Source organism: Plebeiibacterium sediminum, from assembly GCF_026013605.1.
In the GTDB taxonomy this organism is placed as follows: domain Bacteria; phylum Bacteroidota; class Bacteroidia; order Bacteroidales; family Marinilabiliaceae; genus Saccharicrinis; species Saccharicrinis sediminus.
Window position 1 is genome coordinate 1 of sequence record NZ_JAPDPJ010000030.1, and the last position, 57,671, is coordinate 57,671.

The following is a 57,671-nucleotide window of genomic DNA, read 5'->3' on the forward strand; positions in this document are numbered from 1 at the left end:
AGCCTATTCATTTTTTCCAAAGAAACCTGCTATTAAAGTTGAGCAAATTAAGTCTGATCAATTAGCCTTATTTTAGAATCGAACTGAGGTTATAACTCACCTGTGCTGGCTTTCTTAAAATAGGAGAGTAGTGAATCCACAGATACATTTTATGAATTGTATTGTTTTTTACTTTTATAAAAGTAGATATAAATTCAATGATCGGTTTCATATCTGTATTCCCCTTTAAAGTGATGTAGCCATTAGCTATAGCCGATTGTAAGTAGCTAATAAAGACTTTTGGAGTATGCCTCCACTCAAGATATATTTCCTGTATTTGACCAGATAACAGAGCCCGGGTTAAACATGGTATCGGCTGATGGTTTTATTGTTAATTTGCTTATTTGTTGAAATGTTATTTCAAGCTGTAAATTTCTTTGTTCCTTTCTGCTTTTTCCTTTTTCCGTTATCGTTAGTACTAAAGTATATTGAAAAGTGCGTTGAAAAAATAACAGTAATTTTACTGTTACTTTTTGCTGTTGTAATATGTTGATATATAGATGTATGTGGTTTTTAGTGTTTGAATTTGTAATTCGATTTACCCCCCATAAAGCTCCAGAATTCCATTTTTAGCCAAAAATGATGGTTTTGGATTCCACTTTTTGGCAAAAACGACTGTTTTGGATTCCGATTTTGGCCATTTTTACACTTTTTGGGTGCTTTTCTTCGCACCTTGTTCGCAATTCTTCGCACCGTCTTCGCAAAACCTATGCACTTTGTATGCACCGTCTTCGCATTCTGTATGCATTTGCTACGGACTTTGTATGGAACGCGTTCGCAGATCTCCACAGGCGCTACACAGGTTCTATGCAAGTTCTTCGCCCTAAGAGTGCGAAGAACTTGCATAGAACCTGCATTAAAAAGGTGAAGAATTGCGAACTTGTATCGAAGGTGTATCATAGCAGGGTAACAGCAGGTGAGTATTTAAAGCGCTGAAAATATTTAATGGGCAAAAAGATCTGCTTCTCGGTCTATCAGCCATTTTTCTTTTTTGAGTCCATTGCATTTAGGAAAATGCCTGTTTCTGTAACCGTTGTAAGAGTAATGTTCGTAACTACACTCAGGATTATCGCATTTGTCCTGATGATAACCAAGCACAGCAGTTTTGCAATTGGCCAGATTTGTAAACACCTTTTTCTTATGAGCATTTAAATACCCGGCCTCAATTACCACTTGTTTATGTTGCCTAATGATATCTCCAATTTCATATTTGGGTCTGTAGTTACTCATTTTTGCAACCGATCAAGCGGAGAAACAAGCGGATTAGATTTTAAGATAGGCAAGTTGTATAGGGACGCATTATGTTATTGTAGCTTTGGGGTGCTGTTTTTGGCGTTGCTTTTGCCTGGGTACAGCTTTTAAAACTTTGGAGTAAATATGTTGAAGTGAGGTACGACCAAAACTATTTATGAGAAAGGATTAAAGGCTATGGATGCCCCAGGTTACCTGGGGTGAGGGGTTTAAGGCATTTTTAGTTGTGAGGTACGAACAGTGGAATGACTTAAATACCGAATGTGTGTATGGCGCTGATTACAAATCAAGCGCCAGCAATAGTTGTTAATTGAGCGCCAATAGGGCAAAAGGTATGACGAAAACAGCACCAGAAGGGTAGGGAAGTGGCAAACATGGATTAAATAGATTTTTGGATGAGGAATTGTGTGTGGGTATAAACAGCTATTGCCATTGACCAAGCGTGCTGTAAATATTCGATGGTAAGTGCTGTTATCTAAAAGGAGGTTTTTGAGTGTAATGTAGTGAAGTGAAAATACCGGGATGTGTGAAGGATTGATTACAAATCAAGCGACAAACAAGATGAGTTGTTTGCCACTTTTGATGTGTTTGGAGTGATTGGTCAAAGCTAGTAAAATCAAATAGTTAAAGTTTGTATTATTATTTACTTTTTCATATATTTTAAATAACAAATAATTCTTTAAAAATGATTTAAAAAAGTAACTAAAAACATTAACCGCCCTTTTTATGATTGATAAATTATTTAGAAGTATTCCAAATTATATAATTGTATTAATTAGTTTTTTTATATTAATAATTTCACTAGCAGTAGGAATTATACTTGCTTCAAGTCACCAGAATCAGATTTTTAATTCACAAAAGAAGTATGCCAGATATATCAATATTGCAGGAAAGCAACGTATGCTTTCTCAACGTATTGCATTAATAGTTTTAAAACAGAAAGATCAGACACATCCAAATTATTTAGAAGTAAAGGAGCTCGTTGATGAATTTCAGGAGAATCATAAGTTTTTAACGACCGGTTTGATGAATGATACATTAAGTATGTTTTATTTTACTCAACCCACAATTTTGGATAGTCGAGTTAATCTTTTTATAAAAGATATACGAAATTATCTCAATACGAAAAACAAGGAATTATATGGTAAAAGAATAATTCAAGAGTCTAATGACATCTTACCATATTTACATACAGCCACAGGACTATTTCAATATTCTTCAGAGGATATTATCTATAGTATAAATGAAGAAAATAAAAGTTTGGTTATTAAATTATTCTTATTGCTATTTGCAATGTTTCTTATTGTCATAATTCCAGCCTCATTTAGAATAAGGAAAAATGATCGTGCACTTATTGAAAAAACAAAAATTTTAGAAAGAACTTTAGAGAAACTTGAAGAAAATGAGAGTCTATTAAGATTGGCTTTAGAAAAGAATGGTTTGGCATATTGGATTATTGATCAGGAAAATGATACAAAATACTTTTCGTCAGTCGGATATGAAATTCTCGGTTTAGATAAAAACAAAGAAATTACATCAGATATATGGAATAGCATAATACATCCAGATGATAAAGAAAAAATTATTCGGGATTTAAGCAGTCTGATATCAATGGAAAATGAACAATATGAGCATGCCCATCGAATTCGGAATAGAGAAGGTCAGTACATCTGGATTAAAGTTTATGCAGCTGCCGAAGTAAAAGATCAAAAAGTATCCAAAATTATTGGTATTTTTTCAGATATTAATGAGGAAATTAAATTAAAAGAACAGCTTATAGAAGCGAAGGAAAGTGCCATATTAGCAAATAGGTCAAAATCAGAATTTCTATCTAATATGAGTCATGAAATTCGTACGCCAATGAATAGTATTTTTGGTTATTTGAGTATACTATCAAGACAGATCGATGATGAGGTCCAAAGAAAATACCTTAATTATATAAATACAAATAGTAAGCTTTTATTATCATTAATTGATGATATTCTGGATCTCGCAAAAATTGAAGCCGGGAAGTTAGAATTTGACTTTGGATATGTTGCTATACGCAATCTTATTCATGAAATGAAAACAATATTTAACTATAAACTTCGAGATAAAAATCTCGGTTTTAAAATAAAGGTAGATGATAATGTTCCTCTTTATGTTGTAACCGATGAATTAAGATTACAGCAAGCAATAACAAATTTGTTAGGTAATGCTATTAAGTTTACAGAAGAAGGAGGGGTAGAGCTAAAAGTTAGTGCAGAATTAATTACAGGTTCTACTTATTATTTAAAAATAATAGTTGCAGACACAGGTATTGGTATTGCATCAGAAAATCAGAAAGAAATATTTAATTCTTTTCATCAGGTTGATGGTCAGGATATTCGTAAATATGGAGGTACGGGGCTGGGATTGACAATAACAAAAAATCTCATATTACAAATGGGAGGAGACATTACTGTTCAAAGTCAACCCGGAAAAGGTTCTGATTTTATAATAGAATTCAAAAATATAACATGTAGTAATAATTCAATTGTAAAGTCTGATGAAGATAATAGACTTCAAGAAAATATTGAATTTAAAAATTCTACTATTTTAGTGGTTGATGATATTCCAGATAATAGAGAGTTGATTAAGGATTTACTTGAAGAAAGGCAACTTCAGATATTTTCATGCTCAAATGGATTTGATGCTCTTAGGTTATTAAAAGAAAAAGAAATAGATTTAGTTATTACCGATATACAAATGCCAGATATGAGTGGACTTGAATTGGTAGATAAAATATATAGGTTAACAGATAGAAAAATTCCGGTATTTGCTTATACGGCATCAGCAACAAAAAATAGATTTAATAAGGATCAACTTTCAATTTTTTCAGCTTTTATTACAAAACCAATCAGGGAGGAAGTGTTGATTAATGAATTAATTAAATATTTACCTCATCAGGCTTTAAATAATAATGATAAGAATAAAGAAATTGTTGCAAATAATGTTTTTTTTGAAAAAAATATGAGTGTTGAAAAACGAAATAAGTTAAGAGCGGAACTAAAAACAATGTTACAAAAGCATAAAAAACTTAAGGAAAGGCAGGCAATGGAGGATGTGAAATCATTTGCTGTTGATAATATAGATATTGGTAAAACTTTTAAAATAGATCATTTTATATTATATGGTAATGGATTATTGAAAGCATGCGAAATATTTGATATTGAGTATATCATAAATAGCTTATCAGAGTTTCATGAATTATTAAATATAATAAACGATGAATTAAGAAAAAACTAGATAAGTAAATTAATATGTTTATCTAGTTGTTATAATTCTTTTTATTAGAATTCTGGGTTAATATTTTATATTTTTCAAAGAAACTTACAAAATTAAGAATGAACCATAAACTATTTTTGTAACTTAATTTGGGTTGGAGTATACTAATTTTTCTGATGTTTAAAAGTATACGTGAGTCTTGTTATCAAGTCAATATATCTAAATCTTATTAGATTTATTTTCTAAATTATTAATAATTACAGGAAATTTATCTAAGAGTTTAAGAATATTACTGATATTATATTGATTTCCTGCATCAATTAATTCATTGCCATAATCCTCCATAAAACCTACTTTGTAATCTAATGATAGATCAACTATTAATTTACCAAATTCTATTACTTTATTCATTGGCTTAAGAGTTTGTAGTTCATCCCATAATTGAAAAGGCTCTCCTTTTAGTTTGAAAATGAATTCTGATAAATTTTCTATTTTATTGCTATCACTTCCTATTTGATCTTTATTAGTATTTTCAATAGATTGATTAATAATTGTATAAGGAAGATTATTCATTAAAATAGTATATAATTGGCTAACTTCTATTGGTTTTAATAATATACCTGAAAATTCACTTTCTATCATTTTATCTATTTGATCTTTCATGGCAGAAGCAGAATAGGCTATAACAGGTATGTTTTTTAATTTTGTGTTAGAGTGTAATTTTAAAAGTAAATCAAAACCGCTCATATCTGGCATTTTGATATCTGTAATTATTAAAGAAGGATGTATTTTTTGAGCTATACTGTAACCTTCAATACCATTTTCAGCTTCATATACTTTTAAATTAGAATTCAAAAGTGCATCCGCGATAATATTGCGGTTTTGTTTCATATCATCAATTACAAGTATGGTATTTTCATCAAAATTTATGTTGTGTGTATCTAATTGATTCTTCTTTTCAAAGCTTGTCATTTCTTCTATAAATGGCTTTTCAGGAAATACTAATTTAAATGTACTACCTTTTCCTACTTTTGAGTTAACAGTAATATTTCCTCCCATTAAATCGACTAAGTTTTTTGTAATTGATAGACCAAGGCCTGTTCCTTTAGTTTTTTTAGAGTTTTTTGCTTGTTGTTGATGAAAGGGTTCAAATATTTTATGAATTGAATCTTCCGGAATACCTATACCTGTATCTGTTATTTCAATGATGAGGTCGCAATAGTTAAAAGAATTTTCTGACAAAATAATAGATTCTGGATTTTGTGTATATACAGACAATTTTATATATCCATGGTTAGTAAATTTAACCGCATTACCCATTAGATTTATGATAATCTGTTTGAGTTTTAATTCATCGATAAATATACCATCAGGTAAGTTTGGTGATATGTTCATAACGAGCTCAATATTTTCATTGGCACATTTTAATCTAAAAATATTTTCAATTTCATTTATTACAATATTTAAACCAACAAATTCGTAATTAAGCTCAATTCTTCCTGCCTCAATTTTTGATAAATCGAGAATATCATTAATTAGAGAAAGAAGACTTTTTGCGCTGGTTCTGATCGATTTTAAATAGTCTTGCTGTACTTCCTCTTTAACCATTGATTCTAATAATTCTGAATAGCCCAGTAGAGCATTCATTGGAGTCCGAATTTCATGACTCATATTTGCCAAAAATTCACTTTTTGCTTTTGTTGCAGCTTCAGCTATATTTTTAGCTTCAGCCAATTCATTAGTTCTGATTTGAATCATATTTTCAAGATGTGAGCGATGGTTGTTCAGCTCCTCTTCTTGGAGTTTTCTTTGGGTAATATCCCTTCCACTCATGTAAATAGTTCCGTCAGGAAGAACAATAGCATTCATTTCAGAAGGGAATGATGTGCCATCTTTTCTCTCTATTATAAGTTCTTTTGATATAGATCCTCCATTTTTGAGTGTTCGGAAAAAATCATCATAAACATTCTTATGTTCTTTCGAAAATAGATCATAAAAATGCATGTTTGCAAATTCTTTTTTTGTAAACCCAATTTCAATACAGCATTTATTATTTACATATATAAAATTTTCATTTATATCTACTATAATAATAGTATCGGCAGAGTGTTCTGTAATAGTTCGAAATTTAGCTTCACTTTCTTTTAATCTAAATACTGCTAAATGGTGCTCTTTTTCAAGTTTTTTACTCTTTATAGCTCCTTTTATGGCTGGACCTAAGCGTTTAATATACTCTTTCAGAACATAGTCGTCTGCTCCTGATTTCATACATAACACCGCAGTGTCTTCATTAACAGAGCCAGTTAGTATAATAAAAGGAATAAATGCAGATAAATGTCGTGTTATTCGAAGAGCACTCAGTCCGTCAAAATTTGGCATATTATAATCTGAAACAATGATGTCCGGTTTATCTTTAGTCAAGGCTACGCGTAATTCATTCTCAGTATCAATAAGCGAAATTTCTGTGTTGGATAGTGTTTTTTCAATTTCTCTTTTTGCTAACTCTGCATCAATACAATTGTCCTCAATAATTAATACTTTGGTTATTGGTTTCATTTAAGAGTTGTATTAGAATATGATTTTGGTTTTTCATTTATTGCAAGCCAGTATATACCAATTTGACTTAATTTGTCTACAAATTCATTGAAGTTAATTGGTTTTACAACATAGCTGTTTACTCCTAATTTATATGCACGATCAATATCTGGATCTTCTTTTGATGAAGTTACAACAACAACAGGTATTTTTTGTAAAATTTGATCTGATTTTATTGCTTCAAGTATTTCAAGCCCACTTACTTTTGGTAGTTTGAGATCTAGTAAAATAACTTTGGGAGGGTCAAAAAGTATTTTATCATCAGTATTTTTACTATTAAATAAATACTCCATTGCATCCTCGCCATCGTATATTACATTAATATTATTTAGAAGATTATTTTTTTTTAGTGATCTCACAATTAGTTCGGCATCATTTGGATTATCTTCTATTATTAGTATTTCACATTCTTTGTATTTCATAGTATTGTTTAATTAGTATATTGATTTAGTATAGGTAATTTAAAATAAAACGTTGCTCCTTTTGATAATTCAGATTCAGCCCAAATAGTTCCATTGTGTCGTTTAATGATTCGTTGAACTAGAGCTAATCCTACTCCAGTTCCTTCAAAATCTGTGGATTTGTGTAGGCGCTGAAATACACCAAATAATTTATCTTTATATTTCATATTAAAACCAACACCATTGTCTTTTATAAAATATGTAATGGAATTAGCCTGTATAGTTGAAGAAATTTGAATATTTATACATTCTTGTTTTGATGAATATTTTATAGCATTTGAAAGTAGGTTATTCCATACTAATAGAATCATATGTGGATCTGCTGATATTGAAGGAATATTTTCAATTGTAATATCAGTTTTATCAAGTAATTCAGGTGGACAAATTTCCTTAAAACTTAACAAAGCCAAATTTTTCATATTAATAGTAGAATATTGCATGTCATGTCTTCCCAATCTGGAAAAAGAAAGTAAATCATCAATTAATTTACCCATGTTAGTTGCACTTTCATCAATTACATTACATATTCTTTTTGCTTCATCATCTAATAACTCTGAGTAATCTTCAATAAGAATTTTTGTAAAACCAGTAATAGCTCTTAAAGGGGCTCGTAAATCATGACTAACAGAGTAACTAAAAGCTTCTAACTCTTTGTTGGAATTTTCAAGTGCAATTTGTCTTTCTTTAAGTTGATAATTCAGATTGATTATGGCATTTTCAGTTTCCTTTCGTTTTGTTATATCTCGAACAATACTCCACATTCCAATCGGATTCATATCGGAATCTTTTTCTAATCTGATTCTCTCCGAAACAGCAATAAATGTCCCGTTTTTATGTAGAAACTCTTTATCTAAAGCGTCAGAATACCCATTCACAAAAACTTCATTATTGATAATATCTTTTTTGGGAGATATCCATTTAGGTGGGGTTAGATCCCATATTGTTAATTGTGTAATTTCATCAAAACTGTATCCTAACATATTTCTAAATTCAGGATTACATTCAATTATAGCCCCTTTGAGGTCAGTACGTACAATACCATCCTTTACTGTTTCATAGAGTCCCCTGTATTTTTCTTCTGAATGGTATAATTCCAGAGTACGTTGTTTTACCAGGTTTTCAAGATTCTTCTTGTGATTTTCAATTTCTTTTTCAATTTCTTTCTTTTTAGTTATATCTCTCAAAATAACATGGTTTGCAACAACTTCACCAATCTTAAAAACAGATTGATGTATTTCTACATCTCTTATGTTTCCCTTTTTATCAATAATAAGATCTTCAAATACAGGTTGTTTTGATGATCTTTTAGTTGATGTAAACCTTTCACTATTAAAGTTTTTAGCTTGAAATAATTCTTTAGGATTCATACCAACCAATAAATTTTCATCATTAACTTTCATAAGATGAAGCATTGCCTCATTAACTAACAAAATCTTATCATTTTGATTAATAAATATGGCATCAGGCGAATACATAAATAGATTTCTATATTTCTCTTCATTTTCTTTTAAAGCTATTTCTGCCTGTTTTTTATCAGTTATATCTTGCATTGAACCTGAAATTTTAACAACCTTTCCATTTTTTACTTCAGGAATACCTATCGTATGCACCCATTTTTGCGAACCTCTATGAGTTGTCAATTTTAATTCAAGATCGTAGGGTTGAAAATTATTTATGGCATTAGCAATTGCATTATTGATTAAATTATAATATTCTCCTTTATAGTAGCTTAATCCTATCTTTTTATTTATATTGTCATTAATATCAAATTCATGAATTTTAGCAACAGCTTCAGTCCAGGTTCCTTCTCCTGTTTCAATATCAAACTCCCATCCGCCAACTTTAGCTAGTTTGCCGGTTTCTTTTAAAAGTATTTCATTCTTTTTTAATAATTCTTTTGCTTGGTTTCTGGATAATGCTACTCCTAAATTAGATGCTATTTCTTCATAAATTGATATAGATTCTTGTGCAAAAATATTTTCACGATGATCATTTAATTGTATTAAACCAATAATTTCATTTGATACCTTTATAGGAATAATAGCTAGTGATCTATATCCTGCATTATAACACCTACTGTTTTTAAGTAAAAGGTTTGTTTTGTCTTTTATGTTGTTAAATAACAATGAAATATCATTTGACAAAAAACAACCACTTTCAGTATAGTTTAATTGCAAAATGCTATCTTTTTTTTCTATTATATTTTGACATATACATTTAAAGTCTTTGGATTTGTCACTATCCACATTACAAAAATGCTTTTTGTTATTTATAAAGTCATCATTATATCCAATTGAGCCGTAAAAAGGATAATAGCTACCTTTTTTTATTCTTATACCAACAGCTTCAATGTCTTTAAATTCATGAATTACTTTAACAATAGAATTAACCATTAGTTTAGTATCATTAGTACTATTAAGTGTGTCTAATATATTTTTAGTAAGTTTTTGATTTGTTTCAATTATTTTTTGTTCTGTAATATCTTGAACTGTACCAAATATTGTAATAGGGTCAGATTCATTCCTAATTATATGACCTTGAACTCTAACATATATAATATTCCCGTCTTTTTTAATTAAACGATATTCATTAGGCGTTAAAATATCTGTATCTAATTGGACGCAACTATTTATCCAGTTATTGATTTTATCTTCATCATCAGGGTGGTGAATGTTTTTATTTACATTTTCATAATTAATTTTGGTACTATTGTCATATCCTAGCAATTCAAACAGAGCTTTTGACCATGTAATTTCACCTGTTTCAACAATAAGTGTAAAATCACCCATTTTAGCTATACGTTGGGCATTAATCAGGCGATCCATATTTTCTGAAGCTTTTAGTGTAGCTTGTTTTATATTTGTGATGTCAATAGATAGTATCAATACACCTTCAGATATTGGTTCAATAGTAAGTTCAAACCAGCCAACTGAATTGTCTGGATAAGTAAACTCGTTTTCATAAAAATGAGAATTTCTATTTTCCATACAATCTTTTATAAGCTGGTAAGCCTTTGTATTTTCAATACCAGGCCACATATTCTGGTAATTCTGACCAATTAATTCATTATTAGGTCTTCTATTATGAAGTTCTGCTGTGTGATTTAAATAGGTGTAGTTCCATTTATAATCAATTATTTGGCAGCCTTCTTGCATGTTGTCCAGTGTATTTAAAAAACGCTGTTCAGCTTTCTTCTTATCGGTAATATCCATTATCATTGCATACAATAAATCAATTTGATTATTAGTATCTCTAAGACAGGAAACCGCAATGTCAACCCAAATTATTTCACCTTTTCTATTAAAATATCTTTTATGAATTCTATAATTATCAATTTTATTACATAGTAACTGATTAATCATGTCTATTTCAATGTCTAAATCTTCAGAATATGTAAATTCTGCAAAATTCATTTTTAGAAGTTTACTTTGAGAGTACCCAATGATTTTAGTAAATTCTTTATTTACATTTATAATATTACCATTAGGATCAGTAATTGCAATCCCTATATTTGAATGTTCAAAAATCTTTTTAAAGGTTATTGCGTTGTGACCAACAATCTCTTCTGATTTTTTAAAAGTATTAAAAGAAGAAGTGGTACCCTTGAATTCTTTATTTAGTGAATTAATTGTATTATTTAGAGTCTCTGTATATTTAATATTTTTAAGTGCATTAAATGCACTTTCAGTTAATATTTGTAAAAGATTTAAATTTATTGATGTGGCTATGTTTTTTTCTTTCCAACAAATAGCAATGGCAGCCTTCGGTAAATCAAGTCCTATGGGAAGGATTATGAGACTTTTTAGAGATGTATTTTTATATTCATTCTGTTTAACTGTATTGTCTTGACTAATATCATCAATAACAATGATTGTTTTTTTTAGTATAGACCAGCCACATATACTACTATCAAGAGGGAATTTTTTACCTCTTAATATGCGTTCATTAGAGTTTTCTGCGATATAGTTGCAGAAATTATTTTCTGTCACAACATAATTAACCACATCAGAATTGGAAAGTTTACGCGCAGTATTAAGAATTATATTTTGCAGATCAATATTATTTTTGGCTCTAATTATTTCTTGCAGGGCATTGATAAGTATATCATTTTTATCTTCATAGGTTTTATTATGCTTCATTAAGATCTCATTTTTTGTGTTAGGTTAAAAATGTATAGCATTAACTCTATAAATTAAATTTTTAATTGTCAGTTAATTAAAAACTGATTATCAAGTTAATAAATTGATTTAATTAAATGAAGAAATCTTTATCTTATTTTACTAATAAAATTTTTCCTTTATTTATATTTATTCAATGTGACCCTAATTAAATTTATATACCGGTGCTTGACCAGGACCAAACTTATTTTTCGTCAAAACGTTTTTCCTTTTTGTAATTAGTAATGTACGCTGACAACAATTTATTGGCAACAAAATTTTGTATCAAGAAAAATGCATCTCCATAATTTTTAGGTTGGATTAAATTATGCAGTAATGAGATCCGTAAGTGCAATTAAGTATATACTAGTTAAGACGTTTTTATATAATATATATACATACGTATAAAGTTTTGCTATAAAAAATCAAATAATTTATAACCTTCTACAAATAAATTAAGTATACAATTACTATAATATAATAACAGACTTAATTCTTACCATATATGCAAAACCCCAAAGAACCAAACATTTTAATTGTAGATGATAATCTATTCAATTTAAAGGTAACTACTAGTATTTTAAAAGATGAAGGTTATAAAATAGGTCTGGCACAAAGTGGAATTGATGCATTAAAGCAGTTGGAAATTCAAATTCCAGACTTAATACTTTTAGATATAATGATGCCTGAAATGGATGGTATTGAAACCTGTAGAAGAATTAAAGCACAGTCTAAATGGAGAGAGATTCCAATTGTATTTTTAACAGCCAGAACCCAAACTGATGATCTGGTAAAAGCTTTTAAAGCAGGTGGAATTGATTATATAACAAAACCTTTTCAACATGAAGAATTAATCGCAAGGGTTAAAACGCATATTGAGTTGTATCATAGTAAAATGAAAATTAATGAAATGATTCAAACACGAGATAAATTATACAGTATAATTGCACATGATATAAAAGCTCCATTCCATAATATAAAATTTACGATTTCGGCATTAAAGGATAACTATATTAAACCGGATAGTAGAGAGTTTCGTGAGATAATTGATCATTTGGATAAAAGCACTAATGATACATATGATTTACTTGATAATTTATTGACATGGACACGTTATCAAGGTGGAATCATAAAATTAGATCATAATGAAACAGACTTAAATATTTTAGTTTTAGAAACTGTTCAGGTACTTAAACCTGTTGCAGAGAATAAAAGTATAATAATAGATTTGAATTTGCTTGATAATTGCTACGTACATGTTGATGAAGCTACAACAAAAACAGTTATACGAAATCTACTTTCTAATGCCATTAAATTTAGCCCCGAAAAGGGGATAATAAGGGTTATTACACGGAAACAAAATGGAAGCTATGTAATTTCAGTTATAGATCAGGGTATAGGTATGTCTGAAGAGGTAATACAAAAGATATTTGTTCAAAATGAAAGTTATACATCTAATGGCACCAATCAGGAAAAAGGAACAGGATTAGGTTTTCAATTAATTAAAGATTTTATTAAATTGAACAATGGTAGTTTAAAAATTGATAGTCGTCCCAAACAGGGAACAGCTATTTCAGTTTCTTATCCTAATACTTTAAATTAATTATTATGTCAGCAAACCTAAAACCTTTAAGTGTATTAGTTATAGATGATGATCCTATAATTCGAAATCTAACCCGATCATATTTAAAAGATAAGGCAGAAGTTTATGTAGTTGAGTCTCCCTCAACAGCTTTTAGAATTTTGGAGAATGAGCAAATCGATTTAGTTATTACAGATTTTAAACTGCCAGAGATGGATGGTTTACAAGTTTTAGAAAGAATAAAAAAAGAATATATAGGTATTGAAGTGATTATGATTAGTTCATCTTCGGAGATGAACACTGTAATAGGAGCCTTGCGCAAAGGAGCTGCAGATTATTGTAAGAAACCTTTTACTTCTGCAGAAATTTGGTTATCTATAGAACGTACTACCAAATATGCAAAACTTCAGAGTCAGCTCAATACAGAAGTGAAAAAGAATGATGTTTTAAAAAAAACTGTAGATCAGGAAGTTGGTTGTAAAATTATAGGAGAAAGCCCGTTAATTCAACAGGTAAAAAATCAAATGGAAATGGTGGCTTCAACACCTGATACATCAGTTTTATTGATTGGAGAAAGTGGAACAGGCAAAGAGTTAGTTGCAAGAGGTATTCATATGCTAAGTCAACGAAATGATTCTTTATTTGGGGCTGTTAACATGTCAGCAATACCAGATACGCTTTTTGAAAGCGAGTTTTTTGGACATAAAAAAGGTAGTTTTACAGGAGCAATTTCAGATAAATCAGGATGGTTTGAATCAATTAATAAAGGAACTTTATTTTTAGATGAAATTGGAGAAATGCCCATGAGTTTACAAGTAAAATTATTACGGGTATTAGAAGATCGGAAATATACCAAACTCGGAACACAAGATGAAATGCCATTTGACATAAGAATTATTTCAGCTACGAATAAAACAGTAGGGGAATTAACTGGAGGTAAAGTGTTTCGGTTGGATTTGTTTCATCGAATAGGAACTTTTGTTATTCAAATACCTCCATTAAGAGATCGGGTTTCAGATATTGCAATTTTAGTAGATTACTTTGTAAAAATTATTGCTCCCAAGATGGGTAAGCAAATTGAATCTATTGATTCAGCTGTGATTTCTTTATTACAAAACTATACATTTCCAGGAAATATAAGAGAGCTCAGGAACATGGTTGAAAGAGCCATAATTATGTGTAATGATAAGGTTTTAAAAAAGGAACATTTTTATTTGACAGCTAATTTATCTGCACAAACTCATCTTAATTTGGATGATGCCAACGATTTGTTTGATTTAAAAGAGTTGGAAAAACAAACCATAATAAAAGCTCTTGGTCAGGTAAATTATAATAAAGCCGAAGCAGCTCGCTTATTAAATTTAGAATGGAATGCGCTATATCGAAGAATCCAGAAATATGATATTGCTTTACCAAACGAAAATTAATAAAACTAATTCTCAATAGTTTTTTATTTTCCAAAGTCGTACTACTTATTTATTAAAGACCATATTAAATAAGTATTCTATTACCCTCTGTTTATTATCATATTTAATACCTATTGGTGTTGTCTAGCGCTTTAAAGCAATTTAAAGAAAAAAAACACAACGTATATTTGTATAATTCCCTCATAACATGTTATTCTTGATGTAATTTTTATAGGTCTTTAAAAACGCATAATAGCCTATTCATTTTCGAAGTTCTAGTCAGAAGATAGTATTTTTGCATTAAGTTAAATGATTGGTATTTAGATATTTGGTGTGTTTGGCATTCGAGTTGATAAATGAATGTAAATTCTAAAAATATAAGAGTATGAAAACTTTCATTTTAAAACTACTTTTTGTTTTACTTATGTCGATCATCATTCAAGGATGTTTAAAAAAGGAATTTGAAGATGTGGAAGCTAAGAGAGATGAAACACCTGATTATTCAGGATTCGACTTTTCAAATATAAATACAATAAAGCTCACATTAATAGTTTTAAATAATAATAATGAACCAATTACTGGAGCTCCTTTTGAAGTGTTTACAAAAGATCCATTAACTAGTGATGGGTTACTGATTGAAGAAGCAAATAAATTTAAAATTTTAAAAGGGGTTACTAACGATGAAGGTATCTTAGAGAGTTTATTTAATTATTCTCCTCAATATGATAGTATATACATCTTAAGTAATTATATAGGTATTCCACGGTTAACATCTCGGAAAATTACTTCTGAAGAATTAAATATCACCATTGGCGGGTCTGAATTAAAGTCTCTTAAAAACTCATCCCTTAAAGCTACTGTACCAGATCAAGTTTCAATAGTAAATGGTTATTATATTTTAGGAGATTGGGATAATAATGGTGTTCCAAATTATTTAGAGGTTGTTAATGATAATATTGATAATAGTTTTTTGGATGAAATTAATGCTTCATTACCAGAGAATATAAAATTAGATGTATCGCATCCACAATATTTAGATAATTCTAATGATGCCAATTTAATAGTTAGTAAAGATTGTGAGGTTTGGGTTACATTTGTGCACGAAGGGGCAGGATGGAGAAATAGTTTAGGATATTATACATATCCAGTAGGGGATGCTCCTTCTAGCGCAAATGATATTAGAGATAAAACTATAATCTTTCCTAATGTTTCTTATTCAGGATCTGGAGGAGGTTTGTCATCTGGCAATAAAGTTCAATTATTTTATTTGGATCCAGAAACACAAGAGTATTCTAAAATATTTCCTGCTAATACATCTATTGGTTGGTTTATTGTTGCTCAAGGTTGGAACGGACAAATAGGCAATGGTGCATATACCCATTATTCAGATATTGCTTTTAATGCAGAAGCTCAATATGAATTGAAAAAACACAATGTTCTTTTATTTGATGAGACTCGGGAACTATTATTAATGGGTTTTGAAGATATTAGAAGAGATCAAGCGAGTGATGAGGATTTTAATGATGCAGTTTTTTATACTACAATAACCCCATTTACTGCAGTTAATACATCATTTTATCAACCAATAGATACACCAATAGATAGTGATGGAGATGGAGTAACAGATACTTTTGATGAGTTTCCGTTTGATGATACAAAGGCATTCAAAAATCATTATCCAGGCGAAAATATTTATGGAACATTAATTTATGAAGATCTCTGGCCTTACAAAGGTGATTATGACTTCAATGACTTGGTTATTGATTATAATTTTAATCAACTTACTAATTCGAATAATGAGATATCTGGAATTGAGACAAAAATAGTAGTTAAAGCAATTGGAGCTTCTTATCATAATGGTTTTGGAATACAATTTAATATTCCTACCAATAATGTTAATTCTGTTACAGGACAGCGATTGACGCAGGGTTTTGTTAATAACAATAGTAATGGCTCCGAAAGCAATCAAACTAATGCTACGGTTATAATTTTTGATGATGCGTTTAATAATTTATCTTATCCAGGAGTAGGAATTGGCGTGAATACATCACCAGAAACACCTTATGTAGTTCCGGATACTCAGGTTGTAAATATTAGTTTTAATAGTCCTGTTTCATTTACAGAATTGGGTACTCCTCCATATAATCCTTTTATGATAATAAATCGGGATCGCAGTGTTGAAGTACATTTGCCCAATAAAAAGCCTACAGATTTAGCAGATCTAAATCTATTAGGAACAGGCGATGATGATTCAAATGTTTCTTTAGGAGCCTACTACGTATCTGATTACTATTTGCCTTGGGCCATAAATTTACCTGTTAGTTTTGAATATCCATATGAAAAAGAAGATATTACAGAAGCCTATATTCAGTTTAATCCATGGGCAAATAGCAGAGGTTATAACTATATGGATTGGTATATTCCGTATGACTTTTATATAAATTCTTCAAAAATTTACAAAAAATAAAAATATCATCTTATGAAAAAGAAAATCTTATTAGTCGATGACAAGGGGGAGTTTAGGACAATTCTTCAGATCATTTTAAATTCAGAATATGAAATAAAAACAGCTTCTAATGGATTGGAAGCTATGGGAGTTTTACAAAATGGTTATTTCCCAGATTTAGTTATAAGTGATTTAATGATGCCTGTTGTTAATGGATTAGAACTGGCACAACAAATTAATTCTAGTGATATATATAAGCATATCCCTGTAATTATTCTTTCCAGTATTAATGAAAGTAACAAAAAGGTTGAATTATTTAATTCCGGTGTTGCTGATTATATTGAAAAGCCTTTTAATCCAGAAGAATTAAAATTAAGGATTCAGAGGTTTATTAATTAATTGTCTTTTTACCATTAAAAACTCAAACCAATGGCTATAAATTTACAATATTACGGTCCGGATAAAAATATCTTTGAAAATTTCAAAAAGAGTGTTCTTTTTGATGTAAATCAAGAATTTACATTTTCAACAAAATTAAATTTATCATATAATACAGATGTAGTAGTCTTACAAGTATGGGGTAATAAGTCTCAGCAAATATTTCAAATACAAGAGGTTAAAAGAAAGTTAGTTGATGTCGATATTATTTTTGTTGTTATTGGAGAAAAAGATAACTTATTGATTTACTTGCAGCAAGGAGCGCATGAAGTATTTGAAGATACAACATCTTTACAGAATATAGAAAGAAGATTAAAATTTTTAATAGATCATCCTATTATTGAATTACATAATAATGAGGTTGATGAATTTAAGATACCGCTATGGAAAAGGATTTTTGATATTTGCTTTGCAGGAATTAATTTGATTTTGCTTACGCCTTTATTTATTCTAATAGCTGTATTAATACGTATAGAATCAAAAGGTCCGATCTTTTATGCATCAAAAAGAGTTGGAGCTGGTTATAAAGTGTTCAACTTTTATAAATTCAGATCAATGTATCAGGATGCAGATAAAAGAGTACAGGACTTATTGAAACAGAATCAATACAATGGTCAAGAACCATCAGAAAAAATGGTTTCGCCAGCGAAAATTAATTCTACAATTCTTTATGATGATAATGGAGAAGTTAATGAAGAAGAGTTTTTAGATAGAAAAAAGGTATTAGAGCAAAAAGCATTTTTTAAACTCAATAATGATCCTAGAATTACTAAAGTTGGCCGTTTTATAAGGAATACAAGTATAGATGAACTACCTCAGTTTATTAATGTATTAAAAGGTGATATGTCCATTGTGGGCAATAGACCATTGCCATTATATGAGGCTGAAAAACTCACAAAAGATCCATGGATTAAAAGATATTTGGCTCCTGCTGGTTTAACAGGATTGTGGCAAGTAACTGCTAGGGCAAAAAATACAACCATGAGTGCAGAAGAAAGAAAAATGTTAGATGTAACCTATGCCAATAACTATAATTTGTGGACCGATCTTGTTATTATTTTTAAAACAATTCCAGCAATGCTTCAGCACGAAAATGTATAGATTTCATGTGTCTGTTAGCTAAATTAAATTACAATTTCAAATTCTTGTAATATGCGATTTTTTTTTGTAGTTAATCTGTGTCTTATATTAAGCCTTAATAATGTTATGTATGGCCAAGGTATAGAAGATTCTACCGTAGTGCAGCTACCTTCTTTAGAGTTTGTCATAAGTAATGCAATAGAAAATTCTGCTTTAGTAAAAGATAAGCTTACTCAAACAGATATAAAGCATGAAGAACTTGATCTAGAAAGAGGAAGTTGGGCAAAATATCTTTTTGTTGAAGGGGCTGCAAATTATGGAAAATATGATAGAATTGTTATGCAGGAAAACAGGACTGATGTAGTTTTAAATTCAGGGTCTTTGAGCTCTAGTGAACAGACAACATATTATTCAGGAGTGTCATTAAAATTACCGCTCTCAGCAATAACAGGAAGATCCAAAGAAGTTTCAAAAAAGAAACTAGAAATACAAAAGTCTATTTATGAAAAAGATGAAGCTATACAACAACTTAAATATTTTATCATAGATCTTTATTATGAAACGCAGTTTTTAAATGAAAGTATGCATAATCATTTTGAAATATATCAGACACTTGAAATTAGTTATGAAAAAGCCAAGAAGGATTTGTTTAGTGGAAAAACAGATATAAATGATTTTGCTATACTCTCTTCTACAGTAGGTAAAGCAAGGAATGATTATTTAAAGGCAAAAAATAATTTTTTAGCCCAATACTTAAAACTTGAAAAAGCGACGGGTGTAAGTCTCAGTAATAAACACAAATAATTATGAATATTTATAGTGTAATTCATATTATATTAAAACAGGCAAAATGGTTAATAATATTACCAATTATTGCTTCTGTTTTAATGTTTTTTGCTACAATAAATGAGAAAAGTGAATTTAATACAAAAGCTACATTATTTACTGCAATAACTTCCGGATCCTCATTAAGTAATCTTGAGAATAGCAGAATTGATTTTTTTGCTTCAAAAACAGCATACAATAATTTAATAACTATACTAAATTCAAGAAACGTACAAGAAGAGACATCTTTAAGGTTATTGGCTAAGCACTTGCAGCTTACAAAACCAGATCCTGCAATTTTATCAAAAGATAATTATGATGAGTTTGTAAAAACTATACCCGACGATATAAAACAATTGGTGGTTAAGAATAATGAACAAAAAACATATGAGAATTTAATAAAATATTTGAACCAGGATAAAACTAACTTTTTGTACGAATTATTAAACTTCAACCACCCTCATTATAGTTTCAAAGCTATTTCTTCGATTAAAACAACTCAGGTATCCGGAAGTGATATTATAGAATTAACATACACATCAAATGATGCCGGTGTTGCATATCATACACTTAATATAGTTATTGAAGTATTTCTTAATACATATAGTGACTTGAAAGTTAATCAAGCTAGTGCGGTCATTGCATATTTTGAAAAACAATTAAAAACAGCTTCGAAAAAATTGGCAGATGCTGAAGACAGGCTCTTGAATTTTAATAAAGAGAATAAAATTATTAATTACTACGAACAAACAAAACATATTTCGTCTCAACAAGAAAAAATCGAAATAAAACTTCATGATATTCTTTTAGAATATCAAGCTGCAGAAGCAATATTATTAAAACTTGAGGAACAAACTCAATCCAGATATAATATTAATTTGAAGAATAGAGAGATTATTAATCTTCGAGAATCCCTAGTTAAGATAAATAAGAATCTCGCTTCTTTGGACTTTTTAACCATTGATGAAGCCGAAAAAGATGAATTAAAATTAAATTATATAGCAGAACAATTAAAGCTTAAACAAATACTTGAACAAAAACTTGACTCACTATATATTTATGAAAAGCATAGTGATGGTATTGCAATAGAGACTTTATTAAACGATTGGCTTTCAACGGTTATTGATTATGAAAGTGCGAAGGCGAGATTGCAATCAATGGAGGTGAAAAGTGAAGAATTCAAAAAGTTATATAATCAATTTGCGCCATTGGGTGCTACATTAAAACGGATAGAGAGAGAGATTGATGTAAATGAAAAGTCATATTTAGAAATTTTACATCATTTGGGGCTTGCAAGGCTAAAGCAGCAAAATGAGGAGTTAATGGCAAATATGAAAGTTTTGGATAAACCATTTTTTCCAATAGACCCAGAGCCTACCAAAAGGAAACTAATGGTTGTTGTAATTGGAATATTTACTTTGATACTTACTTTGTTAGGCTTTTTTGTTTTTGAATTATTAGATAGAACAATAAAGACACCTAAACGATTACAAAATTTAGGGTATAAAAGCGTTATAGGTGTTTTACCCTTAAAATTAGAAAGTGATAAGATTAATTTTGATGACTTAACAGAAAAGGGATTAAAATCAGTGGTCGATGAACTTTTACAGCAACATTTTTCAAATAATAAAAATATTCCAATAATAGTAAACGTATTTAGTCATTTTAGTAATGAAGGTAAAACATATATGATTAATAGTTTGTACAAAATACTTGAAAAATTAGATATAAAAGTCTTACTTTTAAATGTTAAACCGCACAAAGAAAATGGTAATTGGTTAAATCTTCCAGGTAAAAATCTAATGAATAGTAATTATTACCAGATAATTAATAATATACAACAATATGATATTGTAATTGTAGAAATGCCCCCATTGTCAGATAAAGATTACTTTATAAATAATGATCTAGTAATCAGTTCAGAATTAAATTTAATGATCATTAATGCAAATAGAACCTGGTCTGCAACAGATAACTATATGAAGGATAAGTTTATTGCAATAAGTAATAACTCTGTTATTGCAATTTTAAATCAAGCGATTCCTGATAATATGGTGGATATGGTTGGTGAAATTCAAAAAAAACGTTCCTTAATTAGGCGATTTATTAAAAATAGATTCTTTAAAAAATATGTATCATGATAAGCCGGTGGACCCAAAATAAAAATATCTCAAGTAATATTCACTCATTATTAGGCAATGGAATACAAGCTGCTCTGGGTTTTATTACTTTTCTGGTAGTAGTTAGGTTTACCGACAAATTAGTGTTTGGTAATTGGGTAATTTTTATTACTGTAGCTACGTTAATGGATATGTTGCGCCTTGGTTTAACCGGCACTGCTACAATTCGAATGATCTCTGTTGGACAAAAGAATGATAGGTATAATTCAATAGGTGCCTCATACCAATTAAGTCTTGTTTCTTCATTTTTAATTAGTTCTGTTTTCCTATTGATATATTTCGTTATGATAACAATGGGATTGAATACAACATATAGTTATGTTTTTTTATTTTATCCTATTCTTGCATTCAGTAATATACCTTTTAATCAGTCAACTATCATAGCTCAAGGAAAGTGCTTGTTTTTGAGGCTTGCGGTAATTAAGGCTATAAATTCAATGGCAATCTTAATTCTTTTATTGTTGTATTTGTTCTTTAATGAAAAATTTGAATTGGAAGTATTAGTTTATGTCTATATATTTGCAAATGCAATTACAAGCTTGATTGTAATAATAAAGAAGTGGGATGGGCTATTTCATTTTTTTTCAGGAACTCCAAAAACTCGAAAACAGATATTAAATTTTGGAAAATATTCTACTTTAAGTTATATAAGTAGCAATTTACTCAAAAGCTCTGATGCAATACTTTTAGGATTAGCTCCATTTATGGGAGCTGAGTATGTAGCTATATACGCTATACCTTTTAAATTTGTTGAAATGATAGAAGTTGTTTTAAGAAGTTTTGCAACTACAGCATTTCCTACGTTATCAAAGCTTATCAAAAATCAAATACATAAGTTTTATGCACATCTACAAACTTATATAGTTATTACAACCTTATTATTTATACCTATAGTTATTGTTTTCATACTATTTCCAGATCTTTTTTTATCGATTTTAGGTGGGGATAACTACGTACAAGATATACAAGTTCAAAAAAATATTTTGTACATTATAAGTGTTTATATTTTGTTTTTACCACTAGATAGATTCACTGGCGTTGCATTGTTTGCCTTGGATAAAGCAAAACTTAATTTTCTTAAGATAATGTTTATGCTATGTTTAAACTTAATATTTGATTTTATTGCTATATATCTATTTAAATCTCTTGAATTAGTTGCTTTTGCTACTTTATTTTTTACAATTTTTGGTGTAATATTAGGTTGGGTTTATATAAATCAAGTTTTATCAGTGGAATATGGAATAAATATTAAAAGATCTAAGAATATATTAAAACAGCTATTGCAACTTGGCCAATGGAAGAAAATAAAAGAAGAAATAATTCACTAGATATAACCCAGGTTACAATAATTGTTTTTCTTTCTGTAATAGTTGGTTCTGCCATTTTTTTGTTTGCAAAGCAACAAATTCCTTTAGCATTTTTAATACTTATTATACCTTTTGTATTAATAGTGATTATATGGGTTTTATATAATCCCAAAAATGGTATCGTATTAATTTTTATTGCAAATTATTTTGCAATGGGAATTGCGAGATATTTACCCGGTCCATTAGGATTATCAGTTGATGGATTATTGGTGTTGACATGGTTATCTGTTATTTTTAGGCAATTTAATCATAAGGTAAAATGGATAAAGGCAAAAAATTTACTCACTTTAGTTGCTTTAATATGGTATGGATATGCTTTATTTCAGCTAATTAATCCTCAGGTTGTGAGTCGTGCTGCATGGTTTTATGCAATGCGGGGAGTTAGTTTGTATATGTTGTTAATGATACCATTAGTATTTGTTGCATTTAATAAAAAAGAGGACTTAGATAAAATGTTAAAATGGTGGGCCTGGTTTACATTAGCAGGTGTCGCTAAAGGTTTAATGCAACAAGTTATTGGCCCTGATCCATGGGAGAATCATTGGTTAGCAACAGTTGGAGGAAAAACCCATCTGCTTCCTGGTGGGTTAAGAATTTTTTCTTTTTTTACAGATGCAGCTACATATGGTGGATCTATGGGATTTTCAGGTGTTACATTTGGTATTTTATTTTTACACACAAAAGGTAGGAAACGGTATTTTTGGCTTATTACGTCACTAGCTGCGTTTATAGGAATGTTAATTTCAGGAACAAGAGGAGCAATCGCAGTCCCTTTTGCAGGAATGGGTTTGTATAGTATACTAAGTAAAAAATTTAAAATTGTTATTGGCGGCTTTATCTTTATTTTTGCTATATATGGCTTTTTGAAATTTACGACTATTGGAAATAGTGTATACGAAATAAGAAGATTTAGAACAGGACTGGATCCCAATAACCCATCGCTTCAGGTTAGGTTCGATAATCAACAAAAATTGAAGCACTATTTAGCAGACAAACCATTTGGAGGAGGATTAGGTTCAGCAGGAAATTGGGGATTACGCTTTTCCCCAGGTACTTTTTTAGCGGAAACACCAACAGATAGCTGGTATGTGCAGATATGGGCTGAACAAGGAATTATTGGATTAACATTACATCTGTTTATATTGTTCTTTATCCTAGCCTATTCTAGTTATTATATCATGTTTATATCAAAAAATGAAGATTATAAAGGCAAAGCAATGGCTTTGCTTTCTGGTATGTTTGGTATAATGGCAGCATCTTACGGTAGTGGGGCGTTAGGCCAAATGCCCAATGGAATAATTATATACATGAGCATGTCATTTATTTTTTTAATGAAGGAGTGGGAAAAAGAATCAATATAAAACCAAATTATTTTCCTGATTAATTTTAAATGTAAAACTTAATCGTTAATTTAATCATATAAAATACCAAACTCTATGATTTCACTCAAATATATTAACTCATCAAAAATATCAGATCTTAAAGCAGAATTAATCAATTTAGAAAATAATAAAGGTATTAACAGTGTTCTTGTTTTAAGTGGTGCTAACAATAACTACGATGAGAAACAACTGAATAAACTTTTAAAAAGCTATTCAAAACCAATCTTTGGAGGTCATTTTCCTGGTATTATATATGAAAATAAAAGTTACGAAACAGGTAGCGTTATTGTAGGTTTGGAGTATAATCCGGAAATTATTTATTGCGATGATATAGAAGATGAAGATCTTATTGAGAATACAATATCAAAGTCCATTTCTAAGTTTTCAGAGATGAAAACCCTTTTTGTTTTTGTAGATTCATTATCTAGAGGAGTAGACCTTTTTATACAGCAAATCTTTATTCAATTTGGGCTTAAATATAATTATATTGGTGGAGGAGCAGGTTCTTTAGATTTTATTCCTAAACCATGTATTTATACAAATGATGGAGTTAAAAAAAATTGTGGATTAATTATAGGTTTAGATAAACATTCTGGAATTGGAGTAAAACATGGATGGGGTAAAGTTGCCGGGCCATTCAAAGTTAGTAAATCTAATTTAAATCAATTAATAGAATTAGACTATAAAAATGCATTTAATGTATATCAAGAAGAAATAAGCAAGCACAGTAATAAATATATAACCGAAGATAATTTTTTTGAGATTGCCAAATCATATCCATTTGGTATTACAAAATTTGATTCAGAATGTATAGTAAGAGACCCGATAAAAGTTACTAATGGAATTATAGAATGTGTAGGAGTAATAAAAACAGGTATTTATGTTAATATATTGCATGGGGATTGCCAAATGTTGCTGGATGCGGCAGATCAAGCTATAAAAAAAGCTCTGTATGGGATTGATCAAAATGTTATAGAATTTACATTTATTGTAGATTGTATAAGCAGGTCTTTATTTTTAGAGAAAGAATTTATTAAAGAACTTAACTCTATAAAAACAAATATAAAATCTGTTCCATTATTTGGCGTACTAAGTATAGGAGAAATAGCAAACAATGGAAAAGAGTATATGGATTTTTATAATAAAACTATAGTTATAGCTTGCCTATGAAAAATAATAATGAAATACTTCAGGTTTTTTATGAAATCGCAATGTCAATAGGAAATAGTTTAGATTTAAATAAAATGTTAAAACAGGCATTGTTAACTTATTTAAGTAAATTAAACTGTACTGCAGTTTTATTATTTTCATTCAATGACTTTAATAAAAGGTCTAGTCTTGATTTAAAGTATAAATTGCCATATTCATTAGATCTGGATAAAGATATTCCTGAGTTGAATGGTATATTATCAAATGTTATGTTACAAGTTGGTAATACTACATCTGTACAAGGAAAATTAATGAATGAGCAAAATTATTATCTCTTTGATCTACCTGGTTATGGATTAGTTATATTATTTCGAAGTAGTAAGTTTGAAGACGGAATTATTAATTCATTAGTAGATATTAATAAAAAGTTAGCCAGCTCATGTTTAGCTTGTTATAATAATGAGAAGCTTAAACTTAGTGAGCGAAAGTATAGAGAGTTAGGCGAATTGTTGCCAGAGATGGTATGTGAAACAGATACTAAGGGGCGAATTATATTTGCTAATAAGTATGCACTTGAAAAAATGGGTTATACAAAGTCTGATTTGGATAGAGGATTAACCATTTTTGATTATATAGATCCTGAATATAAAGATAAAGCGAAAGATTACTTTAACAAAGCGTTGATTAATAGTGCCATTACACCCCGAGATTATAAGGCTTTAAAAAAAGATGGAACCATTTTTCCAGTAATTGTATATTCTAATCATATCACAGAAAACTCTAAAAATGTTGGAATTAGATATATTATGGTTGATATATCCAAGCGCAAAGAATATGAAATGCAATTACATCAATACGCAGAACAGTTAGAGTTAACGTTATTAGGAAATGAAGCTGGTTTGTGGCAATGGGATATTAATTCTGGTAATATAAATTATAGTGCAAGATGGAGAGCAATATTAGGTGAATCACAAAAAGCTTCAGAATCAACTATATCAAAGCATGAAAAACGAATACATAAGAATGATCTGGATAAAGTAACAAATACTTTAAGTAAACACTTAAATGGTGAAATTGGTATATATCAAGTGGAATATAGAATTCGAAATAAGAAGAAGGAATATATTTGGGTTCAGGATACGGGTAAAATAACTGAATATGATTCAGATGGAGCACCAGTAAAAATGGTTGGAACATTAGTAAATATTCACAAAAGGAAGCAAAATGAATTGGCTTTGCATCAAAATTATCTGCAGCAAGAGCTGCTTTCAGATATTGCCCTTGAGCTAAATGCTTTAACTTCATTTAAAAATATAATTAATTCTATTTTAGAGAAAATTGGGCATCATATAGGTGTTAGTAGAGTATATATATTTGAAGATGCACAAGATGGAACTTTAACCTCAAATACATATGAGTGGTGCAATATTAATGTGGAAAGTCAAATAAGTGAACTTCAGGAAATTCCATATGATTATATACCCTCATGGAAACCAATGCTAATAAACGAAGGCAGGGTTTATTCTGAGAATATAAAAGAATTACCACAGGATTTGATTGATATTCTAGAACCTCAAAACATTAAGTCTATAATCGTTTATCCTTTGTTTGTTCAAGGTAAATTCTTCGGTTTTATTGGTTTTGATGAGTGTTTACGAATAAAGAAATGGAATAAGTCAGAACTTGAATTATTAAGAACGATAAGCGGAATTATTGCAAATGCTTATGAACGAAAAATATCAGAACAATCATTAAAGGAAAGTGAAGCTATTAATAGAGCTATTTTAGAATCAATTCCGGATAAATTATTTCATTTTAGTAAGAATGGTCAGATTCTTAATTATAAAGGAAGTTCAACTGAATATTCTTTTAATAAAGATTTTGTTAATAAAAACATATCTGAAGTATTTCCTAAGGAAACAGCATCACAAATGTTAAGTGCTATTAGATCTTGTATTAAAAGTGGTTTTACTAGAATTGAATATTCAGATACTATACAGTCAGAAACTGTTTTTTATGAAGCTCGTTTGGCGAAGATGAATAATAATGAGGTAATCACAATAGCAGGAGATATATCACAAAGAAAAAAATATGAAAGTGAATTAAAAGCTGAAAGAGATAAGGCTAATCAAGCAAATCAAGCAAAAAGTGAATTTTTGGCAAATATGAGTCACGAAATCCGGACACCAATGAATGCTATATTAGGATTTAGTGAGGCACTATATTTAAAAGTTGAAAATTCACAACATAAAAAAATGCTAAAATCAGTCTTAAGTAGTGGAAATTTACTTTTATCACTGCTAAATGATATACTTGACTTGTCAAAAATTGATGCTGGTAAATTAGTTGTTTCTCCTCAGCCTATGGATTTAATTTATATTGTTGAGGAAATAAAGTTGTTATTTCTGGATAAAGCACATAAAAAAGGTATTGATGTGCGTGTTTCAATATCTCCCAATTTTCCTAAAGCGATATTATTGGATGAAATTAGAGTGAAACAAGTATTGTTTAACCTAGTTGGAAATGCATTAAAATTTACTCATAAAGGTTATATTCAGGTGAAAATTGGGTTTAAGCAGACTTCTAATGATAAGGGAGTTTTAACCCTAAAAATTGTTGATACAGGAATCGGTATTCCTCTAAATCAGCAGCAAATGATTTTTGAAGCTTTTCAACAGCAATCAGGACAATTAAATCGAAAATATGAGGGAGCAGGTCTTGGTTTGGCAATATCAAAAAGACTAATAGAAAAAATGGGAGGCACAATTTCCCTTAAAAGTAAAATTCAACAAGGATCTACTTTTGCAGTAACTATTCCTGAGGTTAAAATTACTGATAAAATTATACATTTAAATGATGATGCTTCTGAGTATGATAATAATATTCACTTTAATACAGGTACAATTTTAGTAGTAGATGATGTTATTGTAAATATTGATACAATTGAAAATTATCTTATTGAATTGGGGTTAAAGGTTAATTCTGCCGATAACGGAGAAATTGCTCTTGAAATTTTAAAATATAATAAACCAGATTTAATTTTAATGGATTTAAGAATGCCTGGAATGGATGGTTATCAGGTAACGCAAAAAATTAAGTCAAATCCCTCATTAAATAATATTCCTGTAGTAGCATACACCGCCTCCGTTTTTGGATCGGAAGAAAATGAGAATTATAAAATATTTGATGATAAATTATTTAAGCCTGTAAGAAAGTCTGACTTAATTAAATTACTCACTAAATATCTAGAGTATGAGGAGTACGAAGTTGAAAAGGTTATGGAGCGAACAGTTGTTGTAGATGAAAAATTAGAGTTGTCTGATACAACATTAAATAATCTTCCAATAATAATCAAAGAGCTTGAAGAAAAGTTTGTTCCACTTTGGAAAGAGATAAAAGGCTCATTAGTATTATTTAAAATTGAAGAATTTGCTAAAAATATTGAAAGTTTTGCTAATCGTTTTAATGTAAATACATTACAAAAGTGGGCATTACAACTTCTTGATGATGTAGAGAACCTCGACTTAGAATCTATCAAATCAAACTTAATTGTTTTTCCTGAATTGATAGATCAATTAAAGGAATATCAAATGAAATAAATATATATTGAAATGGAAAATATAGATAAAAGTGAAATTTTTATTCTGGCGGTAGATGATAATCAGGATAATTTAAGAGTTGTAAGCTCTTTTTTAAAAGATAAAGGGTATAAAATTGCCTTAGCATTAAATGGACATGATGCATTGGAAATATTGAATAATACAAAAATTGATTTGGTGTTATTAGATATTATGATGCCTAAAATGGATGGTTTTACCGTGTGTAAAAAAATTAAAGAAAATCCTAAGCTAGTTGATATTCCAATTATATTTTTAACTGCAAAAACAGAAACCGATGATATTGTGAAGGGGTTTGAAATGGGAGGTGTTGATTATATTACAAAACCGTTTAAAAAGGAAGAGTTATATGCACGTGTTTCAAGCCATATAACAATTAAACGTACCCAAGATTATATTAAAAAAAGGTTGAAAGATGTAAGTAAATCAAGGAATGAAGTAATGAAGATGACTTTAGATATGGCTAAATTGCTTAACGTTAGATCTGATGGTTAGTTTAATAAATGGGCCAGTATTTATATATTATACTATAATTAAAATACTGACCCAATAAACCCACCCTTAACTATTTGTAAATATTAATTAGATGTAAGAAAATACTTTCCATAAAAAGCTCTTCTAATTATGTTACCAAAAGACTTTACAGACTCTAAAAATTCATGTAAATTTGATTTATGTGGGAAAAATATTTTAACCATTTGTTCATCCCAATAACTGGTAAAGTACTTTATATATTCATCTTTTTGAGGATTAATTTCAAATTCAATTGTGTCATTCCATTCATATCTAACTGTCATAAAATTGGGTTTCGTATCCATTAAAATTTTATATCCTATTGATGTTTTTTGTAACCATGTTAAAAAAAGAAAACCAAAATCAGGACCATTATTAAACCAATATTTTTCTTTATCCATTAAAATCAGTTTATTATCTAACTCAAGAATAAGCCATTTGTGTGCTTTTTTAGGAAATAGATACTCTCCAATAACAGACGGAACTTCAATATATCCCCTTTTTGAAACACGCATTTGCTCTTTTAAAAATGCCTCAGGATCAGTAGTGTGTTCAAGGACCTGATTAGATATGGAATAGTCAAATTCTTTATCCTTGAAAGGTAAGTTTTCTCCATCAGCTTCTAAAAATTGTTGGTGCTTATATACTTTTAAGTCGCTATGCCTGTGGTAATTTGAATCAATATATTTATCTACAACCATATTTGATCTGGGATGAGGATTGTGCCCACCTCCAACTTCTAAAACTTTATAATTCCTTTTTATATCTAAATGGTATCTTGATCTAGGGTTTCTAGTTTTCATTTTTTTAAAGTTTAATTAATAATTTGAATAGGACAATACAGTTATAGTGCCAATATAGTTAATTGTTTGTAATATAGTATTTTGTGGTATTTGACGTTTATGGTGGTCTTAACAAATCTTCATTTATGAATTAAAACCTAATTATTCGTATTCACAAATGAAGATTAAAAGTAAGTTAGGAGTTTTAGTGTTGGTGCAAGTTGTTGTAGTATAGGTTTTTGTATGTATTGGCATGCCTATTGAAATTGGTTTTGACAATTTATTAAAACCAAACATTTATGATAGATAATCCACTTGTTTCTGTAATTACAGTAAATTATAAAAATACAAGAGTAACGAATCAGTTACTGTACTCAATAGGCGAATTGTTTTTTAAGAACCTGGAGGTTATTGTGATTGATAATGCTTTTGATAGTACTGCTAGCGAATCAATTGATTCTTGCTATGATTTTGTTAAAATCATTAGGTCAGTAAAAAATTTAGGTTTTGCTGGAGGAAATAATCTGGGTATTAAACATGCAAAAGGAAAGTATATTCTGTTGTTGAATAATGATACAGAAGTTCATCCCATGTTTATGGAACCAATGATAAACTTACTTGAAGCTAATGAAAGCATTGGAGCTGTTAGTCCATTAATAAAGTACTATTATAAGCCGGAGTATATTCAATATGCAGGTTTTTCTTCAATTAACAAAATTACCCAAAGAATTCAATCTATTGCATACAATCAGTTAGATCGTGGACAATATACTAAAGAATTTGAAACTCATTTTGCACATGGTTGTGCTATGATGATTCCTAAAAAAGTTATTAATGAAGTGGGCTACATGAATGAAGACTTTTTTCTATATTATGAAGAACATGATTGGAGTGAACGTATTAAAAATAAGGGATATAAAATTTTTGTTCAACCGAAGTCTGTAGTTTTTCACAAAGAATCAACATCTACAGGTATTGGTAGTCCATTGAAAACATATTTTATAAATAGAAATCGTATTCTATTTATGACTCTGCATAATAAGGCATTTTATAAATGTCTGTCTCTATTATATTGGGGATTAATCTCTATTCCCTTTAATATTATTAATCTAACACTGCATGGTAAAATAAAGCATCTATCAGCTTATGTAGATTCAATTTTATGGACAATAACAAAAAAAACAAAGAAACGATGGATATTATCATAACTATAATACAAATTATTGGATTAGTATTGGGGATATATTTTTTATTTTCTGGATTATACTTTATATTATTTAGTGTTGCGTCCTTATTTTATAAAGATAAGGTCTGCAAGACCAAACCAGGAATATTAAAAAATGTAATTATTCTAATACCAGCATACAAGGAGGATTCCGTTATTGTAGATACAGCAAAGGATGCTGTGAAACACAAATCTAATTTAACCACAATAGATGTATATGTTTTGGCCGATGGATTAAAAGAAAGTACCATTACAAAACTTAAAAAACTGCCAATTAATATTATAAATGTAGAACTTAAAAATAGTTCAAAATCAAAATCTATAAAGTTTGCTTTACAACATTTAAAAATAGTATATGACTATGCAATTATATTAGACGCAGATAATATAATGGGAGTCGGATTTGTTGATAAAATCATACAATCACTTAACTCGGGTTACAGGGTTGTACAAGGTCATAGAGTCGCTAAAAATTTGAATACTTCTTTTGCTGTATTAGATGCTGTTAGCGAGGAGGTAAATAACTCAATATTCAGGAGTGGCCATCATGTTTTGGGACTTTCTGCTTCTCTTATAGGTTCTGGCTTTGGTATAGATTATAGGTTATTACAATTATTAATTAACCAAAGTTCTTCTATTGGAGGATTCGACAAAGAATTAGAATTGATGATTATAAAAAAGAAGATTACAATTGGTTACAATAAAGGGGCTTTGGTTTTTGATGAAAAGGTACAAAAATCAGAAGATTTTGTTAATCAAAGACGCAGGTGGTTATCAGCTCAGTTAATCTATTTATTTAAACAGGATAAGCCAAAAGAACATGAGTCCGTAGTTCATTTAGATTATTTAGATAAAAAACTTCAGTTTATTGTTCCTCCAAGGATTTTGTCACTAGGATTGTCTGTTATTGTTGTGTCCTTATTAGTAGTACAGATGTTTTTTATGACACCACCTATATTAATCTACTCACTATGGGTTGGGTCATTATTGCTAAATATTTTTGCAGTATTAATTGCAATTCCAATAAAGTTATATAATGGTTTAGTTTTAAGAGCTTTATTTTCAATACCTAAAGGTTTTGTTCTTACACTGGTTGCTCTATTAAATCTAAAAAATGCAAATTCTACATTTATTCATACTACTCATGGTATAAAATCAAAATAACAATGAAAAGATTAAAAATATTACATGCTATACGTCAAGGTCAGATAGGAGGAGGAGAATCTCATGTTTTGGACCTAGTAGAACATTTAAATCCGTTTATGTATGAGTCAATTGTTTTATCATTTACGGATGGACCAATGATTAAAGCTCTAAATGTTATGGGTATAAAAAGTTATGTGATTTATACAGAAAAGGCTTTTAGTATTAACGTGTGGAATCAGGTAAAGGAAGTCATAAAAAGAGAAGAAATAGATATTGTACATGCGCATGGTACACGAGCATTATCAAATGTTTTTTCATCAGCAAAATACTTAAACATACCATTGATATATACTGTACATGGTTGGTCATTTCATCCCGATCAATCTGTAATAGAAAGGAATTTAAAGCAAAGAATTGAAAAATTTTTAACAAATAAGTGTGATCGTGTAATATGTGTTTCAAAAAGTAATCAAAGTGATGGAATTGAAAGATTTGATTTAAGTAGATCAAGGGTAATATACAATGCAATTAGTGCAACAAAATATAATTATGACCTACAACATAATAACATTAGAAACGAATTAAATATTCCGGAAGATATTTTTTTGTTAGGGTATATTGTTCGATTTACTAATCAAAAGGATCCTTTTACACTTATTCATGCATTTAACAAAGTTGTTTCAAAGTACGATAAGGTAAAGCTTTTAATGGTTGGCGAGGGAGATTTGAAAATACCTTCAGTAGAATTGGTGAAGGATTTAAATTTATCAGATAAGGTAATTTTTGAGACTTTTAGAACTGATGTGCCTGCAATTTTAAAAGCCATAGATGTTTACTGTTTACCATCTTTATGGGAGGGCTTTCCTATAGGAATTCTTGAAGCTATGGCGATGAAAGTACCTGTAGTTGCCACACCAGTTGATGGAAATAAAGAATTAATTAATAATCATATTACAGGAGAACTATTTCCTATAAAGGATCCAAAAGCATTGGCTGACATAATCATTAGTCTCATTGAAAATCCTAAAAAGAGAGAACTTTTATCACAAAACGCACAAAAATATGTCTTAGAGAATTTTAGAGTTGAAGATCAAGTAGAGAAAGTGGGAGATGTGTATCAAGAATTAATAGTAAAACAATCAAATAATATAAAATATGCTTCGAAATAGAGATATAATAATAACAGGAATTCAATCCTGGGATATTTCAATAGGAAGCAATATAAAGAATATTGCTATTGAATTGAGTAAAGAAAATCGGGTTTTGTTCGTAAATCCTCCTATAGATAGAATTTCAAAAATTACGAAGAGGTCTTCTCTTAGTCGAATAACAAAAGAAACTCTTCATCAAATTAATAGTAATTTATGGATTCTACAACCTCATCATATCATAGAATCTATTAATTATATACCCATTGTAGGGTTATTTGATATGATGAACAGATCAAATAATATAAGATTTGCTAAAGATATTGTTAAAGCACTGAGTATTTTAGGTTTTCTAGATTATATCCATATTTGTGATAGTGATATGTTCAGGAGCTTTTATTTAAAAGATTTATTATCACCTTCTTTATCTGTTTATTATTCAAGAGATAATTTACAAGCTGTAAATTACTGGAAACGACACGGTAAAAGAATTGAGCCACTACTAATTGAAAAAGTTGATTTAGTATTAACTAATTCATTATTTCTTTCAAATAAAGCTAAGCTTTATAATAATAATAGCTTTTTTGTGGGGCAAGGATGTGATACTAAGGCGTATACTCCTAATGTTTATTTAAAGATACCTAAGGATATAGCATCAATAAAAAAACCTATAGTAGGTTATATAGGGAGTTTGAATTCTTTACGTTTGGATATAGAGGTTTTAGAATTTATTGCAATTACCAAAAAAGAATGGCAAATAGTTCTTGTTGGACCTGAAGATAGTACTTTTAAATCAAGTAATCTACATCATCTTTCCAATGTTCATTTTCTGGGATTAAAAAATGAAAATGAATTACCTGAATACCTGAATAAATTTGATGTTGCAATCAACCCTCAAAAAATTAATGAAGTTACAATAGGCAACTATCCAAGAAAGATAGATGAGTATTTGGCAATGGGAAAACCAACTGTGGCAACAAAAACTGAGGCTATGGAGTATTTTAAAGATTATGTTTCTTTGGCTAAGGACAAAAAAGATTGGATATCTATGATTGAATTAGAGATGGAAAGTACTGGTTCTTTAAAGAAATTACAGAGAATTCAGTTTGCCTCAGAGCATACATGGAAAAACAATGTTAATTCAATTGGTAAATATATTATTCGAAAGGAGCAGGGGGCTATTCTTGCGAAGAATCTTTACGAATCAGCCTTTTAATAATCGCAATAAATTTATGTATTATGAGCTTAACTAATATTATTAAAAGTAGTGCAAAACTAAAAAAAATTGTTTTATGGGTATTAATGCCTAAAAACCAGGCTCGCCCCAGAACATTAATAAAAAAAATCATACATCCCTTTATTTTAAAAAAAGGGAAAAATTCCAGAATACAACCTAATACAAGAATGGATATTCTACCAAACTTTAAATTTTATTTAGGTGATAATTCAACAATTGAAGACTTTTGTACCATAAATAATGGAGTTGGCAAGATTTACATTGGTAACGATACTCGTATTGGAATAGGTTCTGTATTAATTGGGCCTGTTCATATCGGGAATAATATTCGGTTGGCACAAAATGTTGTCATTTCAGCATTAAATCATAATTACGAAGATGTGTCGCTACCTATATCTAATCAGGGTGTTGTAACTAAAGAGGTTTATATTGGAGATGAAACCTGGATTGGAGCTAATACTGTAATATTGCCAGGAGTATTTATAGGTAAACATTGTGTTGTTGCAGCTGGTAGTGTTGTTACTAAGAGTGTTCCATCGTACACTGTTGTAGCTGGGAATCCAGCAAAAATAATAAAAAAGTATCAGGCTAATACCAATAAATGGATTAAGAAATTATCTGCTTAACTTAAATAAATAGCATAATTATGAAAGCAATTGAAGTTCTATTTTGGATTTTCTCAGGAATTATATTTTATACTTATTTAGGTTATGGTATTGTTTTATTTTTAATGGTGATATTAAAAAGGACGTTACTATCTACTAAAAAAGTAATAAACAAAGAATGGACTCCAGAAGTAACACTGCTTGTTACAGCCTATAATGAAAAAGATACCGTTCAAGAAAAGATAATAAATAGCAGAGCCTTAAATTATTCTAATCTTAAATTAGTATGGGTAACCGATGGTTCAGATGATGGAACTGATCATCTATTATCAAACTATGATGATGTAAGAGTTTTGCATAAACCAGAGCGTAAGGGAAAAATTGCAGCAATGAATAGAGCAATGGAATATATTACTTCTCCTATAGTAGTTTTTTCAGATGCAAATACAATTTTAGCAACTAATTCTATTCAACTAATTGTTGATCAGTTTAAAAATCCCAAAGTAGGATGTGTTTCTGGAGAAAAAAGAATCATTAACCATACTAAAGATGATGCAGCTTCTGCAGGGGAAGGTATATATTGGAAGTATGAATCCTTATTAAAAAAATGGGATGCTGAATTAAATACAGCCGTCGGGGCTGCTGGAGAATTATTTGCAATACGTAAAGAGTTATTCAATCCTATCGAAGAAGATACGCTCTTAGATGATTTTATTATCTCTTTAAGAATTGCAATGAAAGGATACAAAATAGGTTACAATCCGGGGGCCTATGCAATTGAAACTGCATCGATATGTGTAAAGGAAGAATTAAAAAGAAAGATAAGAATTAGTGCGGGAGGAATACAATCGGTTTTAAGATTAGCTTCAATATTAAATATTTTTAAATATGGACTTTTAAGTTTTCAATATATTTCACATAGGGTTTTAAGATGGACGCTAGCTCCTTTAAGCTTAATTTTTGTTTTTATTTTAAATATTTTTTTAATTCGATTTAATAATATTTACAACATATTGTTTTATGCGCAAATAATATTTTACGTAATTGCAAGTATAGGTTGGATGATGGAAAGAGCAAAACTAAAGCTTAAAATAGTTTTTATTCCCTATTATTTTTTTATCATGAATTATGCTGTAGTCAGAGGCTTTTTTAGATTTATCAGAAAAACTCAAAGTGTTAATTGGGAAAGAGCAATTAGAAGTTGACTTCAAGAACATCATTCTTATTTAGGTTGTGAAAAGAAGCTTATTTTTTATAAAATATTTTAATCTTTTAAAGGAGCTTTTATCAAAAATAAAGAGTAGTATAAACTTGAATTTGATTTTAAAGTTTATTAATTTGAATGATATAATTATTAATTAATCAGACCGCTATGAAAGATAAATTATTACATTACTTTTCAAAATATTTTATAATTATTACCACATTGCTTGTTATCCCTTTAGTTGTGTTTTATAATTATAAGATGAATCACTCTTTAAAGGCAATCAAGTCCCAGGAAGAGTTTGTTGTTACATTACAAAATACTTCCATAGATAATAAGCTTGATAATGTAATTGATGATCTATTATTTTTAGCTGAGCATGTTAAAAATTCAATGAACCAAATAAATGATTTAACTGAAGATACGGAACAAAAACATTTATTAGAAAAAGAATTTAAAGCTTTTTGTATTGGGAAATCAAGAATATATGATCAAGTTCGTTTTATTGATTCACATGGATATGAAATTGTAAGAATTAATTATAAAAAAGGTGAAGCTGAAATCGTCAAAGATTCAAGTCTTCAGAGAAAAGGACATAGATATTATTTCAAGGAGATTAAAAAACTTAAATCAGGAGAAGTATATTTCTCTCCTTTAGATTTGAATATAGAACAAGGAAAAATTGAAGTTCCTTTAAAACCAATGTTGAGGGTAGGTACTCCATTAATTAATAAACAAAATGAATTTATAGGGGAGGTTGTTTTAAATTATTTGGGAAGTAATATAATTGAGAGTATTGATAGATATAATGAAAGGTCTCCGGGTAATAATATGATGGTTAATCAGAAAGGATACTATTTAAGGAACTCGGTTAATGAAGGGTATGAATGGGCCTTTATGTACGATAGTTTAAGTGCAAATAATTTTATTAAAGAATATGGCAAATTATGGGATCTTATATCAAATTCAGAAAAAGGTCAGATTAAGTTTGAAGAGAATTTGGTAACTTTTCAAACAATATACCCTTTGCATATTTATGAAGGTAGATCGTTACAAAACAATAAGGTAAATGTTAATTATTACTGGAAATTAGTGTCGTTTTTATCCAAAGATAAATTAGATGCGCTATTGTATCCCATTGTATTGGAGCGTAGAGTTTTATTTTTTATTTTATTAATGGTTTCAGCTACGGTATCATTGCTTTTAACAAGAATAAGAAGTAAGGAAAATGAGTATAAAAACAATCTACTTGAAATTAACAAGGGGCTAGAAGAGAAGGTAAAGGAAAAAACGAAAGAGTATTTAATTGCTAAAGAAAAAGCAGAAGAAAGTGATCGTTTAAAAACCGCTTTTTTAAATAATATGAGCCATGAAATACGAACTCCATTAAATGGAATTGTTGGATTTGCCAGTTTATTAGTATGTAATTCTGATGATAAGGAAAAATTAAAGCAATTTTCTAATATCATTTTATCACGAAGTCAGGATTTATTGAATATTATTAATGATATCCTTGACATTTCTAAAATAGAAGCCGGGCAGTTTGTTGTTCAAAATGAAGCATGTGTTCTGGAAACTGAATTAAATAAGTTGTATGAGTTTTATAGTGAATATAAGCGACATGTTAATAAGACTGGTATTAATTTAATTTTTAAGTTAGATTTTGATAAAGAAGATTTTAAAGAGTTTATATATTTGGATATCAAAAGGCTACATCAGGTCTTAAATAATCTCTTAGTAAATGCATTTAAGTTTACAGAAAAAGGAGATATTATTTTGACTGTAAAAATTAAAGAAGACAACCATATATTATTCTCTATTGCAGATACAGGTATTGGAATTGCTAAAGATAAACAAGAAGTAATATTTAAGAGATTTGTTCAAGCGAGCAATGATATTGCAATAAAGTTTGGTGGCTCTGGTTTAGGATTAAGTATTGTAAAGGCTATACTTAACGCTATGGGTTGTACAATTAGGGTAGATAGTATGCCTGGTATAGGAAGTGTTTTTTATTTTACTTATCCCTATAATGTATCTAAAGAAGAAGTATTTAGAGTTACGCAAGAAGGCATATCCGTTAAAAAAGTTGATAATTCATATGATATACTTATTGTGGAGGATGAAGAGATTAATAGGATGTATATGGAGGAGATTTTTAGATGGACAAATCATAATATAACTTTTGCTGAAGATGGTAATACAGCCATTACTAAAGCAAAGCAACATAAATATGATATAATTTTAATGGATATAAAACTTCCTGATATTGATGGATTGCAAGTAACAGAAAGTATTAGGAAAGATGATAAAGATGTTAAAATAATTGCACAAACAGCTTATGCAACACAAGAAGACGAAGATAATGCATACTCTTCTGGTTGTAACGGATTTGTTGCTAAACCGATTGACAAAGATAGATTATTGGAAATAATCAATAATAATTTCAATAATAAAATAGGTGCTTAATAGTAAAGGTTTTAATCCAACAAAGGCTAAATTCCTCGAGGCTTGCCTCGTAATTACTATCTTTAGACTCGATGTCTAGAGATAGTAAAGAAATACATAAGAGTCATAATGTAACAGTTTTGCTTTATCATATAGTTTTTGCGATAAAATATCGACGAATTGTTATCGACGAGGATGTAGATAAGGTGATTAGAGAATTTTGTGAAGAAATAGAGTTGCGTTATGATATTCATTTTCTAATCCAATCAGTTCCGGATTATAGTGTTACAAAAATAGTAAGGACTGTAAAAAGTATTTTAGCACGAGAAGTATTTCGTCAATGCCCAGAGGTGAAAAAGAAGCTATGAGGAGGAGATTCTTGGGAAAAAAGGCCAATTATTGTTATTCAAAAACAATGTTATCAAAATTAACATTAACATAAGCTCCTCCTGTTTTTAAATTACCATACGAAAATTTACCTTCTAAATATTCAACTATCTTATTTACCAAAAATAAATCAAGTCCTATATTTTGATCAACATGTGATTCTGACGGACTTAATAAAGAAGGTTTATTTTCTAACATTTCTTCAGGAAATCCGATTCCATTATCAATAATATTTAACGAAAACTCATTAGCTATCATTTTTATTGAAACTTGTATTATTGGATTATCTCCAGAAAACACAACAGCATTTTCTATCAATCTACTTAACACTTCGTAAAATAACTTCTTATCTGAATAAATTTTTTGTCCATAAATAAAACCTTCTAAATTGATTTCAATATTTTTTAAATAAAACCTTTTCTTAACCCCTTGTATAACATCTTCAATACTATTTAATAGATCAACTTCACTATATACTGTTTTATATTTGTTAAGATTAAGAGAAGTTAATAATATAGCATCTAACGAAAATTGATGCAAACGTTTAACTGAAATATCCAAAACATTAATAGATAATAACAAATCTTCATCTTGCACCAAACCTTTCAATATTTCAACTGATCCAACAATCCCATTCAGTGGCGTACGTATTTCATGACTTATTAATTGCAAGAAATTATTCTTAGCATCATCAAGCTGTTTTAAATCCATATTGGCTTTCTCTAACATTTTATTAGCCGTTCTATACTTCTCCAGAAGATCATCTAATTCTTCAGTTCGTTCCTTAACTTTTTCTTCTAATTGAAAATTGATAGTTTTTAATTTTGCTTTATTACTTTTTAATTCAAGTTGAGTTTTTATACGTGCTATTAACTCATCATGATTAAATGGCTTGGTTATATAATCCTGAGCTTTAACACCAAAGGCCTTAAGCGTACTATAAGTATCTTTTTTTGCACTCACAAATAATATGGGAACATCATCATATTTCCTATTTTCTCTAATAATTGAACAAACTTCAAATCCATCCATTCCCGGCATCATAATATCTAATAGTACTAAATCAAAAACACGTTCTTCAATCCAATTTAACGCATCTTGCCCACTTAAAGCAAATTCCGTATGGTATCTCTCACGCTCCAGGAGACTACCTAAAACCTGAACATTTTTTAAATTATCATCTACAATAAGAATATTATAAAAAAAACCATCATCCATATACGTTTCTTTTTTTATATTAAAGACATTTATTGAGTAATTTTATAATTTTCAAAGTCGATTCAATATTATATGAAGTTATAGCTAGCTTTAATTTGTCACTAATGTGTATAATTTCAATAATTTTATTGTTAGCACCAAATAGAGCCAATTCTGAAGAAAGAAGTCTGAGATTACTGTTTGAAATTCTTTGCTGTAATGAATTTAACACTTCAGTAAATTGCTTTCTAAAAACTTCAGTTTGACCATGTTCTTCTAGTATTTTCCTCAAATTAATCTCTTCTTTACTTTTTGTTATGGAATGAGATATTTTGATTTTACATTTTAGGTATTTTGACATAATCCCAATTAGATACTTAATTTCTATAGGTTTAGTAATAAAGGCATCAAAGTACTTTTCTAATTTTTCTTTATTTATGAAAACAGATGCTGTCATTAAAACCATTGGAAGTTCTCTTTGTCCATATTTTTTTCTTATTTTCTGAGCAGCTTCAAGCCCATTTATTTTAGGCATACGCATATCCATTAGAACCATATCTGGTTTATTACTGAGTACGCTATCTATAGCTTGTTCGCCATTACAAACTTCTATCAAGTTTAATTTTAAATCTCCTAAATAACTTTTAAGTAGCCTACGATTTTCAGTATCATCATCAACAATAAGAATAGATTGCCCTTCAAACATAACCATTTCAGGAGTAACAACGGATGGTTGGTTTAGATAGTTGTCCTTCTTATATATTTTTAATCTTGTCAATTTAAAAGCGAAAGTACTACCAATACCAACCTGACTTTTAATTTCTATTTTACTCTTATGTAATAATATTATTTTGTCGCAAATTGCTAAACCCAAACCAGTACCTCCATATAGTTTATCGTCCTGGCCTTCTTGCTGTTCAAATGGTTTTAAAATTTTATCCAAGTCTTTTTCTGAAACTCCAATTCCAGTATCTTCAACTAAAAAATATAGATCTACTATTGTATCGGTTTTCAACAACACTTCGACCTTAAACTTAATAAAACCTATATGTGTAAATTTAATAGCATTGCTTAGTAAATTCATTAGCACTTGCTTTATCCGTAATTCATCAATTAGTAATAAGTCCGGAATTTGTTGATCATATTCAACCTGAAAGTCAAGATTCTTTTCAGATGCCTTGTATTTAAACATATATGTCAGTTCTTCTACAAGATGTGCAAGTGCAACGGGTTCTGGTTTTAACTTAATACTACCTGATTCTATTTTAGATAAATCCAAAATATTATTAATGATTGAGAGCAAAATTTTACCACTTGATTTAATCGACTTTAGGTAATCTTTATGAACAGGATTGTCAATATGTTTGTCTAAAATATCTGCAAATCCAAGAACGGCATTCATTGGGGTTCTTATTTCGTGACTCATATTGGCCAGGAATTCACTTTTTGCATTATTGGCTGATTCCGCAATCTTAATGGTTTCTCCTAGTTTACTATTTGCTTCAGACAATTCTTTTGTTCGTTCTTCTACTCTCAACTCTAGTTCTTCGTTTAATTTACGAATTTTCCTCACGTTATTCTTTTGCTCTGTAATATCAAGCTTAATAGCTATAAAATGTGTCACATTACCTTGTTCATCCTTTAAAGGAGAGATGGAAGAGGATTCCCAATAAAAATCACCATTCTTTTTTCGATTCAAAAATTCACCTTCCCAAACTTGTCCTTTTTTAATAGTTTCCCAAAGGTGCTTATACTGTTCTTTCTTTTTTTGACCAGATTTAAGAAATCTTGGATTTTTGTGCAACACTTCGTGCATCGAATAGCCAGTTACTTCTGTAAATTTCGGATTAGCGTATTCTATATCACCATTAAGATCAGTTATAATAATCATTACAGGACTTTGCTCTACTGAAAGTGATAATTGTCTATTCTTCTCAATGGTATCTTTTCTCAAAGTTATATCCTGAACATGAAGAATGTAAAAATTAGGTTCTTCTTCATAATCTCTAATTAAAGAAACAGACACTAAGGTCCAAATTATTTTACCAGATTTATTTACTAAACGCATTTCAATCTCTTCATTTTGGATTTGAATCCTATCTGAAGCAGAAGACATTTTTTTAAGCAATTCAATATCCGGATGATAGATAAAGTTTAAAACACTTTTATTTTCGAGTTCATATTTACTTCTAGCCATGATTTGACATAGCTTATTGTTTACTTTAAGTAATTTTCCATCTAAATTAACAATGGCTTTTCCCACATTAGCGTAATCAAAGGAATTTCTAAATTTTTCCTCACTTTCAATTAATTGCTTATTCTGTGTTTCTAAAACATTTTTTTGGTAAGCACTTTCTAAAAGAGACGGCAATCTATTAAGGTAGTTGTCTCTTTTAACGATATATTCATCAACACCGAGCTTAAGTGCTTGTATAGCTAATTCTTCAGACCCTTGCCCAGTAACAATAACAATTGGAATGTCAAGCTTACGGTTTTGTCTAATTTCTTTGGTAATTTCAATAGCTGTTAAACCCGGTAAATTATAGTCCATTAAGATAACATGGTAATCACACGCAATACTCTTATGTTTAGGCAACATATCTAATAGTTCTTTACTATTACAAACGGGCTTAATTCTAAAGTTAAAGGCAAATCTTTTAAAATGCAATATTGTTAGTTCGATATCTGACTTTTGATGCTCAAGAAACAATACGTTAATTATAACTTTCTTTACCTTTTCCTTTTTTACTCTCTGCTCAAGATGAAAGTTGATTAGTTCAGGCAGTTGCTTCAAATATTTACCATCTTTAACAATATAATCATCGGCTCCAGATTTTAATGCGGTAACAGCAACCTCCTCATCTCCCGCACCGGTTAACATTATAATTACTGCAGGACTATTATTTTCAACTAGATCAACCAACAACTCAGTTCCATAACCATCTGGCAAATTAATATCTAATAATGCAACATCATAAAAATTATTAACCAATTTTCTTGCTTCAGATAACGTTTTAACTACATCAATATGGCAATCAATTATGTTTTGCGTCAACTCTCGGTATGTTAAATCTGCATCCAGCGCATAATCTTCTAGCAATAATATTTTCATAACAACCAAAAAAATTAATGGATACTAGTTTTATTCAAAACACTCCAATACAGTTCTATCTGTCTCACAACCTCAATAAACTTCAAAAAATCAACTGGTTTTACAATATATGAATTAACTCCAAGTTGATAAGCCTCTCCAATATCATCATCTTCTGAGGAAGTTGTTAACACAACTACTGGAATAGATTTTAATATTGTATTTGATTTTATAGCTTTTAAAACCTCTAGTCCTGAATATTTAGGCAACTTTAAATCAAGTAGAATAACAACGGGTAATGGTTCACCTTTTTTATAATTTTTAATCCAACTCATAACTTCATGGCCATCGCGAGCAACTTCAATAGGATTTGTTAACTTATTAAATTTAAAGGCTCTAAGCGTCAGGTCAACATCAACCGGATTATCTTCTACTAATAATATCGTATTACGTAAAACATTTATATTATTCATTATTTGAACTTAGGTATTTGTAAATAAAATATAGCACCATTATTTTCTGAACTTTCAGCCCATACATCCCCACCTAATCTAGTCATGGCTTTCTTAACAATAGCTAATCCAATGCCTGTTCCTTCATAATCTTCCACCCGATGTAAGCGTTGAAAAATATTAAATATTTTATCATGAAATATCATATCAAATCCTATTCCATTATCTTTTACAATAAGAATATGTTTATCGTTTGTTTGCTCATGATAGATGTGAATATAAGGATCAGACCGAGACCTTGTAAACTTAATAGCATTTTCAATAACATTTCTAAGTGCAATAGTTAAGGCATTCCGATCTGAGATTACGGTAATCTGTTTAATATCTATTTTAACTTTAATATTATTTTGAACAAGTTCGGATTTGCTTAAATGTAATACATCCTGAATTACATCTGATAAATTAAAGGGAACCATATTAATTTCAGAACGTTCTAATCTTGAATAATTAAGCAAATCATCTATTAGTTTATTCATTTGATCAGTTCCTGAACATATGTTCTCAATAAATGACTTGGCCTCATCATTTAATGATTTAGCATATAAATCGAGCAAAAGCTTACTGTATCCATTTATTCCTCGTAGCGGAGCTTTTAAATCGTGTGACACAGAATAGGTAAAAGCTCTCAATTCATTATTTAATAACTCTAATTCAGCAGTACGTTTTTGAACTCTAGACTCTAATTCTACATTAAGATTTTTGATTTCATCTTCGGCTATTTTTCTTTCAGTCATATCTCTGACCATAGCCATTATGGAGCCATCAGCTAATTGATTTGCAATTACCTCCGCCGAAAATTGCGTACCATCTTTGCGTTTAAAAATCCATTCACAATAATAGTCGGGTTGTGAAGTGATGTACTCTAAAGCTGCTTTTATATTTGAGTACTCAAGCGTACTAACAATATCTGAAGCACAAAGACTAACAATCTCTTTTTTTGAATACCTTAACATTGAGCACATTGCAGGGTTAGAATCTAACAAATTACCATTTTTATTTGCAATTATAATTCCATCAGGAGCAGTATCAAACAACATTTTATATATGGCATTTCGTTCTTTTATTTCGGCCTGCATTTGTTTATTCTCAGTAACATCTTGTATTAAGCCCAAAAGACGCTTAAGCTTTCCTAATGCGTTGAAATGAGCCTCAACATAGGCATTTATAACTCTGTTTTTTTTATTCTTATATCTTATTTGAAATTCAAACGATTGAGGACTACGACTGGATTGCGCATCGAGTATTTTATTCTTTACAAATTCCTTATCACTTGGTACAACTAGATTTAAAAACTCTTGATACCCAAGATTAATATTCTTTTCAGATAAACCAGTTATATTATATAATTCTTTTGACCATATTCCTTTTCCTGATTCTATATTGTATTCCCAACTACCAATTTTTCCAATCCGCTGTGCCTCTTCTAATCTTTTTGTATGCTCATATAATTCAATATCAGTTAAAACTTTATTAATTCCAATTGATAAATGTTGTGCCAGAGTTTGAATAAAAGAAATGTTTTCCTCTGAAAAATAATTGTGTTGGCTAGACATTAGTTCTAAAACACCATACAGTTTATTTTGAATAACCAATGGAACTGTTAATGTAGAACGAATCCCTTTGCAGCTAATAAGTTCTATTTCTTGAATATGCACTAAATGCTGGGTACAATTGTTACCCAACAAGTAATGCCCTTTTTTAAACTTTTCGTAACTAAATGGCTTATAAGAATTTTCCAATATAAGACTTGATAATTCTATACTTAAATTAGCATTAACCGTCTTAAAACTGCTGGTTTCCCCAATAAATTCTTTTATTACGGCATTATCACATTCTATTATTTCAAAAAGTTTTAGCAAAACAAATCGAGTGAACTCATTTAGGCTCTTTGATTGCATAACCAATACATCTACCTCTTTTAATAGCGCCAAGTAGGCATTTTGTCGTTTGAGAGAATTTTCTGCTTGTATTTTATCTGTAACATCTAAAACCATACCACTGATAAATACTTTACCTTCCACTTCCACACGCCCTCCATGTATTTCAATCCAAAGGCTGCTTTTATCTTTTCTAATACCTTTAGCTACATAACTTACATAAGCTGAATCATGATTATGCCCCTTCTGAAAACGTTCTTGTAGATTTAATCTTTCCTCTTTAGCAACTACGTCAATCGGTCTAACAGATTCCAGCAGCTCAGCTTCATCATATCCAAATATCTCAGCAAACCTTTTATTAGTATATACAAATTTTTCATTATTAAAAATACAAATCCCAGTTAAAGATTGCTCAACCACCCCCTTAAAACGCTTTTCTGAATTAATAATTGCCTGTTCTGCTCTCTTACGTTGTGTTATATCCTCACAAATGGCAACATGATATTTAGGATATTCACCCTGCAACCATAAACGTGCTACATGCAAGTTAACCCATACTAATGAACCATCTTTATGAAAATAGCGTTTTTCTATCACGAACATATCTATTTCTCCGTTCTTTAAACGCTCCATTTGTACTAAATCTTCATTGAGATCATCTGGGTGAGTAATCTCCATAAAATCTAATTGAAGAAATTCTTCAATATTATAACCTACAATTTCACACTGTTTTTGATTTACTTCATAATATTTGCCGGTAGCCGTTTCAATAATAGAAACGCCAACTGCAGCCTGCTCAAAGATACTTCTAAACTTTAATTCACTTTCTTCAATTTTAATTGAATTTTGATGTTGAGTTGTAATATCTAAAACCGTTCCTGTAATAACATGTTCTCCATCTAATTCAATATGAGAACCATGAATTTCTATCCATAATTCACGTTTATCTTTACGCTTGCCTTTTGCAAAATAATGAACGCTATTTACTTCCCCAATTAGGCGTCTGTTAATATTTTCAAGGGCCTGTTGTCGTTCATTTTTTTCTACAACATCAGTAGGCTTTAATTTATTTAAAATTTCTTCACGTGTATAACCAAAAATATCGCAAAATTTTTGATTTACATATAAAAATCGATCTTGATTAAAAATATAAATCCCTGTTAGTGATTGTTCAATAAGAGCCCTAAACTTGCTTTCTGATTCTTTTAACCGATTAACAGCTCGCTTTCTTTCTGTAATATCTGTAAAGGTTACTGCAAACTGTCCACTCTGAGGACTAAAGCTATTCACATGAAACCACTTATTTAAAACCTTTGAATAATCTTCAAACGTAATATTTTTACCTTCCAAAGCTACTTCTCCATATCTTTTTATCCAATAACCTGGTTCATTTTGAATACCAGATAATACCTCACTAGCCTTACGACCAACTATCTTCTTAGCATTAAGTCCAGTCATTCGCTCAAATTCTGGATTAACATCAAGATAACGATAATCAACTGCCTGCTTATTTTCATCCACAATAATTTCATGTAAAGCAAAACCTTCATTTATATTTTCGAATAGTTTTCTATATTTTTTCTCGCTTTTTTGAAGCATCTCCCTTGATTGCTCTTCGTGTACTTTAGCAAGACCTAATTCCGAAAGCATTTCGGTCATTTTAGCTAAAAAAGTCTAGTTTATTTTTAATATCTGATTCTGACAATATAGGAACCTTACTTAGCGATTTTAGGTATTCACTTTCATTATAACCAAATTTTTTAGCCTGCTTTTTAAAAAACAAGAAATCAGGTTCCTCAAAAAAGAACTGCCCTGTAAATAAGTTTCCAAGATGTTGATTGTCAACAATTATTGGAACTGCTATATCTATCAAGCCATTTAAGCATTTGTATACATTAAACTTATTTCCTGCATTTAAACGGTTAGCTAAAGTTGTATCACTAAGTTTACAGTTTTTAGCAGACTGTGGGTGTACACGATGAAATTCAGTGCATATTTGCTGCCAACCAGACTTTGATAATATAATTCCTTTAGAATCTACTAAGGCGGAAACAAGACCTGTAGCTTTAGTGTAACTTTTTAATAGCTCTTCAACCTTTTGCATGTCCAAAATTTGAGCAAGATTATATTTCATAACGCCATCTTTCTTTTAATATCTTTTCTTCACTTAAAGATATAGGTGTTTTTTTATGAAGAGCTTCAATAAACATTATTGCTTGAAACTGTAATATATGAAATTATTATTTCAAATAAAATTACTTAACACTGTAAAACAATAAACAACTGATATACGGCATAAAAGTTTGATACCTATAAAATAACATTTATTCTTTTTACACACAGAATACCATGGATCTCGCTAGCTCAAGGGCAATGTAATTAAGTTAAGAAAATTCACATTGCATCTTTCTTGTTTTTCAATACCTTAGGTTTTGTGCGTTTTCTGTATTTGCTAACATCCCCTTCATATTTTCTATTAGGACGGATTGGAATAGTATGCTTTTTGAAAAGAGTTCTTAACTCTTCTGTTATTATTGACATATCTTTATCTGAAAAGAATAGTGCAATAATGCGATTCTTTAAGAATCCATATGAAAGATTGGTGTTTACTTTGGATTGATATTCATTGTCCTTCGATTCTGATGCCAGTTCATCATTAATATCACCAACAATTAAGCTTTGAACGTTTGAAATAGATAAAGCTGCATAAAAGTCCTGCAGGATACTATTTTGAGAATAGCCAGAAAAATGTTCTGCTTTAATTTTATTCTTTAGTTCATCATAAAAAAAATCGACACTCCATCGCAAGAAATATAGCTTCTTGAATATTAAATTATAAATTCAGACAGGCTGCAAGAAGAATTTAATGCAGTAGATTAGTTTTTTTATATTAAAGTATTATGCTTTTTTTGTAAAAAGCAATTTTCAAAGGAAGCCAACTCTGAATCCATATAAAAAAAATAATCATGATCAATAACTAGTTTGCAAACGGATTTTCTTCTAATATAGGGGTTGCTATTTCATTTTGTTTTTTTTGCTCTTCATGATAATACACACTTAATCCAAACATCTCACCATTTCTATGTTTTGAATCTATGTTTAAGGCTTCAATCTGAACGTTTATTCGTGTGGTGGTTCCAAAACTTACATTTACATGATCTGTAAATGAGTCTTTTTTATTATCCCAGAATACATACTTTGTTTCCGGATCAATTAGTCTTATTCTATATGTAATTTTTTTGTTTGATTTACAAAGTTGAATATGATAAGCTTTTTCACCATAGAAATAATGAATTAAATTTATCTTTTCTTGGTTCTTTATAGGATATATTCTGGCTAAAGCTTTTTTATTATGGTATGTGTCTGTGGGTTCACAATCTAATTCATTAGCTCTTGTTTTATTACTTTGAGCAGATGTAATTGGAGAGTTTAATAGATAAAAAAGAAATATTATATAAAATATACCGGGATAAATTAAGTTTTTCATAATTAGAGAATATTTAGGAGATATTAATCTTATAAATGTATGTAATATTATTTCGAATTAAAATACTTTCTTTTTAAAAATGTAGCAATATAAAAATAAATAACAATTGATATAAATATAAGAAAAAACATGTTATACACCCATGTTGTGCAGTTGTAATTACCTATTCTTTTATATGGGGCATATAAATGACTATTTCCGAATTTACTATTTGAAATATATAATCCAGGTTGAAATTTTCTTATTAAATGATCGTTTATATATATATAATTAACATATTGGTTAGATTTTAAAACAATGTCGGAGAGTTTGGCATTACAATATTTAGTTTTATTTATGGATTCAAGTTTGTTCTTAACAATGTTGTCAACTTGCTTTTCTGCAATTCTCATTTTGTCCCGTAATAAATTCTTTATATTGCTAATTTCTATTATTTTTTCTTCAGCAATAGATTGATTAAGTGTATCAGGAATAATAAAATGATAGGTTGGGGCAGATATATTTTGTGTTTGTTTAAATAAAGAAAAAATTCTATTAGAACTTACTGATGGGTTTGTATCTAAGTAATTGTATAGTTCGGTTTCAATTGCTGGTAGAAAAAAATTGTACATGTAAATGATATTACTTCGATCAATACTGGCATTTAGAATTTCTTTATTGTATTTGTTATTGCCGTATTGTAATGTAGCAAGAGCTTCGTATGACCATCTTGAAAATATTAAATTAGAATAAAAAGGAACGTGTTTTTTAGAGGTTAATGTTGAATTGATTTTATCAAAATCAAGAATGGCTCCAGCTAAAAGAATTTGTGGTATTAAAATAAAAGGAATAGATATATATATGGACAAGGTTGATTTTAGTTTTGCAGAGATTACAAGACCTATCATTGCTGCAGATATTGCAGTAATCCACAAAATGACAATGTATTGAAATGTAAGGCCCATTACTTCTTGTATATAGTTCCCAACTAATACTAACGAACTTACTTGTATAAAAGTAATTATTGAAACAATAACTAATTTGGAATTAAGATATGCATATGGATTAAGTTGTAAAAGTTGTTCTCTTTTTAATAGTTTTTTATCCCGGTGTATTTCATTAGCACTTGTAATTAATCCAAAAAACAGAGCAATAATTACATTGATAAATATAAATACTGGAATATTTTCATTGTTATAAAAGCTATAATCCTTTACTCCTAATTTTGTTGATCGTATAAAGAAATTAGTTACTAACGATAATAAAGGAGAGCCGAGCAATAAAAAAAATAAATATTGACTATCAGAAACCCTTGATAAAATACTTCTTTTAAAAAATACACTAAATTGTTTAGCAAAATTTGCTGTTTTATTTGATATACCACTTTTAACAATTTTATTTTCTTCTATTAGTAAGTCAACACGATAATTTTTTTTGTATTGACTGTGCCATTCTTTATTTGAGATTTCTCGTTGCTGCATTGAATTACCCTCTTCATCTTTTTTAGAATAAGTAATCAAATCAAATATATATTTAGGATTATATTGGTTATACTTATAAAAATCTTCTTCAATAGAATCAGCAATGTCAAGTTGGTTTTTAAAATATGAAGAAGCTAAGAAGGGATTTCCAAAATAAATAGGAAAACCTCCAGTGTCAATAATCAGCAATCTGTCAAATAATCTAAAAATATCAGAAGATGGTTGATGAATGTTTATTACAACAATGCTACCATTTTCAGAAATTTTCTTTAGTAATTTAATAATTAATAAAGCATCTGATGAAGAAAGGCCAGAAGTTGGTTCATCAACGAATAAAATTTTAGGGTTGCGAATAATTTCTATGGCAATGTTTAATCTTTTTCTTTGGCCACCACTAATTACTTTAGAGATAATACTGCCAACTTTTAGATTTTTAATATCTTCCAGACCAAAATTAAGTAGTGTTTCTGAAAGTAGTTGTTTAAGTTCTTGTTTATTTAATTCACTTCGGTTTAATTCGGTACAATATTTAAGGTTTTGATATACTGTTAATTCTTCAATTAATGAATCTTCTTGAGGAACATAACCTACTAAATTTTTATTAAATTTAAAACTATCAGTGATAACTTCATTATTTATTAAAATTTGTCCTTTGTCTGGTTTTGATACTCCACATAAAATGTTGAATAATGTGGTTTTGCCAGATCCGCTGCCACCCAAAACAGCTGCCATTTGACCAGATTCAAGTTCAAAAGATACTTCTCTAATTCCTTGTTTGGTTTCAGGAAATATTTTCTGAATATTGATAGCTTTAAATGTTGTTATTTCTGTAAATTTAGTTTGGGCTTTTCTATATAAGTCTCCAAAGAAAACGGTTTGATAAGAACTGTTCTCAATTAAACCTCCGATACCTAATAAATAGGTTACTTTAGAAAATATTAATTGTTTGTTTAAAAGTAATTTGTCATTACCATTATACTTGAATATAAAAGCTTGAATACTTTTGAGATAGAATACAAAAAGTTTACCCTTAAAATCATTAATTTGGAGCATTTTAAAATTAGAAAGTTTATAATTAGAAAAGTCTCCAACTACAATCGGTAATTGAGTGTATGATAGTAACTCGTAATCTTCATTTAAAAAATGATTAATATTTTCAATATCGCTTTTGTTTACTTGCAAATTTTCTTTTATCAAAAGAAAATTTTTATTACAAGATTCACTTACCTGATTATTTTTTTTCCCAATATTGATTAACCTTTCGGATAATATTAAATAGAGTTGGTACTTATAATACGAATTTAGATTTTTGTTAATCATATCTAATATTTCGAGAATCCTGTTCTGTATTTTTTCGTCGTTAAAAGTTTGAAAATCTAATATGAGTTCTTTGTAATAATCAATTAAACTATATTTTTGTCTTTGAGATACAATATTGCTAAGAAAGCTTTCTAAGTAATTGTAATTTAGGTTTTTATTTAAAGTGTGATCTTTTAGGAAAACTAATCCAAATAATTCAACTATGGAATTTAATGTATTTATTTTAAAATAGTTATTCATTATATATGGATGTTTAAAAGAAGTATGATTAATGAGTTAATTATTCTGTAATATTTTAAATTCAGTTCTCCTATTCCGAGCTCTGCCTTCCGGATTATCCTTCCCATCAGGATATGTATTAGGAACAATAGGGGCAGATTCACCATAGCCACTATATTTAAGCCTACTTTTATTAATTCCTTTTTCTATAAGGTATGCTGCTACATTGCCAGCTCTTTTTATTGATAGCTCTTGGTTATATTGAGTGTTTCCTATATTATCAGTATGAGATCTTATTTCTACCATGACATCAGGATATAATTGTAGGAATTTTAGTAAAGTAGAATCCAGAGTAGCTTTGCTTTGTAGATTTAGTGTTGTTTGGTTAAATTCATAGTATATATTTTCAAGTATAATTGTATTCTTAGCTATTGATTTAGTAACTATAGGTTTTAAAGGTATATCTATAATATTTTTACTTGTTGTAATTGCATTAAAAGATTTTCTTTTGTCGAGAACCCTGTTATCATTAATAAAAATTTCATAATCATATCCTTTAGGTACTAAAAAGGAAAATCGGCCTTCAGAATCAGTATGTTTTTGGGAAATAAAAACACTATTAACAGAATCCTTCTTTATATACAAGTTTATTTCACTGTTGGTAAGCGGTTTTTTTAATGTTTTATCTATAGTACTGTCATTATTTATAGATTGATTAAATAATATTTCTTGAGATAAGAGTTGTCCTTTTATGTTTATCTTTTGCGGAGCACCTTTTTGCCAGCTGAAAATATCATCGCAACATGTGTTGTGAGCCACCGAGTTTCCTCCTGGTCTATTAGATGTAAGAAAGCCCTTGTTTCCTAACTCATTTTCGGTATAATACATGTCATCTACAGATGAATTGAAAGGGCGACCTAAATTATCAGGAGGACTCTCCCAGTTAACCATATCTCCTTTTGTACAGAAAATATCTAATCCACCATAGCCAGGCCATCCATCCGAACTGAAATACATTAAATGTTGCTCTTTGTCGAAAAAAGGAGTTGTTTCATTACCAAATGAATTAATCCTAATTCCTGCATTAATTGGATGAGAATATTTATGTGTTTTTACATTAAAAGTAAAGTACCAAATATCAGTTCCCCCATATCCTTCTGGTCTATCCGATATGAAATATATCACTTCAAGGTTGGGATTATAACAAGTGCCAATAGCTGGCTGTGTAGATGAATAATTGTCTATATTAATACTTTGTTTTAACAATATAGGTTCAGACCATGTATTGTTTTTTTGTTCGGTTACGTAAATATGTGTAATAATTTTATTGTTCCAGTTCTTTTTACTTATAGTAAAGTAAAACCTTTGTTTATCAAAGGAAAAAACACCATTTCCGGTATCGAACTTGTTGCTGTTTATAAATGGTGACTTAGCCGGATTCCCTCCAAACCATTGTTTATCTTTAGTTAAAACAGATGTGTAAAAATTACGTTTGGGAAATTTATCATAGCTATTGTAATACATTAATGAATCAACTTTAGTAGATGTATAAATGAACACAGTATCGTTCAAATAAAAAGGATTTGATTCTACGTGTGGACTATTAATACTTTGATTAAGCCTTGTTAGAATAATACTGTCATTCATAAAGTTGTTTTCTAATACTAATTTACAACCATGAATGTGTGTGTCTACCATTTGATCAAAATAGTGAGGCATCCATTTTTTTTTGTGAGAATATTTGATGGACTTTAGGGTCTGTAAAGCATCTTTATGTTTGTTTAAGTGTTGTAAAACTATGGCTTTGTAATAATTGACTAATTCAAGTCTGTTTGAATTATTATTTTCTAAATAATTAAAAATCTTCAATGAATTCGTATAATCCCTAAAATACAAATAGGATAAAGCTAATTTCCACTTGTAAGTTTTGTTTTGTGGATAATGATTCGATAGATATGAGTATAAGTTTATTGCAGTATAATAATCTTGTTGATTGTAGGCATCGATAGCAAAATCTTTAATTTGCCATTTTTTGTATTGTTCTAAATCATTGTACTGAGCAAATGAATTTATTGAGATTAAACAAACAATTAAACCTGCTATTAATATTTTATACATGGGATGGTTAATTTTTTTAGTTTAGCTATAGGTCTCTTATAAATTAAAGTAATCTCAATTGCATTTTTATATGTTTTTGTAGATTTTAAACCAGATACGTCAATGTCATAACTTATATATGTAGTCCAATTTAAGTATCCGAATCCAAATAGTAAAATCATTGATTGAATATTTTCATTAAAAATGTTTCTTGAGTAGATTCCTAATGAAATACTTTTAAAATTACTTTTATTGGTCGTTAATCCCTTGCCGTATTGTGTTCCTATTAATAATTCGGATGCTTTGCTTCTTAATGAATAGGAAACTTGTGGACTTAAATATTGATTTTTAAGTAATTTGTATTTAAAAATACTATGCACATTATATTTCATAGTTAGTTTGTTGTCTCCATCAATAAAGTTATCAGTAGGTTGATTGATATGTTGTACGGAAGATCCAAATAATACTTCTTGTTTTTCTTTAATTAGTGACCAAATTATTCCTGCATTTAAATCAATATAGGATGAATTGGAGTATTTAAAATTTTCTGATAGAGGCAAGTTATTACTAAAGCCACCAATAGATCTGTCGTATTGTTCAGGAAATGTTAAGTTTTGATAGGAGAGATTTTTATTAATATATCCAATTTGGATACCTATGCCAAGATTATTGGTTGCTGCAATTTTTATTAAACTTGAAATTGATACATAAAATTCTGAAGCAGGTACATATATACCGTTTGAATAGTTTCTATTTAATAGTAGGCCTGCACCTAATTGGCCATTTTCAAATTTTATATTCTTATCAAAGGATCCATTAATAGTATTTATAGCTTTGCCAAAATGTTGCCCTTGAGATCTGAAGTTGCTAATAAATCGCCAATCCTCCTCAAAATATCCGGTAAATGCAGGATTTAAATTTATTGGGCTTTCAAATGTTTGAGAAAATAAATTTGTTTGACATTTTGCTTCAAGAAATACTAAAAAACTTAAAACAAATAATATTAGGATTCGTAAAGGTTGCATAAACGTTAAAAATTTTTTCTTTGGGCTTATAAATGATTATATTTATCAAACTAACCCAATACTATAATGATTATACTACGAAAATTTAGTTTAAGTTACATAAAAAATTACATATCTATCTTAATGATATTTTTATGTTCTAATTTTAGTTATAGCCAAAATGAAGTTGATTTAATATCCTCGGTTCACGAAGGCTGTTCTCCTTTATTAGTGGAGTTTAATAGTAGTCTCATAAATAATGGTTCATATACTTTTTTTTGGGATTTTGGTAATGGTAATACTTCAAATTTAGAAAATCCAACGGCAATTTTTAATGATGTAGGTAGTTATACTGTTACATTAACAATAAGTGGAGATGATGGGCAAAATGTAATACAAAAGCAAGACTATATTAGAGTTTTTGATAAACCGGAAATTGATTTTACATATTCAGACAATGTTACAGGTTGTGTTCCACAAAATATATCTTTTACAAGTATAGAATCGCCACAAGATTCTATAGATGATTATTTGTGGGACTTTGGGGATGGAAATTTATCAACAGAGTTTAATCCCACCCACGAGTATACCAATCCGGGTATTTATAATGTTTTATTAATTGCTACCTCAAAGCATGGATGTAGTTCCAGAATTTCATATGAAAACCTTGTTCGGGTTCAGAACCCCACTGCTATATTTGATGTAATGGAGAGAAAGAGTTGTTCAGGTGAACTTGATGCGAAATTTTTTAATCAATCATACGGAATGGGTACCTTACAATATGAATGGGATTTTGGAAATAATGAATATTCAACTACTAAAGATCCTTCATTAGTTTTTACAGACGTTGGAACTTATGATGTAAAGCTTAGAGTGATAGATGATTTAGGATGTGTGGATTCAATAATAAGGCATAATTTTATTGATGTTTCAGAAACAAAAGCCTTGTTTGCTATTGAAAAGGATACTGTTTGTATTAATGAGGAAGTCGTATTTCAAAATCAATCAGTAAACAATCGAAAAAATTATTGGGATTTTGGTGATGGCTCTATTGCTGAATCTATTAATGGATATCATAAATATTCCACTTCAGGATTATATAAAGTAAGGCTAACTGTTGAGAATTACGATTGTGAGGATGTCGTTGAAAAGGAAATCTATGTACAGGATATGTCTGTAGATTTTTATCTGTCTTCAGATTATGCATGTAATGTACCTGTTGCTATAAAATATGTTCCAAGCATAAATGATTTTGAAAGTTACGAGTGGCACTTTGGTAATGGAAATATAGCTACAGATAAAAGTCCAACGAATACATATGTATTAACAAAAGCATTGGAAACTAATCAAAAAGTAACTTATAGTGATACTTTATATGTTAGAAGTAAATATGGGTGCGAAAATAAAGTAGTAAAAAGCAATGTTTTTGAAATTAATTTACCACAGATAGAGATTATTTCAGATAAAAGTTCCAGTGGATGTAAACCACTCGAT

At 29.3% G+C, this 57,671-nt stretch carries 35 protein-coding genes and 2 pseudogenes (1 of these 37 running past the window's edge); 22 read left to right on the forward strand and 15 right to left on the reverse strand.

Annotated features, from left to right (window positions below):
- Positions 1-974 precede the first annotated feature (974 nt).
- Positions 975-1,269, reverse strand: a pseudogene (locus tag OM075_RS13325) (transposase zinc-binding domain-containing protein); the annotation flags it as partial.
- A gap of 747 nt (positions 1,270-2,016) precedes the next feature.
- On the opposite strand from OM075_RS13325, the gene OM075_RS13330 reads away from it, so the two are divergent.
- Positions 2,017-4,557 carry an ATP-binding protein gene (locus OM075_RS13330; RefSeq protein WP_301191021.1) on the forward strand — a complete coding sequence of 847 codons (2,541 nt, stop codon included), beginning with the start codon at positions 2,017-2,019 and terminating at the stop codon, positions 4,555-4,557.
- Positions 4,558-4,755: 198 nt separating this feature from the next.
- Here the strand turns inward: OM075_RS13330 and OM075_RS13335 are convergent, their stop codons facing one another.
- Genes OM075_RS13335 through OM075_RS13345 form a run of 3 tightly spaced genes read right to left on the reverse strand, consistent with a single transcriptional unit; the run spans position 4,756 to position 11,731 of the window.
- A complete protein-coding gene (locus OM075_RS13335; protein ID WP_301191022.1) occupies positions 4,756-7,092 on the reverse strand; it encodes a response regulator in 2,337 nt (778 codons plus the stop codon).
- A complete protein-coding gene (locus tag OM075_RS13340) occupies positions 7,089-7,553 on the reverse strand; it encodes a response regulator (RefSeq protein WP_301191023.1) in 465 nt (154 codons plus the stop codon). Before OM075_RS13340 ends, OM075_RS13335 begins: the two co-directional genes overlap by 4 nt.
- Positions 7,554-7,561: 8 nt before the next feature.
- Complete coding sequence (locus tag OM075_RS13345) at positions 7,562-11,731, reverse strand: PAS domain S-box protein (RefSeq protein WP_301191024.1); 4,170 nt, start codon at positions 11,729-11,731, stop codon at positions 7,562-7,564.
- A gap of 523 nt (positions 11,732-12,254) precedes the next feature.
- On the opposite strand from OM075_RS13345, the gene OM075_RS13350 reads away from it, so the two are divergent.
- The 12 genes from OM075_RS13350 (at position 12,255) to OM075_RS13405 (ending at position 29,716) form a co-directional block, all read left to right on the forward strand.
- Positions 12,255-13,352 (forward strand): hybrid sensor histidine kinase/response regulator, encoded by a 1,098-nt coding sequence (locus tag OM075_RS13350; RefSeq protein WP_301191025.1) that lies wholly within the window; start codon positions 12,255-12,257, stop codon positions 13,350-13,352.
- 5 nt (positions 13,353-13,357) lie between these two features.
- Positions 13,358-14,758 (forward strand): sigma-54-dependent transcriptional regulator, encoded by a 1,401-nt coding sequence (locus OM075_RS13355; RefSeq protein ID WP_301191026.1) that lies wholly within the window; start codon positions 13,358-13,360, stop codon positions 14,756-14,758.
- Between the two features lie 364 nt (positions 14,759-15,122).
- The gene (locus tag OM075_RS13360) at positions 15,123-17,204 is read left to right on the forward strand and encodes an LruC domain-containing protein (RefSeq protein ID WP_301191027.1); all 2,082 of its coding nucleotides are present in this window, start codon (positions 15,123-15,125) and stop codon (positions 17,202-17,204) included.
- A 12-nt stretch (positions 17,205-17,216) separates the two neighbouring features.
- Positions 17,217-17,582, forward strand: a complete 366-nt coding sequence (locus OM075_RS13365; protein WP_301191028.1) for a response regulator — start codon at positions 17,217-17,219, stop codon at positions 17,580-17,582.
- A 30-nt stretch (positions 17,583-17,612) separates the two neighbouring features.
- Positions 17,613-18,722: a sugar transferase gene (locus OM075_RS13370; protein ID WP_301191029.1), complete on the forward strand. Its 1,110-nt coding sequence runs from the start codon at positions 17,613-17,615 to the stop codon at positions 18,720-18,722.
- 51 nt (positions 18,723-18,773) lie between these two features.
- On the forward strand, positions 18,774-19,505 hold the full coding sequence (locus OM075_RS13375) for a TolC family protein (protein ID WP_301191030.1): 732 nt from the start codon (positions 18,774-18,776) through the stop codon (positions 19,503-19,505).
- A 2-nt stretch (positions 19,506-19,507) separates the two neighbouring features.
- Positions 19,508-21,667, forward strand: coding sequence for a GumC family protein (locus OM075_RS13380; protein WP_301191031.1), 2,160 nt, complete (start codon positions 19,508-19,510; stop codon positions 21,665-21,667).
- Positions 21,664-23,034, forward strand: a complete 1,371-nt coding sequence (locus OM075_RS13385) for an oligosaccharide flippase family protein (protein ID WP_301191032.1) — start codon at positions 21,664-21,666, stop codon at positions 23,032-23,034. Before OM075_RS13380 ends, OM075_RS13385 begins: the two co-directional genes overlap by 4 nt.
- Complete coding sequence (locus tag OM075_RS13390) at positions 23,001-24,434, forward strand: O-antigen ligase family protein (RefSeq protein ID WP_301191033.1); 1,434 nt, start codon at positions 23,001-23,003, stop codon at positions 24,432-24,434. The genes OM075_RS13385 and OM075_RS13390 overlap by 34 nt, the downstream gene beginning before the upstream one ends.
- A 75-nt stretch (positions 24,435-24,509) precedes the next feature.
- Entirely contained in the window at positions 24,510-25,625 is a 1,116-nt protein-coding gene (locus OM075_RS13395; RefSeq protein WP_301191034.1) for an FIST signal transduction protein, read from the forward strand.
- Positions 25,622-29,203, forward strand: a complete 3,582-nt coding sequence (locus OM075_RS13400; protein WP_301191035.1) for a PAS domain S-box protein — start codon at positions 25,622-25,624, stop codon at positions 29,201-29,203. Before OM075_RS13395 ends, OM075_RS13400 begins: the two co-directional genes overlap by 4 nt.
- 12 nt (positions 29,204-29,215) lie before the next feature.
- Positions 29,216-29,716: a response regulator gene (locus OM075_RS13405; protein WP_301191036.1), complete on the forward strand. Its 501-nt coding sequence runs from the start codon at positions 29,216-29,218 to the stop codon at positions 29,714-29,716.
- A gap of 83 nt (positions 29,717-29,799) precedes the next feature.
- Here the strand turns inward: OM075_RS13405 and OM075_RS13410 are convergent, their stop codons facing one another.
- Positions 29,800-30,537 (reverse strand): class I SAM-dependent methyltransferase, encoded by a 738-nt coding sequence (locus OM075_RS13410; RefSeq protein ID WP_301191037.1) that lies wholly within the window; start codon positions 30,535-30,537, stop codon positions 29,800-29,802.
- 278 nt (positions 30,538-30,815) lie between these two features.
- On the opposite strand from OM075_RS13410, the gene OM075_RS13415 reads away from it, so the two are divergent.
- The 8 genes and pseudogenes from OM075_RS13415 to OM075_RS13450 form a co-directional block, all read left to right on the forward strand.
- Positions 30,816-31,724, forward strand: coding sequence for a glycosyltransferase family 2 protein (locus OM075_RS13415; RefSeq protein ID WP_301191038.1), 909 nt, complete (start codon positions 30,816-30,818; stop codon positions 31,722-31,724).
- Complete coding sequence (locus OM075_RS13420) at positions 31,709-32,905, forward strand: glycosyltransferase family 2 protein (RefSeq protein ID WP_301191039.1); 1,197 nt, start codon at positions 31,709-31,711, stop codon at positions 32,903-32,905. Before OM075_RS13415 ends, OM075_RS13420 begins: the two co-directional genes overlap by 16 nt.
- A 2-nt stretch (positions 32,906-32,907) precedes the next feature.
- Positions 32,908-34,056, forward strand: a complete 1,149-nt coding sequence (locus OM075_RS13425) for a glycosyltransferase family 4 protein (RefSeq protein WP_301191040.1) — start codon at positions 32,908-32,910, stop codon at positions 34,054-34,056.
- The gene (locus tag OM075_RS13430; RefSeq protein ID WP_301191041.1) at positions 34,043-35,251 is read left to right on the forward strand and encodes a glycosyltransferase; all 1,209 of its coding nucleotides are present in this window, start codon (positions 34,043-34,045) and stop codon (positions 35,249-35,251) included. The genes OM075_RS13425 and OM075_RS13430 overlap by 14 nt, the downstream gene beginning before the upstream one ends.
- A gap of 23 nt (positions 35,252-35,274) precedes the next feature.
- Positions 35,275-35,898 (forward strand): acyltransferase, encoded by a 624-nt coding sequence (locus tag OM075_RS13435; protein WP_301191042.1) that lies wholly within the window; start codon positions 35,275-35,277, stop codon positions 35,896-35,898.
- A 20-nt stretch (positions 35,899-35,918) separates the two neighbouring features.
- Positions 35,919-37,082, forward strand: coding sequence for a glycosyltransferase family 2 protein (locus OM075_RS13440; RefSeq protein WP_301191043.1), 1,164 nt, complete (start codon positions 35,919-35,921; stop codon positions 37,080-37,082).
- 167 nt (positions 37,083-37,249) lie between these two features.
- Positions 37,250-39,547 (forward strand): hybrid sensor histidine kinase/response regulator, encoded by a 2,298-nt coding sequence (locus tag OM075_RS13445; protein WP_301191044.1) that lies wholly within the window; start codon positions 37,250-37,252, stop codon positions 39,545-39,547.
- Between the two features lie 71 nt (positions 39,548-39,618).
- Positions 39,619-39,891: pseudogene (locus OM075_RS13450) on the forward strand (transposase); the annotation flags it as partial.
- Positions 39,892-39,928: 37 nt separating this feature from the next.
- On the opposite strand, the gene OM075_RS13455 reads toward OM075_RS13450, so the two are convergent.
- The 10 genes from OM075_RS13455 to OM075_RS13500 form a co-directional block, all read right to left on the reverse strand.
- Complete coding sequence (locus OM075_RS13455) at positions 39,929-41,131, reverse strand: hybrid sensor histidine kinase/response regulator (RefSeq protein ID WP_301191045.1); 1,203 nt, start codon at positions 41,129-41,131, stop codon at positions 39,929-39,931.
- Between the two features lie 19 nt (positions 41,132-41,150).
- Positions 41,151-44,222, reverse strand: coding sequence for a response regulator (locus tag OM075_RS13460; protein WP_301191046.1), 3,072 nt, complete (start codon positions 44,220-44,222; stop codon positions 41,151-41,153).
- A gap of 14 nt (positions 44,223-44,236) precedes the next feature.
- Positions 44,237-44,674: a response regulator gene (locus OM075_RS13465; protein ID WP_301191047.1), complete on the reverse strand. Its 438-nt coding sequence runs from the start codon at positions 44,672-44,674 to the stop codon at positions 44,237-44,239.
- A complete protein-coding gene (locus OM075_RS13470; protein ID WP_301191048.1) occupies positions 44,674-48,240 on the reverse strand; it encodes a PAS domain S-box protein in 3,567 nt (1,188 codons plus the stop codon). The genes OM075_RS13465 and OM075_RS13470 overlap by 1 nt, the downstream gene beginning before the upstream one ends.
- Positions 48,241-48,250: 10 nt before the next feature.
- The gene (locus tag OM075_RS13475; RefSeq protein ID WP_301191049.1) at positions 48,251-48,724 is read right to left on the reverse strand and encodes a PocR ligand-binding domain-containing protein; all 474 of its coding nucleotides are present in this window, start codon (positions 48,722-48,724) and stop codon (positions 48,251-48,253) included.
- Positions 48,725-48,984: 260 nt separating this feature from the next.
- The gene (locus OM075_RS13480) at positions 48,985-49,398 is read right to left on the reverse strand and encodes a hypothetical protein (RefSeq protein WP_301191050.1); all 414 of its coding nucleotides are present in this window, start codon (positions 49,396-49,398) and stop codon (positions 48,985-48,987) included.
- 169 nt (positions 49,399-49,567) lie between these two features.
- The gene (locus OM075_RS13485; protein ID WP_301191051.1) at positions 49,568-50,077 is read right to left on the reverse strand and encodes a hypothetical protein; all 510 of its coding nucleotides are present in this window, start codon (positions 50,075-50,077) and stop codon (positions 49,568-49,570) included.
- Between the two features lie 47 nt (positions 50,078-50,124).
- Positions 50,125-53,097: an ATP-binding cassette domain-containing protein gene (locus OM075_RS13490; RefSeq protein ID WP_301191052.1), complete on the reverse strand. Its 2,973-nt coding sequence runs from the start codon at positions 53,095-53,097 to the stop codon at positions 50,125-50,127.
- A gap of 36 nt (positions 53,098-53,133) precedes the next feature.
- Positions 53,134-55,194 (reverse strand): OmpA family protein, encoded by a 2,061-nt coding sequence (locus tag OM075_RS13495; RefSeq protein ID WP_301191053.1) that lies wholly within the window; start codon positions 55,192-55,194, stop codon positions 53,134-53,136.
- Complete coding sequence (locus OM075_RS13500) at positions 55,179-56,198, reverse strand: PorP/SprF family type IX secretion system membrane protein (protein WP_301191054.1); 1,020 nt, start codon at positions 56,196-56,198, stop codon at positions 55,179-55,181. Before OM075_RS13500 ends, OM075_RS13495 begins: the two co-directional genes overlap by 16 nt.
- Positions 56,199-56,321: 123 nt before the next feature.
- Between OM075_RS13500 and OM075_RS13505 the strand changes: the two genes are divergently transcribed.
- Positions 56,322-57,671, forward strand: partial view of a PKD domain-containing protein gene (locus OM075_RS13505; RefSeq protein WP_301191055.1) — the start only. 2,952 nt of this gene lie beyond the right edge of the window; only the first 1,350 of its 4,302 coding nucleotides appear in the window; its start codon is at positions 56,322-56,324; its stop codon lies off the right edge, out of view.

What these genes read in the sequence shown, in the direction of transcription:
- OM075_RS13330 (WP_301191021.1), top strand. Translation starts at nt 2,017, where the DNA reads ATGATTGATAAATTATTTAGAAGTATTCCAAATTATATAATTGTATTA.
- OM075_RS13335 (WP_301191022.1), bottom strand. Translation starts at nt 7,092, where the DNA reads ATGAAACCAATAACCAAAGTATTAATTATTGAGGACAATTGTATTGAT.
- OM075_RS13340 (WP_301191023.1), bottom strand. Translation starts at nt 7,553, where the DNA reads ATGAAATACAAAGAATGTGAAATACTAATAATAGAAGATAATCCAAAT.
- OM075_RS13345 (WP_301191024.1), bottom strand. Translation starts at nt 11,731, where the DNA reads ATGAAGCATAATAAAACCTATGAAGATAAAAATGATATACTTATCAAT.
- OM075_RS13350 (WP_301191025.1), top strand. Translation starts at nt 12,255, where the DNA reads ATGCAAAACCCCAAAGAACCAAACATTTTAATTGTAGATGATAATCTA.
- OM075_RS13355 (WP_301191026.1), top strand. Translation starts at nt 13,358, where the DNA reads ATGTCAGCAAACCTAAAACCTTTAAGTGTATTAGTTATAGATGATGAT.
- OM075_RS13360 (WP_301191027.1), top strand. Translation starts at nt 15,123, where the DNA reads ATGAAAACTTTCATTTTAAAACTACTTTTTGTTTTACTTATGTCGATC.
- OM075_RS13365 (WP_301191028.1), top strand. Translation starts at nt 17,217, where the DNA reads ATGAAAAAGAAAATCTTATTAGTCGATGACAAGGGGGAGTTTAGGACA.
- OM075_RS13370 (WP_301191029.1), top strand. Translation starts at nt 17,613, where the DNA reads ATGGCTATAAATTTACAATATTACGGTCCGGATAAAAATATCTTTGAA.
- OM075_RS13375 (WP_301191030.1), top strand. Translation starts at nt 18,774, where the DNA reads ATGCGATTTTTTTTTGTAGTTAATCTGTGTCTTATATTAAGCCTTAAT.
- OM075_RS13380 (WP_301191031.1), top strand. Translation starts at nt 19,508, where the DNA reads ATGAATATTTATAGTGTAATTCATATTATATTAAAACAGGCAAAATGG.
- OM075_RS13385 (WP_301191032.1), top strand. Translation starts at nt 21,664, where the DNA reads ATGATAAGCCGGTGGACCCAAAATAAAAATATCTCAAGTAATATTCAC.
- OM075_RS13390 (WP_301191033.1), top strand. Translation starts at nt 23,001, where the DNA reads ATGGAAGAAAATAAAAGAAGAAATAATTCACTAGATATAACCCAGGTT.
- OM075_RS13395 (WP_301191034.1), top strand. Translation starts at nt 24,510, where the DNA reads ATGATTTCACTCAAATATATTAACTCATCAAAAATATCAGATCTTAAA.
- OM075_RS13400 (WP_301191035.1), top strand. Translation starts at nt 25,622, where the DNA reads ATGAAAAATAATAATGAAATACTTCAGGTTTTTTATGAAATCGCAATG.
- OM075_RS13405 (WP_301191036.1), top strand. Translation starts at nt 29,216, where the DNA reads ATGGAAAATATAGATAAAAGTGAAATTTTTATTCTGGCGGTAGATGAT.
- OM075_RS13410 (WP_301191037.1), bottom strand. Translation starts at nt 30,537, where the DNA reads ATGAAAACTAGAAACCCTAGATCAAGATACCATTTAGATATAAAAAGG.
- OM075_RS13415 (WP_301191038.1), top strand. Translation starts at nt 30,816, where the DNA reads ATGATAGATAATCCACTTGTTTCTGTAATTACAGTAAATTATAAAAAT.
- OM075_RS13420 (WP_301191039.1), top strand. Translation starts at nt 31,709, where the DNA reads ATGGATATTATCATAACTATAATACAAATTATTGGATTAGTATTGGGG.
- OM075_RS13425 (WP_301191040.1), top strand. Translation starts at nt 32,908, where the DNA reads ATGAAAAGATTAAAAATATTACATGCTATACGTCAAGGTCAGATAGGA.
- OM075_RS13430 (WP_301191041.1), top strand. Translation starts at nt 34,043, where the DNA reads ATGCTTCGAAATAGAGATATAATAATAACAGGAATTCAATCCTGGGAT.
- OM075_RS13435 (WP_301191042.1), top strand. Translation starts at nt 35,275, where the DNA reads ATGAGCTTAACTAATATTATTAAAAGTAGTGCAAAACTAAAAAAAATT.
- OM075_RS13440 (WP_301191043.1), top strand. Translation starts at nt 35,919, where the DNA reads ATGAAAGCAATTGAAGTTCTATTTTGGATTTTCTCAGGAATTATATTT.
- OM075_RS13445 (WP_301191044.1), top strand. Translation starts at nt 37,250, where the DNA reads ATGAAAGATAAATTATTACATTACTTTTCAAAATATTTTATAATTATT.
- OM075_RS13455 (WP_301191045.1), bottom strand. Translation starts at nt 41,131, where the DNA reads ATGGATGATGGTTTTTTTTATAATATTCTTATTGTAGATGATAATTTA.
- OM075_RS13460 (WP_301191046.1), bottom strand. Translation starts at nt 44,222, where the DNA reads ATGAAAATATTATTGCTAGAAGATTATGCGCTGGATGCAGATTTAACA.
- OM075_RS13465 (WP_301191047.1), bottom strand. Translation starts at nt 44,674, where the DNA reads ATGAATAATATAAATGTTTTACGTAATACGATATTATTAGTAGAAGAT.
- OM075_RS13470 (WP_301191048.1), bottom strand. Translation starts at nt 48,240, where the DNA reads ATGCTTTCGGAATTAGGTCTTGCTAAAGTACACGAAGAGCAATCAAGG.
- OM075_RS13475 (WP_301191049.1), bottom strand. Translation starts at nt 48,724, where the DNA reads ATGAAATATAATCTTGCTCAAATTTTGGACATGCAAAAGGTTGAAGAG.
- OM075_RS13485 (WP_301191051.1), bottom strand. Translation starts at nt 50,077, where the DNA reads ATGAAAAACTTAATTTATCCCGGTATATTTTATATAATATTTCTTTTT.
- OM075_RS13490 (WP_301191052.1), bottom strand. Translation starts at nt 53,097, where the DNA reads ATGAATAACTATTTTAAAATAAATACATTAAATTCCATAGTTGAATTA.
- OM075_RS13495 (WP_301191053.1), bottom strand. Translation starts at nt 55,194, where the DNA reads ATGTATAAAATATTAATAGCAGGTTTAATTGTTTGTTTAATCTCAATA.
- OM075_RS13500 (WP_301191054.1), bottom strand. Translation starts at nt 56,198, where the DNA reads ATGCAACCTTTACGAATCCTAATATTATTTGTTTTAAGTTTTTTAGTA.